The 57,671-nt window shown below is 51.6% G+C and carries 45 protein-coding genes and 3 pseudogenes; 28 read left to right on the top strand and 20 right to left on the bottom strand.

What is annotated here, in order from left to right; all coding sequences use genetic code 11:
- Nucleotides 1–227: 227 nt before the first annotated feature.
- On the bottom strand, nucleotides 228–1,247 hold the full coding sequence (locus HV127_RS15495; protein WP_228727464.1) for a LacI family DNA-binding transcriptional regulator: 1,020 nt from the start codon (nucleotides 1,245–1,247) through the stop codon (nucleotides 228–230).
- A 103-nt stretch (nucleotides 1,248–1,350) separates the two neighbouring features.
- Between HV127_RS15495 and HV127_RS15500 the strand changes: the two genes are divergently transcribed.
- Nucleotides 1,351–2,358 carry a Gfo/Idh/MocA family oxidoreductase gene (locus HV127_RS15500; RefSeq protein ID WP_182237108.1) on the top strand — a complete coding sequence of 336 codons (1,008 nt, stop codon included), beginning with the start codon at nucleotides 1,351–1,353 and terminating at the stop codon, nucleotides 2,356–2,358.
- A gap of 42 nt (nucleotides 2,359–2,400) precedes the next feature.
- Here the strand turns inward: HV127_RS15500 and HV127_RS15505 are convergent, their stop codons facing one another.
- Nucleotides 2,401–3,435 carry a Gfo/Idh/MocA family oxidoreductase gene (locus HV127_RS15505; protein WP_182237110.1) on the bottom strand — a complete coding sequence of 345 codons (1,035 nt, stop codon included), beginning with the start codon at nucleotides 3,433–3,435 and terminating at the stop codon, nucleotides 2,401–2,403.
- Between the two features lie 165 nt (nucleotides 3,436–3,600).
- Between HV127_RS15505 and HV127_RS15510 the strand changes: the two genes are divergently transcribed.
- The gene (locus tag HV127_RS15510) at nucleotides 3,601–4,473 is read left to right on the top strand and encodes an extended-spectrum class A beta-lactamase OXY-12-2 (protein ID WP_182237112.1); all 873 of its coding nucleotides are present in this window, start codon (nucleotides 3,601–3,603) and stop codon (nucleotides 4,471–4,473) included.
- 143 nt (nucleotides 4,474–4,616) lie between these two features.
- Here the strand turns inward: HV127_RS15510 and HV127_RS15515 are convergent, their stop codons facing one another.
- From HV127_RS15515 to HV127_RS15530, 4 genes are all read right to left on the bottom strand, one after another.
- Entirely contained in the window at nucleotides 4,617–5,030 is a 414-nt protein-coding gene (locus tag HV127_RS15515; RefSeq protein WP_182237114.1) for a DNA breaking-rejoining protein, read from the bottom strand.
- 87 nt (nucleotides 5,031–5,117) lie between these two features.
- Nucleotides 5,118–5,549 (bottom strand): cell envelope integrity TolA C-terminal domain-containing protein, encoded by a 432-nt coding sequence (locus tag HV127_RS15520; RefSeq protein WP_182237116.1) that lies wholly within the window; start codon nucleotides 5,547–5,549, stop codon nucleotides 5,118–5,120.
- Between the two features lie 50 nt (nucleotides 5,550–5,599).
- Nucleotides 5,600–6,541 (bottom strand): LysR substrate-binding domain-containing protein, encoded by a 942-nt coding sequence (locus HV127_RS15525; protein ID WP_110273165.1) that lies wholly within the window; start codon nucleotides 6,539–6,541, stop codon nucleotides 5,600–5,602.
- A gap of 227 nt (nucleotides 6,542–6,768) precedes the next feature.
- Nucleotides 6,769–7,263: a DUF1097 domain-containing protein gene (locus HV127_RS15530; RefSeq protein ID WP_182237118.1), complete on the bottom strand. Its 495-nt coding sequence runs from the start codon at nucleotides 7,261–7,263 to the stop codon at nucleotides 6,769–6,771.
- A 257-nt stretch (nucleotides 7,264–7,520) separates the two neighbouring features.
- On the opposite strand from HV127_RS15530, the gene HV127_RS15535 reads away from it, so the two are divergent.
- The 6 genes from HV127_RS15535 to HV127_RS15560 all read left to right on the top strand — a co-directional run bounded on the left by HV127_RS15535 (nucleotide 7,521) and on the right by HV127_RS15560 (nucleotide 14,420).
- Complete coding sequence (locus tag HV127_RS15535; RefSeq protein WP_139538919.1) at nucleotides 7,521–8,126, top strand: ankyrin repeat domain-containing protein; 606 nt, start codon at nucleotides 7,521–7,523, stop codon at nucleotides 8,124–8,126.
- Between the two features lie 38 nt (nucleotides 8,127–8,164).
- Entirely contained in the window at nucleotides 8,165–9,040 is an 876-nt protein-coding gene (locus HV127_RS15540; protein WP_182237121.1) for a DUF2877 domain-containing protein, read from the top strand.
- Nucleotides 9,018–10,565, top strand: coding sequence for an acyl-CoA synthetase FdrA (fdrA, locus tag HV127_RS15545; protein WP_182237123.1), 1,548 nt, complete (start codon nucleotides 9,018–9,020; stop codon nucleotides 10,563–10,565). Before HV127_RS15540 ends, fdrA begins: the two co-directional genes overlap by 23 nt.
- Entirely contained in the window at nucleotides 10,565–11,980 is a 1,416-nt protein-coding gene (locus tag HV127_RS15550) for a DUF1116 domain-containing protein (protein WP_182237125.1), read from the top strand. Before fdrA ends, HV127_RS15550 begins: the two co-directional genes overlap by 1 nt.
- 86 nt (nucleotides 11,981–12,066) lie before the next feature.
- Nucleotides 12,067–13,017, top strand: coding sequence for a carbamate kinase family protein (locus HV127_RS15555; protein ID WP_182237128.1), 951 nt, complete (start codon nucleotides 12,067–12,069; stop codon nucleotides 13,015–13,017).
- 17 nt (nucleotides 13,018–13,034) lie between these two features.
- A complete protein-coding gene (locus HV127_RS15560; RefSeq protein ID WP_182237130.1) occupies nucleotides 13,035–14,420 on the top strand; it encodes an amidohydrolase family protein in 1,386 nt (461 codons plus the stop codon).
- Nucleotides 14,421–14,689: 269 nt separating this feature from the next.
- Here HV127_RS15560 and lysS read toward each other — a convergent pair whose 3' ends face one another.
- From lysS to cadC, 5 genes are all read right to left on the bottom strand, one after another.
- On the bottom strand, nucleotides 14,690–16,207 hold the full coding sequence (lysS, locus tag HV127_RS15565; RefSeq protein WP_182237132.1) for a lysine--tRNA ligase: 1,518 nt from the start codon (nucleotides 16,205–16,207) through the stop codon (nucleotides 14,690–14,692).
- Between the two features lie 321 nt (nucleotides 16,208–16,528).
- A complete protein-coding gene (gene dtpD, locus HV127_RS15570; protein ID WP_182237135.1) occupies nucleotides 16,529–18,004 on the bottom strand; it encodes a dipeptide permease DtpD in 1,476 nt (491 codons plus the stop codon).
- A gap of 60 nt (nucleotides 18,005–18,064) precedes the next feature.
- Nucleotides 18,065–20,212 carry a lysine decarboxylase CadA gene (gene cadA, locus HV127_RS15575; protein ID WP_110273155.1) on the bottom strand — a complete coding sequence of 716 codons (2,148 nt, stop codon included), beginning with the start codon at nucleotides 20,210–20,212 and terminating at the stop codon, nucleotides 18,065–18,067.
- An 81-nt stretch (nucleotides 20,213–20,293) separates the two neighbouring features.
- Nucleotides 20,294–21,631 carry a cadaverine/lysine antiporter gene (gene cadB, locus HV127_RS15580; RefSeq protein WP_110273154.1) on the bottom strand — a complete coding sequence of 446 codons (1,338 nt, stop codon included), beginning with the start codon at nucleotides 21,629–21,631 and terminating at the stop codon, nucleotides 20,294–20,296.
- Nucleotides 21,632–21,996: 365 nt separating this feature from the next.
- Nucleotides 21,997–23,529 (bottom strand): lysine decarboxylation/transport transcriptional activator CadC, encoded by a 1,533-nt coding sequence (cadC, locus tag HV127_RS15585; protein ID WP_182237137.1) that lies wholly within the window; start codon nucleotides 23,527–23,529, stop codon nucleotides 21,997–21,999.
- Nucleotides 23,530–24,126: 597 nt separating this feature from the next.
- On the opposite strand from cadC, the gene speFL reads away from it, so the two are divergent.
- The 7 genes from speFL (at nucleotide 24,127) to HV127_RS15620 (ending at nucleotide 33,429) form a co-directional block, all read left to right on the top strand.
- Nucleotides 24,127–24,231, top strand: a complete 105-nt coding sequence (gene speFL / locus HV127_RS15590; protein ID WP_110273152.1) for a leader peptide SpeFL — start codon at nucleotides 24,127–24,129, stop codon at nucleotides 24,229–24,231.
- Nucleotides 24,232–24,517: 286 nt separating this feature from the next.
- Entirely contained in the window at nucleotides 24,518–26,686 is a 2,169-nt protein-coding gene (speF, locus tag HV127_RS15595; protein ID WP_182237139.1) for an ornithine decarboxylase SpeF, read from the top strand.
- Nucleotides 26,687–26,932: 246 nt separating this feature from the next.
- The gene (gene potE, locus HV127_RS15600; protein WP_182237141.1) at nucleotides 26,933–28,246 is read left to right on the top strand and encodes a putrescine-ornithine antiporter; all 1,314 of its coding nucleotides are present in this window, start codon (nucleotides 26,933–26,935) and stop codon (nucleotides 28,244–28,246) included.
- A gap of 199 nt (nucleotides 28,247–28,445) precedes the next feature.
- Nucleotides 28,446–28,778, top strand: a complete 333-nt coding sequence (locus HV127_RS15605; RefSeq protein WP_182237143.1) for a hypothetical protein — start codon at nucleotides 28,446–28,448, stop codon at nucleotides 28,776–28,778.
- Between the two features lie 172 nt (nucleotides 28,779–28,950).
- Nucleotides 28,951–29,817, top strand: a complete 867-nt coding sequence (locus tag HV127_RS15610) for a GNAT family N-acetyltransferase (protein WP_182237145.1) — start codon at nucleotides 28,951–28,953, stop codon at nucleotides 29,815–29,817.
- Between the two features lie 265 nt (nucleotides 29,818–30,082).
- Nucleotides 30,083–32,194 carry a TonB-dependent receptor gene (locus tag HV127_RS15615; protein ID WP_182237147.1) on the top strand — a complete coding sequence of 704 codons (2,112 nt, stop codon included), beginning with the start codon at nucleotides 30,083–30,085 and terminating at the stop codon, nucleotides 32,192–32,194.
- A 26-nt stretch (nucleotides 32,195–32,220) separates the two neighbouring features.
- Entirely contained in the window at nucleotides 32,221–33,429 is a 1,209-nt protein-coding gene (locus tag HV127_RS15620) for a hypothetical protein (protein WP_182237149.1), read from the top strand.
- A gap of 33 nt (nucleotides 33,430–33,462) precedes the next feature.
- On the opposite strand, the gene HV127_RS15625 is transcribed toward HV127_RS15620, so the two are convergent.
- Nucleotides 33,463–34,338 (bottom strand): LysR substrate-binding domain-containing protein, encoded by an 876-nt coding sequence (locus HV127_RS15625; RefSeq protein WP_182237151.1) that lies wholly within the window; start codon nucleotides 34,336–34,338, stop codon nucleotides 33,463–33,465.
- Between the two features lie 130 nt (nucleotides 34,339–34,468).
- Between HV127_RS15625 and HV127_RS15630 the strand changes: the two genes are divergently transcribed.
- Together HV127_RS15630 and HV127_RS15635 are read left to right on the top strand one after the other, a co-directional pair.
- Complete coding sequence (locus tag HV127_RS15630) at nucleotides 34,469–35,314, top strand: MBL fold metallo-hydrolase (protein ID WP_182240670.1); 846 nt, start codon at nucleotides 34,469–34,471, stop codon at nucleotides 35,312–35,314.
- 174 nt (nucleotides 35,315–35,488) lie between these two features.
- Nucleotides 35,489–37,465: a glycoside hydrolase family 28 protein gene (locus tag HV127_RS15635; RefSeq protein WP_182237153.1), complete on the top strand. Its 1,977-nt coding sequence runs from the start codon at nucleotides 35,489–35,491 to the stop codon at nucleotides 37,463–37,465.
- Nucleotides 37,466–37,532: 67 nt separating this feature from the next.
- Here HV127_RS15635 and HV127_RS15640 read toward each other — a convergent pair whose 3' ends face one another.
- Together HV127_RS15640 and HV127_RS15645 are read right to left on the bottom strand one after the other, a co-directional pair.
- Complete coding sequence (locus tag HV127_RS15640) at nucleotides 37,533–38,024, bottom strand: hypothetical protein (RefSeq protein ID WP_228727465.1); 492 nt, start codon at nucleotides 38,022–38,024, stop codon at nucleotides 37,533–37,535.
- Complete coding sequence (locus tag HV127_RS15645) at nucleotides 38,017–38,775, bottom strand: helix-turn-helix domain-containing protein (protein WP_182237157.1); 759 nt, start codon at nucleotides 38,773–38,775, stop codon at nucleotides 38,017–38,019. Before HV127_RS15645 ends, HV127_RS15640 begins: the two co-directional genes overlap by 8 nt.
- 531 nt (nucleotides 38,776–39,306) lie before the next feature.
- Here HV127_RS15645 and HV127_RS15650 point away from each other — a divergent pair.
- Complete coding sequence (locus HV127_RS15650) at nucleotides 39,307–39,627, top strand: hypothetical protein (protein WP_139538902.1); 321 nt, start codon at nucleotides 39,307–39,309, stop codon at nucleotides 39,625–39,627.
- Between the two features lie 339 nt (nucleotides 39,628–39,966).
- On the opposite strand, the gene HV127_RS15655 is transcribed toward HV127_RS15650, so the two are convergent.
- From HV127_RS15655 to HV127_RS15665, 3 genes are read right to left on the bottom strand one after another with little or no spacing between them, the layout of a single operon-like run.
- Nucleotides 39,967–40,680: an MgtC/SapB family protein gene (locus tag HV127_RS15655; protein WP_139538901.1), complete on the bottom strand. Its 714-nt coding sequence runs from the start codon at nucleotides 40,678–40,680 to the stop codon at nucleotides 39,967–39,969.
- Nucleotides 40,681–40,711: 31 nt separating this feature from the next.
- Entirely contained in the window at nucleotides 40,712–41,947 is a 1,236-nt protein-coding gene (locus HV127_RS15660; protein ID WP_139538900.1) for an MFS transporter, read from the bottom strand.
- A 12-nt stretch (nucleotides 41,948–41,959) separates the two neighbouring features.
- Complete coding sequence (locus tag HV127_RS15665; RefSeq protein WP_182240672.1) at nucleotides 41,960–42,784, bottom strand: MBL fold metallo-hydrolase; 825 nt, start codon at nucleotides 42,782–42,784, stop codon at nucleotides 41,960–41,962.
- Nucleotides 42,785–43,117: 333 nt separating this feature from the next.
- Here HV127_RS15665 and HV127_RS15670 point away from each other — a divergent pair, with 333 nt between their 5' ends.
- Nucleotides 43,118–45,292 carry an extracellular solute-binding protein gene (locus HV127_RS15670; RefSeq protein ID WP_182237159.1) on the top strand — a complete coding sequence of 725 codons (2,175 nt, stop codon included), beginning with the start codon at nucleotides 43,118–43,120 and terminating at the stop codon, nucleotides 45,290–45,292.
- A gap of 123 nt (nucleotides 45,293–45,415) precedes the next feature.
- Here the strand turns inward: HV127_RS15670 and HV127_RS15675 are convergent, their stop codons facing one another.
- From HV127_RS15675 to HV127_RS15685, 3 genes and pseudogenes are all read right to left on the bottom strand, one after another.
- Nucleotides 45,416–45,808: an MFS transporter gene (locus tag HV127_RS15675; protein WP_182237161.1), complete on the bottom strand. Its 393-nt coding sequence runs from the start codon at nucleotides 45,806–45,808 to the stop codon at nucleotides 45,416–45,418.
- A pseudogene (locus HV127_RS15680) lies at nucleotides 45,769–46,130 on the bottom strand (phage holin, lambda family). The gene HV127_RS15675 and the pseudogene HV127_RS15680 overlap by 40 nt, the downstream one beginning before the upstream one ends.
- A 915-nt stretch (nucleotides 46,131–47,045) precedes the next feature.
- Nucleotides 47,046–47,672, bottom strand: a complete 627-nt coding sequence (locus HV127_RS15685; protein WP_182237163.1) for a YagU family protein — start codon at nucleotides 47,670–47,672, stop codon at nucleotides 47,046–47,048.
- A 328-nt stretch (nucleotides 47,673–48,000) separates the two neighbouring features.
- Between HV127_RS15685 and HV127_RS31965 the strand changes: the two are divergent.
- From HV127_RS31965 to HV127_RS15730, 9 genes and pseudogenes are all read left to right on the top strand, one after another.
- Nucleotides 48,001–48,241, top strand: a pseudogene (locus HV127_RS31965) (transposase); the annotation flags it as partial.
- Nucleotides 48,239–48,766: pseudogene (locus HV127_RS15695) on the top strand (porin); the annotation flags it as partial. The pseudogenes HV127_RS31965 and HV127_RS15695, both read left to right, overlap by 3 nt.
- 741 nt (nucleotides 48,767–49,507) lie before the next feature.
- Nucleotides 49,508–51,658, top strand: a complete 2,151-nt coding sequence (locus tag HV127_RS15700; protein ID WP_182240676.1) for a TonB-dependent receptor — start codon at nucleotides 49,508–49,510, stop codon at nucleotides 51,656–51,658.
- Nucleotides 51,658–52,485, top strand: a complete 828-nt coding sequence (locus HV127_RS15705) for an ABC transporter substrate-binding protein (protein WP_180349579.1) — start codon at nucleotides 51,658–51,660, stop codon at nucleotides 52,483–52,485. Before HV127_RS15700 ends, HV127_RS15705 begins: the two co-directional genes overlap by 1 nt.
- A 20-nt stretch (nucleotides 52,486–52,505) precedes the next feature.
- Nucleotides 52,506–53,846, top strand: a complete 1,341-nt coding sequence (gene hutW / locus HV127_RS15710; RefSeq protein ID WP_182237165.1) for a heme anaerobic degradation radical SAM methyltransferase ChuW/HutW — start codon at nucleotides 52,506–52,508, stop codon at nucleotides 53,844–53,846.
- Between the two features lie 12 nt (nucleotides 53,847–53,858).
- Entirely contained in the window at nucleotides 53,859–54,353 is a 495-nt protein-coding gene (hutX, locus tag HV127_RS15715) for a heme utilization cystosolic carrier protein HutX (protein WP_182240678.1), read from the top strand.
- Entirely contained in the window at nucleotides 54,353–54,976 is a 624-nt protein-coding gene (locus tag HV127_RS15720) for an SDR family oxidoreductase (RefSeq protein WP_139538895.1), read from the top strand. Before hutX ends, HV127_RS15720 begins: the two co-directional genes overlap by 1 nt.
- A gap of 51 nt (nucleotides 54,977–55,027) precedes the next feature.
- Entirely contained in the window at nucleotides 55,028–56,020 is a 993-nt protein-coding gene (locus HV127_RS15725; RefSeq protein ID WP_208431198.1) for an iron ABC transporter permease, read from the top strand.
- Nucleotides 56,017–56,784 carry a heme ABC transporter ATP-binding protein gene (locus tag HV127_RS15730; protein ID WP_142981151.1) on the top strand — a complete coding sequence of 256 codons (768 nt, stop codon included), beginning with the start codon at nucleotides 56,017–56,019 and terminating at the stop codon, nucleotides 56,782–56,784. The genes HV127_RS15725 and HV127_RS15730 overlap by 4 nt, the downstream gene beginning before the upstream one ends.
- Nucleotides 56,785–57,671: the final 887 nt, after the last annotated feature.

Here is a 57,671-nt window from a genome sequence, read left to right on the forward strand (position 1 = left end):
TCCATTTATTACGGAAGAAACATTCCAGACCATTTATTTCATTAACAACGTATATGAAACTTTTATAAGTAAATAACTGAAATGAAAATTTTAAAACCGCGCGTTAACAGAACTTTGACACACATCTAACATTGATGCATAAATGCGCAAAAAATGAGAGGCAGGCGACGATTTGGGGCGCTGTGAGACAAGCCTTGCGGGGAGTTCAAAAAGAAGAATAAGAGCGCTCAGTCGACGTTTTCAGCGCTATAGAGGATAAATTCGACCCTACCATCGCTAAAAAGATCCGGTTGATAGCCGGTCTCAAGATGGCGCAGAGCCAGCTCCACCGCCAGCTGGGCGTGCTGGCGAGGGTTTTGATCGAGCGTCAAGGCCATTCCACCCTGCGCCAACTGCTCACGGGTTGTACTGTATCGTTCATGGGTAATCCAGCAGCATTCGCCATAGCGACGATGGCGGGCCAGAGCCTGCGCCACCTGCGTATTGCCAAGGCCGGTATTGTAGATGCCGACGACATCGCGATTGCGGTTCAGGGCTTTCTCCAGCAGGCGGTCGATTTGCTGTCGGTTATCCTCCCCCGCCAGTACCTCGCCCAGTTGTAGATGAGGAAAACGCTGGCTAATCACATCGCGAAAGCCCTGAATACGCGAGCGATGGGCGCTGAAGTCCTGGCGACCGCTAAGCATCAGCACTTCGCCGGAACGATGGGCCATCAGTCCCATCATCATGCCTGCGGTGCGCCCCGCCTGCTGCTGATTAATCCCCACGTGACAGAGCCTCTGCGCTTGCGGAAGGTCGGTGACCAGCGTAATCACCGGCACGTTTACCTCCCGGCACTGACGCAGCGCCTCGTAGACCCGCGGATGTTCGTTGCCAAAGACAATGATCGCATGGCGCTTTTTACTGCTGCGGATAATGCTTTTCGCCAGTTTTTCCGGTTCTGATTCCGCCACCAGCGTGCGGTGCAGCGTAAGACGACGATAGCCAAGACTATCCGCCACGTCGGCGAAATCCTGCGTCAGGCGGGAGAAAAAAAGCGAATCATTGGCGCTGAGGAGCACTTCGATTTGCCACGGTAGGCGACGCTCTTGTGGCAAAATCCGCTTCAGCCCGGCTTCACGAGCCGCCTGCAACACTCTGCGGGTGGTTTCCGGCGATACGCCACCGCGCTCGTTGAGCACCCGATCAACTGTCGCCACGCCAACGCCAATCTGCTTAGCCAGTTCCTCCAGCGAAATGCTTTTCATCGCTCCCCTCACCATGATGGAAATCCATCAAAACGCCTGTGTCGGTCAGTGTAGCAAACGGATTACTTTGGCAGCGGTAAATCCCTTTTGCTGGAGAAGAAAAATGACCTGCATTCGTTTTGCACTGTTAGGCAGCGGTTTTATCGGCCAGGTTCACGCCGCCAGCCTTGCTCGCCATGAACATACCGTTCTGGCCATGGTGGCTGATGCCGACCCCGATCGGGCGAAGGCGCTGGCCTCCCGTTACGGCGCGCGGGCGGTCACCGTCGCTGACGCCATCAATAGCGATGCGATTGATGCAGTGCTGATCGCCAGCTCAACCCCATCACACGCGGAGCTGCTGGAGGCCTCAGCGCGCGCCGGGAAAGCCGTCTACTGCGAAAAACCCATCGATCTTTCGCTGGCTCGCGCACGTGAGGTTGTCGAGAAAGTGCTGCCGCTCAAAGTGCCGGTAACCGTGGGGTTTAACCGCCGCTTCGACACCAGCCACCAGCAGCTGCGCCGCCAGGTTGAGGCCGGAGCTATCGGCAAAATCGAGCTGGTACAGATGGTGTGCCGGGCATCGGTTATGCCGCCGCTGGAGTATCTGCGCAGCTCCGGCGGTCAGATGCGCGATCAGGCGATTCACTTTTTTGACCTGCTGCGTTTTCTTACCGGCGATGAAGTGACGACCGTCGCCGCCATGGGGGGCGCACTGGCGATGCCGGAGATCGCCGGGTTCGATGATGTTGACACCTCCATTCTGCTGCTGAGAATGCGCGGCGGCGGGCTGGCACAGCTGGACAATACCCGGCGTACCGGCCACGGCTACGATGAACGCGTTAGCCTGCTCGGAGCGGATGGCGTGGTAGAGTCCGGCAGTCAGACATCACGCGGCGTGACGCTGTGGCAAGGAGATCGCTGCATTCAGCCCGGTCTGTATCCGGACTGGTTCAGCCGTGTCCAGGGTTCGTATTATCAGCATCTGGATGCTTTTGTCCGGTCGCTGCGTGGAGAAAACGTACCGGATCTGCCGGGGCTGCTGGACGGTTTGCAGGCGCAGGCTATCGCTGAAGCCGCCGTTATTTCATTGCAACATGGGCAATTTGTTAACGTTGAACAACTGGCGTAAACAAAGCCCCGTATGCTCGCAAGCGTATGGGGCCGTCCCGCACTATCGCCGCTCTTCGTTAAACACGACGCCAATCTGCCGCCGCACTTCGTCCATCACGCGGAGATTGTTCAGCACCAGGCTTAGAGGACGAATCGGCGAATTCGTTAAACCCTGCCCGATGCACCAGGCAAAATGCTCGGCCTGATAAAACAGCTGGTCATAGCGATTACGCGGCTCTTCCCAGCGCAGCACATTGCCGCCCTGGCTGGCGGCGAGGGTAAAATTCCCCGGCGCGTAAAACTGTCCATCAAGGGTCAGGGTCGCATCGCGCCCGGCCACCACCGCGCCGCCCGGCGTATTGCTGAATAAAGTCGTGTTCAGCAATCCTTGTAAGCCGTTCTCCCAGTTGAAAAGCATTGAAATTTGACCATTAACGCCGCCCTGAGCGGGACGACCACGGGCAACAATATCCTGCGGCACGCCGCCAACCATCACGCTGAACGAGGTCAGATAGCTGCCAAGATCCATCATCGGGCCGCCGGCGAGGTCGGCATTAAAAATGCGATGATCCGGCGTAAAGAACTCCCCGTGATCGGCGAGCAGCGTGTGCAGTTCGCCCAATACGCCGTCATCCAGCAGTTGGCGAATCACGTCATATTTCGGCGCGTAGTCGCACCACATCGCCTCCATCGCCAACTTGCCCCGCTTTGCCGCTTCGGCTTGTAGCGCGGCCCCTTCCCGCCGGTTCAGCGCAAAGGATTTCTCAATCAGCACATGTTTACCCGCTTTTAGCACCCGCAGCCCATCGGGGAAATGATGGTTGTGCGGTGTGGCGATATAAACCGCATCAATATCCGGATGCGCCAGCATCTCATCCACCTGAGCGTAAGCCTGAGGGATCGCCCACTGTGCAGCAAAACTGTCGGCCTTTTGTTGCGTGCGCGAGGCCACGGCGACAACCTGCTGACGGCTGTGCTCTTTTAATGATTTAACAAAGCGTTCAGCAATCCAGCCAGGACCAATAATCCCCCAGCGCAGAACAGGGACAGATTGCGCGGCGTGATGGCGCGGTTTCGGTAACTGAGACGGGAACATAGCGGCTCCTTGTTTTTATGGGGTATACGCAGAGGACACTATAAGCAGGCGCAGAGGTGGAGGAGTAACGGATTAATGATGGAATTCCATCATTAATAAATGCCTTGTCAAAATAGAGGGAGTCGCGGATAGTCCGGGCTGCTAATCACTATCAAGGAGCCTGAGATGATTAAAACTTCGTGGCGTAAAAGCGCCCTGATTACCGCCGCCCTGCCTTTATTGCTCTGTAGCAGTTCATTATGGGCCAATGTCGATGCTATTCAGCAGAAGCTGACTGATTTAGAAAAAAGCTCCGGCGGCAGGTTGGGCGTGGCGCTGATTAATACTAGAGATAATTCTCAAATCTTATATCGCGGAGATGAACGTTTTGCCATGTGCAGCACCGGTAAAGTGATGGCCGCCGCCGCGGTGTTAAAGCAAAGCGAAGCCGATAATCAAGTATTGAATAAAAGGCTGGAGATTAAGAAATCAGATTTGGTGGTCTGGAGTCCGGTGACCGAAAAACATCTGCAGAGCGGAATGACGCTGGCGGAATTAAGCGCCGCAACCCTGCAATATAGCGACAATACCGCGATGAATAAGATGATTGGTTATCTTGGCGGACCAGACAAAGTGACCGCATTCGCCCGCAGCATTGGTGATGTCACTTTTCGTCTTGATCGTACGGAGCCTGCGCTAAACACCGCGATTCCGGGTGATGAACGCGATACCACCACGCCGCTGGCGATGGCCGAAAGCCTGCACAAGCTGACGCTGGGTAATGCGCTGGGTGAACAACAGCGCGCACAGTTAGTGACATGGTTGAAAGGCAACACCACCGGCGGGCAGAGCATTCGTGCGGGCCTGCCTGCAAGCTGGGTCGTGGGAGATAAAACCGGAGCCGGTGATTACGGCACGACCAATGATATCGCCGTTATCTGGCCGGAAAATCATGCCCCGCTGGTGTTAGTGACTTATTTCACCCAACCACAGCAGGATGCGAAAAGCCGCAAAGAGGTATTAGCCGCAGCGGCAAAAATTGTGACCGAAGGGCTGTAGCCGGACAGCCGTATCGGCGTTGTTTCTCCCCGGCTTGCGCTGCGCTTAGCCAGGCTACAGGTTCATCACCGTTTGTGGGCCAGTAGCCCGGATAAGGCGCTTGCGCCGCAATCCGGGGAAAGCCGAACGCTCATGTTGAAATATTAATCCGTGATTTTAAACGTCAGTGCATAGGTGCTGGTTTTACCTTCATCACGCGCCCCCCCCATCTGATAAACCCGCACGGTATATTTTCCACCAGCAGCAAGACGTTGCTCAAAAACATCGCCGCTCATTGATCCGTTATAAATCACCTCGTTAGCCGGTGTGATCACGTTAAAATAAGGATGCGGCCATTGGCTCTTCATGCTGATATGCATCATCTGGCCCGCTTTTGCCATCAGCGTAAAATCATGACTATCATCACCGGTCACGGTACTTTTTATTATCGTGCCGTTGCTGCCTTTATCAAAACGAACGGCATTGCTGTTTATTTTATCACTCGCTATTAATGATACTGACGTTAATAAACAACTAACACAGATCATGCCACCAACAATTAACTTTAAATTTTTCATTTAATTAACACCTTATGTTTTTTATGCGCGCTGTTATAGCACATAAGGTGTCAGGAGTAAGCTGCTTCGAAATATTGTCCACCGTTTTTACGGTTTAAAATCCAGCGCGGCATTTTTTAAATTTTGATATGCCCGTTCACTCGGAAATGGTGGAAACTTCGTACGTAATACAGCATCGTACATCACCGCACAAAACTCTGAACGCTCGCCTTCTACCTTCAAACCTGTCAGCTCTGCTTGACGGTTTAAAGACATACGCAAAGTACAGACGTCACCGCGATATTTTTCCCAATCAGGGATGTGCTCCCTAATAGCCTGTTGCAAGGCAAAAAGATAACCACTTAGATTTTCGCTATTTGCATCATCAGGCGGAAGAGTCAGGGTATCCGACTGCGCAGCGCGCTGATTCATCTCCTGAATAAGCTGCGTTTGAGAGGGACTCTTTGTCTGCGTCCCCTGACAGCCGGAAAGCAGCCATACGCCAGCCACCAGAGCGAGTAGATATGTTACTTTTTTCATGATGTATCCTTACACAAAAGAGGCCGCTTCAAATCATCGGCGACGAAATACTATTCTCGCGTCTCCTGACGATGGAGTAAATCCTGATAAATCGTCGTTAATATCCCTCCCGGACGAAACCCTTTTTTGATCCATTGCGTCACCTGGCCGGTCGCGGCGTGCTGGGTCGCCAGCAACATTCCCGAGTCCTGTCGCGGGTTGTGAATCTGGCGGGTCACCAGCAATTTCTTCTCCATCGCTTCATGCGCCATATAATCCGGCAGAAATCCGATCCCTTCACCGAGGATCTGGCACTGGCATTTGGTATTAAAGTCCGGCACCAGGATCGCCTCCTGACCGTGCAGCAGCCAGCCCACCTTTTTATTAATAGTGCTGGCGGTATCCTCAACCATGATATTGGGGTAAAGGCGCAGCTGGCTTTCGGAAATCGGCTCCGGCATAAACGCCAACGGATGATCCGGAGCAATAGCAAACACCCAGCGGATCGCACCGATCTCGGTGTAGTCAATACCGCCTCCGTCGAGCAAAGTATCCGGCGCGCCGATAGCGATATTCGCCTGATTATTAATCATCGAGTCCCAGACGCCGTTATAGACCTCGGTGGTCACGGTTATCTGGCAGGTAGGAAACTGCTTTTTCAACACCTGCAGCAGCCGTGCCGTGTGGCGCGGCGTATAGAGCAACTGATTAATACAGATGCGCACCCGCGCTTCAATTCCCTGAGAGATGGTATCGATACTGCGCTTGATAGCGTGAAAATCATTCAACAGGTCAGTGGCTTTGCGAAAAAGATAAAAGCCGGATTCGGTCAACTCAATGCTGCGGGTATTGCGGGTAAAAAGCACCACGTCCAGCCCCGCCTCCATCCGCTTGATGGTATAGCTGATGGCTGAGGTGGTCAGCCCCAGCTCATCCGCGGCTTTACTAAAGCTGCCAAAACGTGCCGCCGTGGTAAACGCCAGCAGGTTCTCTTCAGTAAAAATGGAATTCATGTGCTGCTCCTGCTTTTATTTACCCATATATGCCCTAAATAATTCGAGTTGCAGGAAGGCGGCAAGGAAGAGAGTCCCCAGGAGCTTACTGAAGTAAGTGACTGGGGTGAGCTGACGCAGCCAACACACATGCAACTTGAAGTATGACGGGTATAGCTGAAGAATGTATTGGCAGTACTGATGCCAGGGCAACCATTTTTGAATATCTTTTAAAAACTCTCGGCTTATTACACGTTCTCCTTCGACGTCGCCTCGCTGAGTTTTCGCCCGCTATACTCGGAAATAAAGCCCACGCAGTTACCCGCCAGGAACCCCAACAACGTCACCGTCCAGTTCAGTCCGGTGGCGAAAAATAGCGTCATGCCTAAGAAACCGCCGGGAATAAAAGAAGTCAGGGCAAACCGTCCCTGCCAGACGATAACCGCCGAAAACGGCACTGTGGTAATTACGCTGGCCCAGAAGCCCGAAATTCCCGTGGCTGAAGCAATCATCCCCGCGGCCAGCGCGGCGAGATACGCCCAGATGGCCCCGGAATAGTTAACGAAGAGGCTCTTTACCCAGCCTTCTTTACCGCCGCCCGCCGCGTAAAAACTGCAAAAGGCAACAAAGCCAATGGTACCGAGTAATTCCCAACCGTGTTGCAGCCCAACGTGCGAGGAAATCAGCTGCCAGACGCCAGCGCAGATGCCAACCGTAATCCCCGTAGCGGTGAGTCCGTTCATATCTTTCTCCTCTTAATAAAATGGCCTGATGAAGTATTTCAGCGAGGAAACTATATCGAAACAAAACCCGATTGAGTTAAGGGACAAAGAGGGAAAGAAACAAACGTTGCACCAACGCACAGTCTGCATCGATTATTAAATAATATTCAACAATCAACCTGATTATGGCGAATAAAATTTAAGCGGGTTCTTTTCTCAGAATTTCGTTGCTATTCTCAGACCATCAATAAACAGCCACAAAAATCAGGGGAATGATAATGAGCACACCAAATCTGCTGAATGAATATCTACTGGCTGCTGAACTGGGTAATTTACATCAATTAAAAACCTGTCTAACACAAGGTGTCGATATTAATGCCAGCAATCGCCAGGGACAAACGGCCATTACGCTGGCAAGTCTTAATCAACATTATGACTGCGTCTCTGTGTTAATTTCCGCTGGAGTCGATATTAATCAGCAGGACAGGACCTGCCTCAATCCTTTTTTACTCAGTTGCCTGAATAACGATATTAAATTGCTGCAATTAATACTCCCCGCAAAGCCGGATCTGAACTGTTTAACCCGGTTTGGCGGCGTGGGCCTGACGCCTGCCTGCGAAAAAGGCCATATTGAGATCGTTAAAATACTGCTGGCCGAGACCGATATTAACGTCAACCACACCAACTTTGTTGGCTGGACGCCGCTGCTGGAAGCGATCGTTCTCAATGACGGCGGTCCAACGCAGCAGGCCATCGTTAAGCTGCTGCTGGAGCACGACGCCAGCCCGCATATGACCGATAAATATGGCAAAACCCCGCTGGAGCTGGCTCGGGAGAAAGGGTTTGAAGAGATTGCCCAGTTGCTAATTTCTGCGGGAGCATAAACAGGAGCAGAGCTATCGACACCTTCACACCACGATGTGTGCAAGCGCTAACTGCGGATGAGGGTTTTCTCTGTGCGCGCGGTAGCGGACGGATTGAACAGGTCTTTTCCCGGGCGGTCAATATCTGGCTCCCGACAGAGCAGCAGCTCCTGACGCTGCTTGGCGAAGGCTACGATAACGCCCCCAACAGCTGTAGGTTAGCGCTCACACACTTAAACACCCTGTTCCGGCCAGGTGAAACGGTCGAATTTAGTGATTCGGGCATCAGCGTTGGCAAGAATATCTGGATAAATACCGGTACCTGCCTTCGCTGGCAGACGCCGAAAATGACGCTGAATACCGCGCGATTTGGGGCTATCCCCTGGTCACGCTGGCAAGAGTTTATTCACCTGCAACTCCATGAGGATGAAACGTTATTTCTCTATCGCGGCGACAATCCTTTTTATCGGGAGCTCGCCAGTGAATTGCAAGAGCGACGGAAAAGATTACTTAACGCCATTACGCAAAAACAAAACATCACTCAGGCGGTTAGCCAGATGATTGGGTTAGGAATTGGCCTGACGCCGTCAGCGGATGATTACCTGGTAGGGCTAAGTATTATTTTATTTATTACCGGCCACCCGGCAGAAAAATACCGGGAAGCATTTTTAACTGCACTACAACGTGCCAAAAATAATACTACGCAGCTGAGTGCAATAACGTTAGAAGCTGCTTTACAGCAGCGTTATCGCGAAAGTATTGCCATCTTGATTAACCAGATAATTAATCAGGTGGACCATTTTTCTATTCAGACCATTGCCGAGATTAAAAATATTGGCTCAAGTTCCGGCTGCGACATGCTGTATGGCATAGCGGACGCCTGCGCGCTGAGCCAAACCTACGGAGGGAATTATGTCAGTCAAAATAGTTATTAAAAAGAACACGTATTTTGATTCCGTGTCGCTGATGTCGATATCGACACGCGCCAACCAACTCGACGGCGTCGAGCAGGCGTTTGTGGCGATGGCGACCGAGATGAACAAGGGCGTGCTGAAGAATCTCGGGCTGCTGACGACAGAGCTTGATGAGGCGAAAAACGGCGATCTGATGATTGTTATCAACGGCAAAGACGGTGCCGATAACGAGCAGACGCTGGCGGCTATTGAAGAATTATTCACTAAAAAGGCCGACAGCGGCTCGCACGAAGCGCGCTACGCCACCCTTGCCAGCGCCAAAAAGCATATACCCGAGAGCAACCTGGCGGTGATTTCGGTCAACGGTCTGTTCGCCGCCCGCGAAGCGCGTCAGGCGCTGAAAAATGACCTCAACGTGATGCTGTTCTCCGACAACGTGTCGATTGAAGATGAGCTGGCGCTTAAGCAGTTGGCGCATGAAAAAGGGTTACTGATGATGGGCCCGGACTGCGGCACCGCCATCATCAACGGCGCGGCGCTGTGCTTTGGCAACGCAGTGCGACGCGGCAATATCGGCATTATTGGCGCATCCGGCACCGGCAGCCAGGAACTGAGCGTGCGCATTCACGACTTCGGCGGCGGCATCTCACAGCTGATCGGCACCGGCGGACGCGACCTGAGTGAAAAAATTGGCGGGCTGATGATGCTCGACGCCATCGCCATGCTGGAAAACGATCCGCAAACTGAAATCATCGCGCTGGTCTCTAAACCGCCCGCCCCTGCGGTGGCACGTAAAGTACTGGAACGCGCACGAAGCTGCCGTAAACCGGTGGTCGCCTGCTTCCTCGGTCGCGCTGAGCCTCCGGCTGATGAACAAGGGCTACAGTTTGCGCGCGGGACCAAAGAAGCGGCGCTGAAAGCGGTTCTGCTGAGCGGCGTAAAAAAAGAATCTTTAGACCTGCACCCGCTGAACGAGAAGCTGATTGCCGAGGTTCGTACGCAGCTCACGCCACAGCAAAAATATATTCGCGGCCTGTTCTGCGGCGGCACCCTGTGCGATGAAACGATGTTTGCGGTGATGGAAAAACACGCTGACGTTTACAGCAATATTCAGCCCGACCCAACCTTCCGTCTGACTGACATTAACCGCAGCGTCAAGCATACCTTCCTCGATTTCGGTGATGACGATTTCACCAACGGCAAGCCGCATCCGATGATCGACCCGACCAACCGCATCAGCCGTCTGCTCCAGGAAGCGCGCGATCCTGAAGTCGGCGTCATCGTGATGGACTTCGTGCTCGGTTTTGGCTCGCACGAGGATCCGGTTGGCGTGATGCTAGATGCAATCAAAGAGGCGAAAGCGATCGCCGCCGCCGAAGGGCGAGAGCTTGCGATCCTCGGCTACGTGCTGGGGACCGATCTTGATACGCCATCGCTGGAAAAACAGCGCCAGATGTTAAGCGACGCGGGCGTCATTCTGGCGAGCAGCAGCACCAATACCGGATTGCTGGCGCGTGAATTTATCTGCAAAGGGGAGAACGCCTGATGAGCCAGTTATTTAACCAACCGTTGAACGTGATTAACGTCGGTATCGCCATGTTTAGCGACGATCTGAAAAAGCAGCATGTTAATGTCACCCAGCTCGACTGGACGCCGCCGGGCCAGGGCAATATGCAGATTGTTAACGCACTGGATAGCATCGCCGACTCGCCGCTGGCGGAGAAAATCGCCGCCGCCAACCAGCAGGCGCTGGAGCGTATTATTCAGTCCCACCCGGTGCTGATTGGCTTTGATCAGGCGATTAACGTCGTTCCTGGCATGACGCCGAAAACGATTCTCCACGCCGGTCCGCCGGTGAAGTGGGAAAATATGTGCGGCGCAATGAAAGGCGCAGTCACCGGGGCGCTGGTGTTTGAAGGGCTGGCGAAGGATATCGATGAAGCGGCGGTACTGGCGGCTTCCGGCGAAATCACCTTCTCGCCGTGCCACGAGCATGATTGCGTGGGGTCGATGGCGGGTGTGACCTCCGCTTCGATGTTTATGCATATCGTCGAGAACAAAACTTACGGCAACATCGCTTATACCAACATGAGCGAGCAGATGGCGAAGATCCTGCGCATGGGGGCCAACGACCAGAGCGTGATCGACCGTCTGAACTGGATGCGTGACGTACAGGGCCCGATGCTGCGCGACGCGATGAAAATCATCGGCGAGATCGACCTGCGCTTAATGCTGGCGCAGGCGCTGCATATGGGCGACGAGTGCCACAACCGCAACAACGCGGGCACCACGCTGCTGATTCAGGCGCTAACGCCAGGGATTATTCAGGCGGGTTACTCCGTTGAGCAGCAGCGCGAAGTGTTTGAATTCGTCGCCAGCAGCGACTACTTCTCCGGCCCGACGTGGATGGCAATGTGTAAAGCGGCGATGGACGCAGCGCACGGCATCGAATACAGCACCGTGGTTACCACCATGGCGCGCAACGGCGTCGAGTTCGGCCTGCGGGTCAGCGGCCTGCCGGGGCAATGGTTTACCGGCCCGGCGCAGCAGGTGATTGGCCCAATGTTTGCCGGATATAAGCCGGAAGACTCGGGTCTGGATATTGGCGATAGCGCGATTACCGAAACCTACGGCATCGGCGGTTTTGCGATGGCGACGGCCCCGGCTATCGTGGCGCTGGTGGGCGGTACGGTGGAAGAGGCTATCGATTTCTCCCGCCAGATGCGCGAAATCACGCTGGGCGAGAACCCGAACGTCACCATCCCGCTGCTCGGTTTTATGGGCGTACCGACGGCTATCGACATCACCCGCGTCGGCAGCAGCGGCATTCTGCCAGTGATTAACACCGCTATTGCGCATAAAGATGCGGGCATCGGCATGATTGGCGCCGGGATCGTGCACCCGCCGTTCGCCTGCTTCGAGAAGGCGATTTTAAGCTGGTGCGAACGCTACAACAGATAACGGACGGTCCCCTCTCCCTTTAAAAGGGAGAGGGAGCAAACCCAACAACAATAATCACATCACCTTCTGCACTGGATACCTACACCATGAAAGAACTTGTGGTCGTTGCCATTGGTGGCAACAGCATAATCAAAGACAACGCCAGCCAGTCGATTGAACATCAGGCGCAGGCGGTGAAAGCGGTCGCCAATACGGTGCTGGAGATGCTGGCATCGGATTACAACGTGGTGCTCACCCATGGCAACGGACCGCAGGTGGGGCTGGATTTACGCCGCGCCGAAATCGCCCATGAGCGCGAGGGTCTGCCGCTCACCCCGCTGGCCAACTGCGTCGCCGATACTCAGGGCGGGATCGGCTATCTTATTCAACAAGCGCTGAACAACCGTCTCGCCGAACGCGGCGAACAAAAAGCGGTGACGGTGGTGACGCAAGTGGAGGTGGATAAAAACGATCCTGGTTTTGCCCATCCGACCAAACCCATCGGCGCGTTCTTTAATGAAAACCAGCGTGATGAGCTTCTGCAGGCCCATCCAGACTGGCGATTTGTCGAAGACTCAGGACGCGGTTACCGTCGGGTCGTGGCTTCTCCTGAGCCGCAACGCATCGTCGAGGCCGCAGCTATCAAAACCCTGACTCAGCAAGGTTTTATCGTGATTGGCGCAGGCGGCGGCGGTATTCCGGTGGTGCGCAGTGAGCAGGGGGATTATCAGAGCGTCGATGCGGTGATCGACAAAGATCTCTCCACCGCCCTGCTGGCCCGCGAGATCCGCGCCGATATTCTGGTTATCACCACCGGCGTTGAAAAAGTCTGTATCCATTTTGGTCAACCCAATCAGCAGGCGCTGGGCACAACCCCCGTCAGCGAAATGACCCGCTATATGCAGGAAGGTCATTTCCCGGCGGGCAGTATGCTGCCAAAAATCGTCGCCAGCCTCGCGTTCCTGCAACACGGCGGCAAACGGGTCATCATTACCACGCCGGAACTCCTGGCCGCCGCGCTGCGCGGGGAAACCGGAACCCATATCGTGCATGACTAAAATAAAAAGGAAGAGAGATGAATAGAGATAATAGCCGCCGGGAGTTTCTCAGCCAGAGCGGTAAGATGGTCACCGCTGCCGCCCTGTTCGGTGGGGCTGTTCCGGCCGCCTATGCCGCAAACAGCCAGACTCCGGCGAGCACCTGCGAAAATAAAAGCATCAATCGCATCGCCAACAACCACTACTATCTCGACAACGTCCTGCTGGAAAGCGGCTTTGAGTATGAGAACGGGGTTGCAGTGCACACCCGCACCGAACGGCAAACGCTGGAGATTCGCGACGGCAAAATAGCGGCGCTGCTAAGCAATAAAAGCCATCCCGATGCCGCCCTTCCCCACTATGACGCAGGTGGCAAGCTGATGCTGCCGGCGATGCGCGATATGCATATTCACCTGGATAAAACCTTTTACGGTGGCCCGTGGCGATCGCTGAACCGCCCGGCGGGCACCACGATTCAGGATATGATCAAGCTGGAGCAGAAGCTGCTGCCCGAGCTACAGCCTTACACACAAGCCCATGCCGAAAAGTTGATCGACCTGATCCAGTCTAAAGGCTCCACCATCGCCCGCAGCCACTGTAATATTGAGCCGGTATCTGGGCTGAAAAATCTCGAAAATCTTCAGGCGGTGCTGGCGCGACGTCAGGCGGGTTTTGCATGTGAGATCGTCGCCTTTCCACAGCACGGGCTGCTGCTGTCAAAATCAGAACCGCTGGTGCGTGAAGCCATGCAGGCCGGTGCGCACTATGTTGGTGGGCTGGATCCGACCAGCGTCGACGGCGCGATGGAGAAATCGCTCGATACCATGTTCCAGATTGCGCTCGATTACGATAAAGGCGTCGATATTCACCTGCACGAGACCAGCCCGGCGGGCATAGAGGCGGTGAATTATATGGTGGAAACCGTCGAGAAAACGCCGGAACTAAAGGGCAAGCTAACCATCAGCCACGCCTTCGCGCTGGCGATGATGAATGAGCAGCAGGTAGATGAAATCGCCACGCGTATGGCGGCGCAGCAAATCACCATTGCCTCCACCGTGCCCATCGGCACGCTGCATATGCCGCTCAAACAGCTGCGTGATAAAGGCGTCTTTGTGATGACCGGTACCGATAGCGTTATCGATCACTGGTCGCCCTATGGCCTCGGCGACATGCTGGAAAAAGCTAACCTTTACGCCCAGCTCTATATTCGCCCCAATGAGCAGACGCTGTCGCGTTCGCTGGCCATCGCCACCGGCAACGTGCTGCCGCTCAACGATAAGGGCGAGCGCGTCTGGCCTAAGGCGCAAGATGAAGCCAGCTTCGTGCTGGTTGACGCTTCCTGTTCCGCCGAGGCGGTGGCGCGAATTTCGCCGCGTACCGCGACCTTCCATAAAGGCAATATGGTGTGGGGCAGCGTCGGATAAATGCCCCTGTAGACGCAAAAACCCGGCACCAGGCCGGGGTTGAGACTGATGACAAACCCTAAAAAGAGTACGGACGATCCCCTCGCCCCTCCGGGGAGAGGGTTAGGGTGAGGGGTAAATATGCTGATTAATCAGATTGTTATAACCCTCACCCGGCCCTCTCCCTGAAAGGGAGAGGGAGAAAAACGAACCCTCATTCACTTTTAAGCACGTTTGTCAGCAGTCCCAACCCCGGCACCAGGCCGGAGTTGGTTTTATTGCGCTAGCGCTTATTTTACCGGACGCATGGCCGGGAACAGGATCACATCGCGGATGGTGTGGCTGTTGGTAAACAGCATCACCATACGGTCGATACCAATCCCCAGACCCGCCGTCGGCGGCAGGCCATATTCCAGCGCGGTGACGTAGTCTTCGTCGTAGAACATCGCTTCGTCATCCCCCGCTGCTTTGGCGTTAACCTGATCGAGGAAACGCTGCGCCTGGTCTTCGGCATCGTTCAGCTCGCTAAAGCCGTTGCCGATTTCACGCCCGCCAATAAAGAACTCAAAGCGGTCGGTGATTTCCGGGTTCACATCGTTGCGGCGCGCCAGCGGCGAAACTTCTGCCGGATACTCGGTGATAAAGGTCGGCTGGATCAGGTGCGCTTCCGCCACTTCGTCGAAGATCTCGGTGACAATACGCCCCAGCCCCCAGCTTTTCTCCACGTGAACACCGATGGATTCCGCCAGCGCTTTCGCCGCGTCGAAGTTATCCAAATCCGCCATCTCGGTTTCAGGACGGTGTTTCTTAATCGCTTCGCGCATGGTCAGTTTTTCAAACGGCTTGCCGAAGTCGAACACCTGGTCGCCGTACGGCACTTCAGTTTTACCCAGTACGGTTTGCGCCAGAGTACGGAACAGCGATTCGGTCAGTTCGATCAGATCTTTGTAATCTGCATACGCCATATAGAGTTCCATCATGGTGAACTCTGGATTGTGGCGCACGGAAATACCTTCGTTACGGAAATTACGGTTGATCTCGAAAACCCGTTCGAAGCCGCCGACCACCAGCCGTTTCAGGTATAGCTCCGGCGCGATGCGCAGGTACATGTCCAGATCGAGGGCATTATGATGGGTGATAAACGGACGTGCCGAAGCACCGCCGGGGATCACCTGCATCATCGGGGTTTCCACTTCCATAAAGCCGCGCGCAACCATAAATTGACGCATAGTCGCGAGGATCTGCGAACGCACCTTAAAAGTGTGGCGCGACTCTTCATTGGAGATCAGATCGAGATAACGCTGACGATAGCGCGCTTCCTGATCCTGTAAGCCGTGGAATTTGTCCGGCAGCGGGCGCAGCGCTTTGGTCAGCAGGCGCAGCTCGGTGCAGTGGATAGAGAGTTCGCCGGTCTGGGTTTTGAACAGCTTACCGCGGGCGGCGATGATGTCGCCGAGGTCCCATTTCTTAAACTGCTCGTTATAGACGCCTTCCGGCAGGTCGTCGCGGGCGACGTATAGCTGAATACGCCCGCCGACATCCTGTAAGGTGACGAAAGAGGCTTTACCCATGATACGGCGGGTCATCATGCGGCCAGCAACGGCAACTTCGACGTTCAGAGAGGTGAGTTCGTCGTTGTCCTTACCATCGAATTCAGCATGGAGCTGGTCAGAGGTATGGTCGCGGCGAAAATCGTTCGGGAACGCCACGCCCTGCTCGCGCAGCGCGGCCAGTTTTTCACGACGGGTTTTCAGTTCATTATTAAGGTCAATTGCCTCATCGGCACCTTGTGCTTGTTGTTCAGACATGTTGGTTCCTCATAACCCTGCTTGCAAACTTGCTTCGATAAATTGAACCAGGTCACTATCCAGCGCGGCCTGTCTCGGGTGGTAGCACCGGAGAACAATCTTAACGAACCTGGTTTCACTTCCGGCTGAATTCACTCAGCCATCGTTTCACTAACGATTTTTTGTCTTCGGCTTCCGCGCTCGCCAGAATATCCTCCTCCTGATTATTGAACGGTGCAAGGAGCGGTTTTCGCTCCGCTATTGGGTATGCCCCCGGAGGCGGTGCTGCGCACCTGTCCGGGCTACAAAACCCTCGGGCCATTCTTGTAGCCCGGACAGGCGCTACGCGCCGCCTCCGGGAACTTCACCGGCAGCCGCGCGACGCCTGCCCACGCTAAAGGTGGCGACGAAGGCGATAATGACAATCACCGCCACGCAGCCCAGCGTCCACTCGCCCATTTGCGCAAAGAAATGCTGATACGCGACAATCGCCGTATCGCTGATTTGCGACTCTGTGGTCTGCTGCGCCACCACGCCCGCCAGCCAGTTGGCCACCGCGCCGGTCGCCAGCATATAAATCCCGGTCAGCACGCCGGTCACGCCGGGCATATTGAGACGGGTGATTTGCGCCATCGCCACCGGATCGATAAACAGCTCGGCAAAGCCCATCAGCGCCAGGCCAGCCACCATCATGCCCATCGATGCCTGCCCTTGCGCCGCACCATGGCGTGCGTTAAGCGCCAGCAGCATAAAACCGCAGCCCATCAGCACCAGACCGAAGGCGAACTTCAGCCATACGCGCAGTGCAGAACGGGTGCTGCCTTCGGGACGCATCAGCCACGCCAGCACGACGCCCGCCGCCATCACCGCGACGGCGTTGACCGACTGGAACAGCGCGGTAGGCACTTCGATATTCAGCAAGCGACGATTAACAAAGTGGTCGATAAACAGGCTTATCGAGCTACCGCCCTGCTGCGCCAACACCCAGAACAGCGTACCGGTCAACATCAACAGAACGATTTGCCACAGCGCGCGGCGGTGTTCGGGGGATTTGATCATAATGCGCGCCACCATCTGGGCGGCGAAAACGCAGACAATCGCCAGCAGATAGCCGGACCAGTTATTCTCCAGCAGTAGCGTGAAAAACACCGGCGCGACGCAGAGCATCACCACCAGCCAGCCCCAGGTCGGCAGCACAAACTTCACCGTCCGCAGCGCCTGTTTATCAACGCCGCGCGTATTGCGGAAGTAGCGGCTACCGCTTAAGAAAATCATCAGACCGGCAAACATACCGATCCCCGCCAGCGCAAAGCCGACATGCCAGCCGTACCACTGCGCCGCCAGCCCGCAGGCGATAGGCGCGGCGATAGAACCAACGTTACCGGCGGCGTACAGCAGCGAGAAACCTCCGTCGCGGCGATGGTCATCAACAGCGTAAAGTTCGCCCAGCAGGCAGCTAATATTGGATTTGAACAGACCATAGCCGCAGATAATGATCGCCAGCGCGAGATACAGGCTCCAGATAGAATCGGACTCGATGCCCAGCACCACATGGCCGAGGGTCATCAGCAGCGCGCCGGCAATCACCGCCGTGCGATTGCCGAGCAGGCGGTCGGCAAGCCAGCCGCCGAGAATGGGGGTAACGTAAACCAGGGAGGCGTAAGCGCTGAACAGGCTGATGGCGTGGCTGTCATCAAAACCAAGCTGATGGGTGAGATAGAGGATGAGTAAGGCACGCATGCCGTAAAAGCTGAAATATTCCCAGATTTGGATCGCTACGATGTAGTAAATCGCGCGCGGCTGTGAGGGTGTTTTCATGGGTTCTCCTTGCAGCGTGAAAAAAGGGAAGTGGCAAGCCACTTCCCTGTTGTGCATCGATTATTTATTGTTTTCGTCTTTCAGCACTTTAACGGTGTAACGACCATCAGCCTGGCGATAGGCACCGTGGATATCGGTTTCGAAGCCCGGATAGTGAGCGCCGATTTCGCACAGCATCTGCAGAAACTCCAGCACCGGACGGCTCTCTTCGGTGATCATCTCACCCGGCATCACCAGCGGAACTCCCGGAGGATACGGCAGGATCATATTGGCGTTAACGCGACCGACCATCTCTTCGAGATAAACCTCTTCAGTCTGACCGTGCAGCTCTTTTTGGAACGCAGCGTATGGCGTGATCATCATCGCTGGCAGCACTTCGAATGCGCGGAACATCAGGTCCGGCAGGTTGTGATGCTCAACCAGTTTATGAATGTTCTGCGCCAGTTCCTGGACACGCATGTTTTCATAGAACTCAGGATCTTCACGGTACAGCGACGGCAGCATGTTTTTCACCCGCAGGTTCAGGTCGAACGCGCGTTTGAAGTCGGTCAGCGCGCGCAGCAGGCTGAGCGCTTTGGTTTTGTCGATACCGATGCTGAACAGGAACAGCAGGTTGTACGGACCGGTTTTTTCGACCACGATACCGTGTTCGTCGAGGTATTTCGCCACGATGCTGGCCGGAATACCGAACTCATCCATGGTGCCGTCTTTCTTCATCCCCGGGGTCAGCAGCGTGACTTTGATCGGGTCGAGGTACATGTGTTCGTTGTCGATGTTTTTGAAACCGTGCCATGCGCTGTCGGAGCGCAGCGGCCAGCATTCAGCGCCATCGATATGTTCCGGCTGCCAGACGTCGAAGAACCACCCTTCAGACTCGCCTTTCAGACGTTTAATCTCTTTACGGAACTTGATAGAACGCTCGATAGAACCGTCGATCAGGCGCTTACCGGCGTTGCCTTTCATCATTGCCGCTGCAGTTTCGGTAGAAGCCACCACGCCGTAGTGCGGAGAGGTGGTGGTATGCATCATGTAGGCTTCGTTAAAGGTTTCTTCGTTAACGTCGCCTTTAATGTGGATCATCGAAGCCTGGGAGAACGCCGCCAGCAGTTTGTGCGTGGACTGGGTTTCGTAAATCACTTTCCCTTCAACGCGACCGCCGCTCATCCCGCATTTACCGGCGTAAATCGGTGAGAAGTTGGTGTAAGGCACCCATGCTGAGTCAAAGTGGATGGATTTCACATCCAGGGTTTTCTTGATGAAGTCGGTGTTGTACAGCAGACCATCATAGGTGGAGTTGGTGATTACCGCGTGCACCGGCCAGGTGGCGTTCGGGGTCTCTTTCACGCGTTTGGCGATAGTCGCATGCTGGAATTCGCTCTGCGGGATACCGCCGAGGATGCCGTAAGCGTTACGCGTCGGACGGAAGTAGATTGGCGTAATGTCGCTCATCATCATCAGATGGGTCAGCGATTTGTGGCAGTTACGGTCAATCAGTACGGTGCTACCGGCCGGCGCGGAGTACATCCCGACGATTTTGTTCGCGGTTGAGGTCCCGTTGGTCACCATATAGCTACGTTCAGCATTGAAGACGCGAGCGATGTACTCTTCCGCTTCTTTGTGCGGGCCGCTGTGATCAAGCAGAGAACCCAGTTCAGAAACCGAAATCGAGACATCGGATTTCATGGTGTTGGAGCCAAAGAAATCATAGAAGATGCTGCCGACCGGGCTTTTCTGGAACGCGGTACCGCCCATGTGGCCTGGGGTACAGAAGGTGTATTTGCCTTCACGCACATATTTGAACAGCGCTTTAGTCAGCGGCGGCAGAATGGTGTCGATATATTCGTCAGTGTTCTGTTTGATTTTGTCGGCGATATCATTCGCCGCGCCCAGCGCATACTCGAAGAAGCGAACCTGCATACGCAGATCGTTGAGGCTTACGTCCAGAGTGGAGTAAGTGTTAGCGAAGGCGTACAACGGCATGTATTCGTTCAGTTTGCTGATTTCTTCGCACAGTTCGAGATTGTATTTATCCCAGTCGAAGATAACGCCGCACAGACGCGCATTGTTTTCGATAAGTTTTAATAAGTCGTCACGGTCGTTCGGGTAGACAATACGGAAGTCCAGACGTTCGAGGGCGCGATGCAGTTCACGGATGGGCTCTTCTTTGAAGTAAACACCCATGTGATTCATGATTGCGATAACGTTCATAGTCAAATCTCCAGATAAAGAAAGCCCCTCCCGCCACGTCGTGACAGGTGATGGAAGGAGCCTCAGGAATAGGGTTACTGATTAATGCGCGTTGGCGGTGTTGTTATCAGCGGAATCGTTGTTGCTCTGGCGCTGGTGCATTTTGCGACCGTAGAACATCAGGATAATCAGGCTGACGATAAAGGTACCGGCCAGTTCGAAGGAGCTTGCACCCATCAGGGCGATGAAGCAGAACCCGCAGCCAAGGACTGAACAAATCAGGCTGACGAGGTTACGAATGTTGATGCCTTCGAAGCGAATCAGGTCAACGCAGGAGTAGAAGTAAGGCAGCATGGTCAGCAGAACCGCGATACCGGTCAGCTCACCGAACAGGTCGGACGCTTTACCACCGCTGGAGTTCATCAGGGTGATGAGCACCATCAGAACGGTCATTTTCACTGCGGCCAGCAGCAGGCCTTTTTTCGGGTTACCGTTTTTATCCAGTTCACCGTAGATTTTCGGGAAGTTGCCATCGTTAGCCGCACGTACACCGGCCTGGCCGACCAGCATCATCCAGGAACCGAGAGAAGTCAGACACGCAAAGGCGGTGAAAGCGGAAACCAGCGGAGCAGCCCAGCCACCGAGGATAGTCGAAGCACTCACGGCAAACGGCGCACCGGAAGCGGCCATTTCAGAGGCAGGGTACATACCGGCGATAACCTGAGTGGCGGCGATATAAACGATACCTGCCAGCGCGGTTCCCAGCATGGTGGCCAGCGGAACGGTACGTTTCGGGTTTTTCACCATCCCGGTGCTCACGGCAGCGGATTCAACACCCACGAAGGCCCACAGGCAGAGCAGGATACTTTTGATAACCGCGTGGCTATCTGTCGTAGTAGAGGTATTCCAGTTCGCCTGATAGGTGGCAACGTCAAACCAGTGCCAACCAATAACCGCCGTCATAACTACCGGAATAAGTACCAGTACCAAACCAATTGTCGTCAGGCGGCTCACCCAGGTCCCACCGAGCATATTCACAAAAGTAAATATCCACACGATGGCAATACAGGCGATACCGGCGGGGATTGGATTATTCAGTACCGGGAAGAATGTAGAGAGATAAGATACGGCGGTAATACCGATTGCCAGATTACCAATCCAGTTTGCGTGATAATAAAGGACGCCGGTTTGAAAACCGAATGCCGGAGATATTTCACCCGCATAGGCAATTGGACCACCCTGCTGCGGGTTTTTGGTCGCCAGTCGGGCATAGACATAAGCCAGAGACATTGCGCCAATAATAGATATCACCCAACCCCAGATGGCGATAGAACCGATACTCGCCAGGTTCGCAGGTAATAGTGCAATACCGCTCCCCATCATATTACCGGCGACGACGCCGGTACAGGCAAATAGCCCGATCTTCTTGGCAGAACTCATGTTTGCTTTTCTCCTAAGTTTATTTGGGAGGTACAGATCATGATGATGAACCTTTTATTGACCCGACCAACTGCCAACAAGATTACGGATTAGTACGAGATAAGTCCTAAAGATAAAGTGAAATAACGACAAACATCAGACAAATGACATTTTGACCTTTTTCGCGCAACATATCAGGATGACAAGTTGATATCAAAAAAAGATAAACATTGAATATTTACAGTAAGTTAGGAAGATTCCCGCATGTTGAAATTGTGTTGCAAACAGGCTGAAAATTGCTATAGATACATAACAACAGAGATGCTCATGAGAAACATAAGATTAACCTCATCATGCTCAAAACCACGAGCATGGTGAGGGTTTACTTATTCTGAAGAGAGGAAGTTATCGAGATAGGGAACAACGCGGGTCACTGAGGTCTGAAATACCGCATTTTCAATCCAGTAAAACGTATTCTCACCTGGACGCAAATTGAACGCAGTGAGATAAGCATCAGCCGCTTCCCGGTTTTGCCCTTTCATTTCGTAGACCTTACCGAGCAGCACATAGTTCATCCACGACATTTCCAGGTCAATGCCGGTATTAATGGCATTGTAGGCTTCATCCACCTTGCCTTTACCCAGCATATCGACGGTTTTAATTTGATAGAATACTGCCATATCTTTAATCCCAGGCATATTACCCACTCGGGTTATTTCGCTATAAAGATCGGCCAGTTGTTTTTCATCCAGCGGCTGCTGCGAATGGCGTAATACATCTACCAGCGCTTTTTCCGCATAAGCATAAGTAAAGTCCGGTGACTGTTTATTAACGTCCTCCAGCAGAATGCTGGCCTTACCGAGGGAATCGACATCGCCGTACATTAATAGCTGATGGGCCTGATAGAAATGCGTGAGCGCCATACTTTGCGAGGGTTGATATTGCTTGAGCATCTCCTGCATTCGCTCTGGCCACGGCTGTTTCAGCGCCTCCGACAGGCTGCTCAGCAGGTCGTTTTGAATCGACAGCTGGTTGTCGTTGGTGACGAAGTAGCGCTTATCCATCATCGTTGAGCCGTCGGCGTTATCCACCACTTTGACCGACATAAAGCACTGCTGAGCGCGATAGTGGCGCTGGTTGACAAACTCAATGGTCAGCGTTTTTCCGGAACTGCTCGGCTCATTAATGTTGTAGTTGGTTTTATCGTGCACCATAAAGGTGGAAAAGGTGTTCAGCGAGGTGGTGATCAAGCTCCCTAAGCCAATGGCGTAGGAGTGTTGTGATGCCCAGTTGTTGCAGGTATTGCCATTGATCAGATGAATATCAACATCGCGCGGGTTAAGCAGCAACCGCGTTTTAGTCACCGGGGGACGGGACTCAAGGGTCGATAGCGCCACCAACGCCACGCAGCTGCCGAGGGCCAGCAGGAACAGCCCCCAGACGATAAAGGTGCTAATCCGCTTACGTTTTTCAGGTTTTGCGGGCGGCGCAATCTCTGGCGTAACCGCATCCGGTTGTGGAGAGTGCGTCGGCGTTTCCGATATCGCCATCGCGGTTTCAGCAGGGAGCTCCGGCGTCAGCCCCTCCCCCTCTTCCGCACACCAGATAACCGGCACCGTCAGCTTATAACCACGTTTGGGTACGGTAGCAATGTATTCAAGGCTGCTATCGTCGCCATCTTTTAGCGATTTACGTAACTCGGAAATGCTTTGCGTCACGACGTGACTGGTCACAACGTTACGGGTCCAGACGTTGTCGATAAGCTCATCCCTGCTGAGCACTTCACCAGGGTGACGGGCAAAGAAAACCAGAAGATCGATTAAGCGCGGTTCGAGAGTAAGCTGACGCCCTTTGCGGCTAATTTGGTTAACAGAAGGAGTAACCAGCCATTCTCCAACGCGAACAACAGGTTGTTGCATAAAAAAAAGCCCCAGGACGAAAAGGGAAAGGCGCGATGATAACACATTTGTCTTATCTATTTATGCCGGAACGTTTAAGCCGAGCCGCAGTGGCAATAAACCTAAAGCAAACTGTCGACATAGAGTAAATGTAGCAGACCTGGTTTTCTGTTTGCCTTTCGCGCAGATATCGTCTGCACATAACCAATAACAAAATGCCAACCAGCCATTATCGAAAAAATAGTTGAAGTAGATCACATAAACAAAACCGAAGCCGTTTTTTTTTGCGTATTTTTATGCACGGCGCTGCATAAACATGTGTGATTTTTCTTTTCTTCTGCCCAGACCACCGTTAAAAGTGTTTCATCCGATGACGGGGTTTTATCCCTAATGCTTAGGCGGGATAATAACATCGCTCCTGTACCGCACACTTAATAAGGTTTTTGTATGTGCAAATATTTATATTTATTTCAGAACGACTTCACTTTGATTCATGCAATAAACCCTGCATAATATCTATTTTGATTATTCGTGCGCCGTTTTTTTATTGATTAAAATCAATAAACCCTGGAACTATTAGAATCAGAATGCACGCAAATCTTCTTTGAGCCGATAAATATGGAAAACAATAGCCGAGCATGGCCACATATTAGACGCATCACGCATATCATGATGGTATGCCAACGTAGCTGCTTTGATTTTCATATCTTCAATTCTAAATAACCCTTCTTTTATGGTGTGAACTGGACATCTGCTCCGTCGCACGCTGCTTTCTTTATTCTTACTATACAAATAGTTATCAGAATAGAAAATGCACCTCGCTGCACCCTTTGCGTGATGTTTTTTCAGCGTAGCCAGGATCTTTCAATATCCTGAGCCATTCTGCTGTGCTTATTTTTGTATCGAAAAAAATAAAGTAGCCCAATAAAAAATGATTCCGTTATTCCCTTTTCCGGCGACCAATAAGCCGGAGGCACCTTTTTATCTAAAATACTGATTGAGATTGTTTATGAACCCGTTTAATAACAAAATCGCCGTTAGCCCCGCTATGACATCCTGCTTTGCCAGCCGCAGAGAAAACTGCGATGTTCGCAGTACGGATTTTACCGACGTCTCCGCCGTGGTTCTCTCGGTTGCCGATGCCACCAACGGCATTCTGAAAACCATCGAAGGCACGGGTTTTGGCCTGCCGGTGTTCGTCGCCGTGTGCTGTGAAGATACGTTACCGGCAGATATCCTGCCCCGCGTGACCGGCGTTTTTGAACTTTGTGACGACAATGCGGAATATTACGGTAAACAGCTGGATGCCGCCGCCGATCGTTATGAAAGCGAAATGCTGCCGCCGTTTTTTAGCCGCATGGTCGATTATGTCGGTAAAGGCTACGCCGCATTTGACTGCCCGGGGCACCAGGGCGGGCAGTTCTATCGCCGCCACCCTGCCGGTCGCCAGTTTTTCGACTGGTTTGGCGAAACGCTTTTCCGCTCCGATTTATGTAACGCCGACGTCGCTCTGGGCGATCTGCTGATTCACGAAGGCGCAGCCTGCGCAGCTCAGCAGCACGCGGCAAAAGTCTTTAACGCCGACAAAACCTACTTCGTCCTTAACGGGACTTCTTCCTCAAACAAAGTGGTCCTGAATGCGCTGCTGGCGCAGGGCGATCTGGTACTGTTTGACCGTAATAACCACAAGTCAAACCACCACGGTGCGCTGCTGCAGGCAGGCGCGACGCCGGTTTATCTGGAAACGGCCCGTAACCCGTTTGGCTTTATCGGCGGTATCGATTCCCACTGTTTCGAAGAAAAATATCTGCGTAAATTAGTCGAAGAAGTGGCTCCTGAGCGTAAAAATAATCAGCGTCCGTTCCGCCTGGCGATTATTCAGTTGGGCACTTATGACGGCACGATTTACAACGCTCGTCAGGTGGTCGATAAAATCGGTCATCTGTGCGACTACATCCTGTTTGACTCAGCGTGGGTGGGTTACGAACAGTTTATTCCGATGATGAAAGAGTGCTCCCCACTGCTGCTGGAGCTGAACGAAAACGATCCGGGCATTCTGGTCACTCAGTCGGTGCACAAACAGCAGGCCGGTTTCTCTCAGACGTCGCAGATTCACAAAAAAGACAGTCATATCAAAGGCCAGCCTCGTTACGTTAGCCATAAACGTATGAATAACGCCTTTATGATGCACGCCTCCACCAGCCCGTTCTATCCGCTGTTCGCCGCGCTGGACGTCAACGCCAAAATGCACTCCGGCGAGAGCGGTAAGCGCCTGTGGCTGGACTGCGTGAAGTTTGGTATCGAAGCCCGCAAGCTGATTCTGGAACTGTGCCAGCACATCCGTCCGTTTGTGCCGCCGATGGTTGAGGGTAAAAAATGGCAGGATTATGATACTGAAGTCATGGCCAATGACGTCCGCTTCTTTAACTTTATCCCGGGCCAGCGCTGGCATGCCTTTGACGGTTACGCCGAAGATCAATATTTCGTCGATCCTTGCAAGCTGATGCTGACGACGCCGGGTATCAATGCAGAAACCGGGGAATATGAACCCTTCGGCGTTCCGGCAACCATTCTGGCGAACTTCCTGCGTGAAAACGGCATTGTTCCAGAAAAATGCGACCTGAACTCGATTCTGTTCCTGCTTACTCCAGCAGAAGACATGGCTAAAATGCGTCATCTGGTGGCGCAGATTGCCCGCTTTGAGCGTTTGCTGGAAGAAGATGCACCGCTATCTGAGGTTTTACCCGCGCTGTATGCGAACTATGAAGAGCGTTATCGCGGCTATACTTTACGCCAGTTATGCCAGGAAATGCATGACCTCTACGTCAGCTACGATGTGAAACAGCTGCAAAAAGAGATGTTCCGTAAAGATTATTTCCCACGCGTGGCGATGAACCCGCAGCAGGCCAATATGGAATTTGTTCGCGGCAACGTTGAGCTGGTCGCGCTAAAAGATATTGAAGGCCAAATTGCGGCTGAAGGCGCACTTCCTTACCCGCCGGGCGTATTGTGCGTAGTGCCTGGTGAAATTTGGGGCGGCGCGGTTCAACGTTATTTCCTCGCGCTGGAAGAGGGTATTAATCTGCTGCCTGGCTTCGCCCCTGAATTACAGGGTGTTTATATTCAGGAAGATGCCGACGGCCGCAAACGCGCTTATGGGCATGTTATCAAGCGTTAATATCCAATAAACATCAATAATTAATCTATTGCCGTCGTGATATTTAACTCCGTCGGCAATAGCTGCCCGTACAACATATTTAGAATATATACCCTAAATAATTCGAGTTGCTTAAAGGCGGCAAGGGAGTGAGTCCCCAGGAGCATAGATAACTATGTGACTGGGGGGGAATGAGCGTAGCCAACACATAAGCAACTTGAAGTATGACGGGTATATCACTGTACCGATATATGAGGTTATAGGATTATGAGTACGTCAAAAAATAAAATGGGCGTGGTTCAGCTCACTATTCTGACCGCCGTTAATATGATGGGGTCAGGGATTATTATGCTGCCAACGAAACTGGCGGAAGTCGGCACGATTTCTATCGTGTCATGGTTGGTGACGGCCGTCGGTTCAATGGCGCTGGCTTATGCCTTCGCCAAATGCGGTATGTTCAGCCGTAAAGCGGGAGGCATGGGCGGATACGCGGAATACTCCTTCGGTAAATCCGGTAACTTTATGGCCAACTACACCTACGGCGTCTCGCTGCTGATCGCCAACGTCGCGATTGCGATTTCCGCCGTCGGCTACGGTACCGAGCTGATGGGAGTGAGCCTCTCCCCCTTTGCGATTTGCCTGGCGACGATCGCCGTGCTGTGGATTTGCACCGTGGCTAACTTTGGCGGCGCGAAGATCACCGGTCAGATCAGCGGCGTCACCGTATGGGGCGTGATTATCCCGGTTGTCGGCCTGTCCGTTATCGGCTGGTACTGGTTTAGTCCGGAAATGTATGTTGCTTCCTGGAACCCGCATCATATCCCGACCTTCGGCGCGGTTGGTTCTTCTATCGCCATGACGTTGTGGGCGTTCCTTGGCCTGGAATCCGCCTGTGCGAATACCGATGTCGTGGAAAACCCTGAGCGTAACGTTCCTATCGCGGTTCTCGGCGGCACCCTCGGCGCAGCCGTTATCTATATTGTTTCCACCAACGTGATTGCCGGTATCGTGCCGAATCTGGACCTGGCGAACTCCAGCGCGCCGTTTGGCCTGGCGTTTGCTCATATGTTCAATCCGACCGTAGGTAAAGTCATCATGGCATTGATGGTGATGTCCTGCTGCGGCTCTCTGCTGGGCTGGCAGTTCACCATTGCCCAGGTATTTAAGTCCTCTTCTGATGCGGGTTATTTCCCGAAAGTGTTCTCCAAAGTGACCCGAACCGAAGCGCCGGTGAAAGGCATGCTGGTTATCGTGGTGATTCAGACCGTGCTGTCGCTGATGACCATTAGCCCGTCGTTAAATAAGCAGTTTAACGTGCTGGTAGACCTGGCGGTGGTGACCAATATTATCCCGTATATTCTTTCCATGGCCGCGCTGGTGATTATTCAGAAAGTCGCGAAAGTCGAGCCAGGCAAAGCGCGCATTGCGAATATTATTGCCTTTATCGGCGCACTTTACAGTTTTTACGCCCTGTACTCTTCCGGTGATGAAGCGATGATGTACGGCGCGATAGTCACCTTTATTGGCTGGACCCTGTACGGCTTTATTTCGCCGAAATTTGAAATGAACAACGCGGCTTAATTCACTCTCGCCGGGGGATGCCCCGGCCCACGCATTTTTAATAGCCTATCCCAGTAGGCGTTATTGTCGCAGGCAGTTTGAACACGGACAGCGCGGAAAAACCGGAGCGTACACGGAGTACGTGAGGATTTTGAGCACTGCCCAGGTTCAAAATGGCAAGTAAAATAGCCCTAATGGGACAGGCTCTAAGGATTAAGATATGGCTCTATGGCAGGCAACGTTTATTTTTGAAAAACGCGAATACGATGATGAGTTCTATACGCTGGATAGGCAAATTGAGCAGGCGACGCTGCAATCAACAGGCTATCTGGGAATGGAGAGTTTTCGCAGCGCCGATGGAAAACGCCTGATCAATAACTATTACTGGTCAGAGAGAGAAGGAATGGACGCGAGCATTAACGACGCTCACCATTTGCAGGCCAAACAGAAAAGCGCCCAGTGGATCGCCGGGTATCAGGTGATTATCGCGCAAATTGAATCAACCCATAACCACCAGCTTGAGCACCCACTGCAATCCTTTTCCCATCGTTAACTGGCGGTTGGCGATTCATCGGCAAATTTGTGACCGGGGCAAGGGTTAGGCATGACAACCATCGCCCATTCCCCGGAATATGCTACTTTTAGGACGCCTGACAGAGATCGGGCCGCCGAACAGAGGGCCGGAACATTAGCGCCTCACCCGTAGCGTAAAAGGAATGCCGACGATGACCTACAAATTAGTTACGCAGATTGTGCACAATGACGTCTTAAGAAATAGCTTTATTGACCTGGCGATAAAAACTTTCGATCTCTCCTTTAAAGAGTGGTATCGCAAGGGATACTGGAGCGACGCCTATATTCCTTATGCTTTGGTGAGCAACAATAAAGTGATTGCCAACGCCTCCGCCAACATTATTGACCTGGTCTGGCAAGGTGAACCCCGGCGCTATATTCAAATCGGTACCGTGATGACCGATGTCGATCACCGCAATAAGGGGCTGGCCGGTCAGTTGGTTAATCAGATTCTGCGCGACTGGCAGGATAAAGCTGAGGCATTTTTCCTGTTCGCCAACCCGACAACCGTGGATTTTTATCCAAAATTTGGCTTCGAGCGCACCGACGAACACCAATATATTATGCCGGTGATGCCCGCTGCAGGCGATTTTCGCAAGCTGGATATGGACCAACCGGAAGACGTGGCGCTATTGCAGCAGTACTATCAAAAATCGAATCCGTTTTCACAACTGCGGATAGAGGATAACTTCGGTTTATTGATGTTCTACTGCTCCGCCTTTATGAAGCACTTTGTCTATTACTCAGAGAAAAATCAGGCCATCGCCATTGCGATGCAAAACGGCCCGGCGCTGATCTGCTTTGATATTTTCTGCGACGACGGACGCTCTCTTTCGACCATTATTAATCAGCTTGCCGACAAAAATACCTACCAGGCGATTCTCGGCTTTACGCCGAAAGAGAACCGGGTTGGCGAATACGAAACAATTGAGGGAGAAGATATTTTGTTTATCTACGGACAAAAAGAAAATATCTTCAAAGAGAATAAACTGATGTTCCCACTGTTATCCCACGCCTGAATCTGAGCAGCAGCCGTATCCCGATGGCTGCTGCACTTCACTTCTCAGCCTCTGCAGCCTGCAGTTTTCTTCCGACCAGCTACAAAATATAGCGACTGGTATATGATAATGAAAATCGTTATCATCAGAAATAAATAATTACATCTGGCATTAGATTTTAATTAAAACGCTTTAAAAAGAGCCAGAACACGCTAATAACGGTACACCGTCCGTTAGCCGTGAGCACTGTCATCAATTTACCTTATGGATAAAGGAGAGATGACACATGGGCACGCATACCGCCGCTCAACAATACGCTTTAACCGACCAGCCGGAACAGGCTGAGTCAGAGTACTTTTCAGGGATCCCCACCCTTCTCGTCGGCCTGTGCTGCCTGCTTCCGCTCAGCGCAATTGCAGCAGAAGCCGAAGAGCAGGAGAAGAAACGCGCAGATAGCAGCTATCAGGATCAGGAGTTAATGATCGTCACTGGCGAGAAAACTGCCCGCTCGTTGCTCGATACCGGCTCAAGCGTTGAAGTGTTCGATAGTCGACGCATCGACAGCATGCCGGGAGCCGAAACGGTTTCTGACCTGATGCGCATGACCGCTAACACCGTCGATATCGGCATCGGTAACGATCTGCCCACCGTGCGCGGGGTGGATGGTTCCGGGCCCAGCACCGGGGCCGGAGCGTTTCTTAGCGGTACCCGCCCGCGCCTGGGGCTTTCTCTCGATGGCCGTTCCCTGACCTATAACGAGCAGGCTTACGGCCCGCAATCGCTGTGGGATATGGAGCGTGTGGAGATTTTCCGCGGGCCACAAAGCTATATTCAGGGACGCAATGCCATCGCGGGGGCTATCGTGATGACCTCGAAAGACCCGGATTTTGGTTGGGAGAGCGCCTTCAAAGGCGGTGCGGGTAATCAGCATTCTTCTCAGCTTGCGGCGATGGTCAACGCCCCGCTGATTGAAGAACAGCTGGCCTTGCGCGCCAGCGTCGATCGCCAGCGGCGGCGCAGCGATATCGATTTACCGGCTTACGATCCGGTTGGCGACCCGAGCGAGGTACAAACCACTAACGCCCGTGCCAAGCTGCTGTTTAACCCGGCGGGCCTGCGCAATCTCACTACCAAGCTCACCTTCAACCACTCTGATAGCGGAGCGCCGCAAAACGAAAGTCTTAACCCAATGCAGCACCCAACCAACCCCCGCCACGACTGGCGACGGGCGGTGTTTAAAAGCAACGTCAATAGCGGTATCTGGGATCTTGCCTGGGAAGGCGATGACGGCCTGCGGCTGGAAAACCGCTTTATTTACACCGGATTCCACATTAACCGCTACGTCGCCGACGGCCTGCCAAAAGCCAAAATTGACGGCAGCGAACTCCATGTCGAACCCGTCGTGCACTTCGGCAATAGCGACAGCCGCCTACGGGGATTTGCCGGATTACGCTATTTCGACGCCTCGCAGGATGAGTCGGTCTATATCTTTGGCGGTTCCACCTTTACCGATGACACCCGCACCAGTTCCGCCTACGGCGAGCTAACCTGGGCGGTCACGCCGCAAGTGGATATTACTACCTCCACCCGCTTTGAGCGCGAACACCGCAAACGTCTCGGCGGCAGCCAAAGCGTGCGCATTGATTTTGACGAAACCTATAACGTCTTTTTACCGAAACTGGACGTCGCCTGGAAACCGGAGGCCAATCAGACCTGGGGGGCACGCGTCGCGCGCGGCTATAACGCCGGGGGCGCAGGGATCACGCTGAGCGCACCGATCACCAGCTACACCTATGACTCGGAATACGTCTGGAACTATGAGCTTTATACCCGCCATGCTCTCAATGACGGCAACGTGGTGCTCACTGGTAACCTTTTTTATAACGACTACAAGGACATGCAGCTCCCCTATTATCTTGCCGCCAACTCTACGGTAATCCGTAATGCCGATAAGGTTGAAACCTGGGGTGCAGAGATGGGAGCCACCTGGACACCGCGTTGGGATCTGGAGCTTTCCGGCAATATCGGTTTACTGAAAACCAAAATTGCCGAATTCCCCGGCAGCGGCGTTGAAGGTCACGAGCTGGCCCGCGCTCCTGCGTATACCGCCAACGTCGGCGCCGCCTGGCAGGTTGCCAGCGGCTGGGAGCTGAGCGGCAACGTCGCCTTCTCCGACTCCTACTACTCCGCCTACGACAACGACTCACGCGGTCGCATTGGCTCCTACTGGTCAGCGAACGCCCAGCTGGCTTACACCTTTATGTACGGTCGGGCGACGTTGTTCGCGCAAAACCTGTTTGATTCCGATCGCAAGGTGATGGTCAGCGGCAACGATGTCTATACCGCCATTCAGCAGCGCTCACGCCTGATTGGTGCCGCCGTGGAATTACGCTTTTAACGAACACCTAAATTGGAGATAACAGGATGTCTGGGATCCACTTTCGTTTATTTACCGCCTTGCTGATGGCAACGGCGACATTCGCTCAGGCGCAGGAGACGCTTATCAAGCCGGAGGATATTCATCGCGCCGCCGTCGCGCCAGCGGTGGTTGAGCTGGCCTGGAGCGCAAAACAAAATGCGCTTTTTGTCAGCTCTCCGGACTGGAAAGATGAGAAAAAATCGACCGTCTTGCGCCTTGACCCGCAAACCCTGGCAAAGCAGGCTACCATCCCGATGGATGTCAAAGGCTTTGGGGTCGCGTTGGATGACGAGCATAACCGCCTGTATCTGACTGAAGGCTTCAACGGCAGCGTAGGGATAGTCGATACCGCCGCCAACCGCAGCCTCGGGTCGATAAAATTACAAGATGAGGTCAATATCGAATCCGCCTGGCGTAAAGCGGGCATGAGCGGCGAGCGCCTCGATTTTATGCTCGCCGAGCTTAAACGTTTCAAAATCAGCGAAGGCCATCTGTATAAAGTCCGCGAGGCGCGATTCGATGCGCAAACCGGACGCCTGTTCCTGCCGGGCCTCGGCTACGGCGTGGATAGCGTACTATTCGTCGTCGATACCCGCAGCGGCAAGCTGGAGAAAACGCTTCCCGGCTTCGGTTTCTATGCTGTCGGTATCGCGCTGGATGAAAAAGGACGCCGTGTGTTCGTCTCGAACATGCAGGGTCAGTTGATGACCGTCAATGCCGATACTCTGGAGATCGCTGGCAAGCGCGAGATCCAGGCCGATCAGCTACTGAACCTGGTATATGACCGGAAAAACGATCGTATTCTCGGCGTTGACCAGGGGATCGATCGCGATAAATACCGTAACTATCACCTGAAAGAGGCGTATACCCGCCGCAGCAGCGGGCATCGCCTGTTCGCCCTGAACGCGCAGGACGGCAAACTACTGACCAGCGTCGAGACCCAGGAAGTGCCGATTTCCCTGCTGCTTGATGAAAAGAAAGAACGGGTTTATGTGACCAATCGCGGCGGCGTGCGGGTGGAAAAAGGCGCGGGCTCGCTTTCCGTCTTTGATAGTAAAACGCTGGCTCATCTGCAAACCCTTCCGCTGCTTCCACACCCAAACAGCCTGGCGCTGGATAGCAAAGCGCGCGCGCTGTTTGTCACCGTGAAAAACGACGGTGCGGCAGCAAAAGCCAATACCGAAGAAAGCGTAGTACGAATTCCGCTGCGTTGATGTTTGATTGTGGCCCGGCTTTCTGTCGGGCCTTCATTGCGCCACCAGCCACTGTTCAAACGCCTGTAGCGCCGCTTCATTGATCCCGTTTGCCAGCGGCTTCACCAGACAGAAGCGCTTCCTCAGACTGCTGGCTATCGGCCACGGAGCAACCAGTAACCCGTTTTCCAGCTCTTTTTCGATATAAGCATGCGGCACCAGCGCAACGCCCTGTCCGGCCAGCGCGGCGGCAATCGCCATTTCATGCAGATCGTAACGTACACCCTGCGCCGGATTATCCAGCGCGATGGCGCACTCTTCAGCGTAGCGAGGCCAGGCGTCGGGGTTCTGCCGTCGATGAATGCGCGGTAGTTCATTCAGCAGGCTGGCGATATCCCCTCTCATCAGTAACGCGGGATGGCATACCGGAACCAGCCGTTCCTCAAACAGAAATTGCATACGCATTCCGGCCCACGCCGGGTGTTCAAAGTGAACCGCCGCATCGAAACCGCTGCCGGTGATGATAAACGGATCGGTTCTGACCGCGATATTCAATGTGATATCAAGATTTTTTTGCTGAAAGTCCCCTAAACGAGGGATCAGCCAGCGGCTGGCAAATGTCGGCGGCGCGGCAATCTCCAGGCTTCGGCTGCCGTTCGTTGCGCCCATCAGATACTGGGTATCTCGTTCAAGCCGCTCCAGAGTTTCGCGCACATGGTGCGCATAGCGCGCACCGTTCGGGTTCAGCCGCACCCTGCTTCCCGTCCGTTCAAAAAGCTGGCAGTTCAACAGAGACTCCAGCCGGGCAATTTGTCGACTGATAGCCCCTTCGGTGAGCGACAGCTCGAGCGCCGCGCGGGCAAAATTGCCATGCCGGGCCGCAGCCTCAAAGGCCTGAAGAGAAGCGCTACTGGGGAGTTTCTTTCGCATTCTGGCAATCTCGGTTTTAGTGACTAAATATCATTGAGCAGTGAAAGAATATCGCTTCCGACCGCTAAATACAGAACGTAGCATGATCAAACGTCACTCTATTGATTTCTTTATCCTGCAAAAGGTATGTATGCACAATCCCTCATTTATTTTCCGTCAGATTGGCGATTTTCTGGTTACCGCCCTTAGCGATGGCAGCATGGCCGCCAGCCTGGCGCTGCTGTCCGGTATAGATAGCCATGACGCCGGGGAAATCCAGCGCTCTGCGGGCATAACTGACCCCGGTAATATTGACATTAATGGTTATCTTATCCGTGGGAGAGGACGAACCATTTTGGTGGATGCAGGTACGGGAGGACTGAATAATGCGGGCGGCGTATTGCTGGAAAGTCTGCAGGCCGCAGGCGTCGCGACGAAAGATATTGATACCGTGCTGTTGACCCACGCGCACCCGGATCATATCGGCGGCCTGCTGGATGCGAGCGGGGCGCCAGTCTATCCCAACGCCCGGCTGCATCTTCACCCTCTGGAAGCCGAATACTGGCAGGATGACTACATGCTAAAACGGGCCAATGAACGGGGGCAGCGTAACTTCGCCCTCGCCCGCCGCACGCTTGACGCCTGGGCGCACAACCTCAGTTTTCTGGATAATCGTGAAGTGGTCGAGGGTATTCGTCCGCTCTGGCTACCCGGCCATACCCCCGGGCACAGCGGATTTCGCATCGATTCGGCTCATCAAAGCCTGCTGATTTGGGGCGATATCGTCCATTTTCCACATATTCAGGCCGCACAGCCCGCAGTCGCAATTGCTTTTGATTGCGATCCTTCACAAGCGCAAATGACGCGAGAGAAGATTTTTGCTCAGGCCGCAAGCGAAAACCTGCTGATTGCCGGTATGCATCTGGGGCCCGCTGGATTTGCCCACATCGTGCCGTCTTTGAGGGGATATCGTATCGAATACTCTACCCCCCAATAATGGGGGATTTTTTACCTTTCCCCACTCACTTTTTCTTACTGACGAAATATTTTTTCGGCTGGCGAAAGATTGACCTTACTCGCGTTTATTTTCCAGTGAAAATATAAAATACAATTTCATTTTTAATGAAGTTTGGTTTTGTTTTTCCATAAAATATGACATTAAGGAAAATCCATGCGCAATAGCTTCAAACCTTCACGCTATATGCTGGCACTCACCCTCGCTCTGGCCGGGGTGGCAAGCGGCTGTAATGACAACAGCGGCGCGAATGATAACCACCAGGATGCGCCCGCTTCCGCGCCGCAGAATGTGATGGTTCCGATACTTTCTGCCGATGAAAACAGCCTGGTGCTGGTCTGGGAAAAACCGGAGTCAGAGACGGAGCAGGTCGTGGACTACGTTATCTATCGTGACGGCGAGCGGTTGGGTAGCGCAAGAGACAATCAGAACCACTATTCCCCGGCAAAGCCCTATATTGATAACTTTTACCAGCGCGTTGCCAGCGACGGCTGGCAGCAGCCAATCGACCTGCGTACTTATACCGTCGGCGGCCTGAAGCCGGATACGGAATATGAATTTACGGTACGCGCGGTCTATGCCGAGGGTAAAGAATCCCCGGATAGCGCCGTAATTAAAGCGCGAACCAGAAAAACGCCGCACATCATAGAGGCCAAAACGTTCGGTGCAAAGGACGATGGCACGACGCTAAACACCCAGGCTTTGCAGCAGGCGATTGATAGCTGCACCGTCGCGCAATATCCGCAGGGCTGCAAAGTGGTGATTTCCGGCGGCGAATTCAAAACCGGTGCCCTCTTCCTGCATAGCGACATGACGCTGGAGATTGCCGCAGGAACCACGCTCCTCGGTTCGGAAGATCCGGCTCAATATCCGCTGGAAAAAGGCTATTACCTCTATCCCTACAGCGATCATCCGCAGCCTCGTCGCCCGCCATCATTAATTAACGTGCTGGAAAGCAACGATAAAGGCGAATCCCCTGCCGGAACGTTTCGCAATATTCGCATTGTCGGTAAAGGCACTATTGACGGCAACGGCTGGACCCGGGGCGTAAAAAACGGCGGCGAGGCGACGATTACCGATGAACTGGGTAACGAGTTACCGCAGTACCGCGCGAGCAATGCTAAAAAAGTCAGCACAGATGGCATTCTGGCAAAAAATCAGACCGAGGAAGCCATCGGCGAAGGCGTTGAAAGCAATAGCGCCTATAAAAATCGCCGTTCCAGCCTGATGACCCTGCGCGGCGTGCAAAATCTCTACCTTGCCGGACTCACCATTCGTAACCCCGCCTTCCACGGCGTGATGGCGCTTGAGTCGGAAAACATTACCCTTAACGGGCTGATCCATCAGACTTTTGATGGCAATAATGCCGACGGCGTGGAGTTCGGCAATAGTCAAAACGCTTTAGTCTTCAATAACTTTTTCGACACCGGAGATGATTGCGTCAACTTTGCCGCCGGGTTTGGTAAAGGGGCGGAAACCTTCCATCAAAAACCACAAAGCGGGGCCTGGATCTTTAATAACTATTTCCGCAAAGGCCACGGTGCCGTGGTGACCGGCAGCCATACCGGAGCATGGATCGAGAAAGTTCGCGCCGAGGATAACGTCATGTATATGACCGATGTCGGCCTGCGCATGAAGAGTCGCCCCTACTATGGCGGCGGCGTGCGCGATGTACTGTTCCGCAATAACGCGATGCAGGATATCGCTAAAGAACCGTTTGTTTTTACGATTAAATACAGCGCGGATGTGAATGATACGACGCCAGCCGATGAGCCCGCTCAGTTCCGCGATGTTCAGGTACAGAACGTCACCGTTGACGGTACTTCGGCGAAAAATAGCATTCTGGTGGATGGGATGACCATCGCCGAAATGGCGGAGTCATTTGGGCTAACTTACTCTCGCGATGCTTATCACCAGAATTTGCGTTTTTCCAACGTCAAATTCCGCAATACCAAAGCCACCAGTATCTCTTTCCTCCACGACAGTCAGTTTGATGAAGTGACGTTCGCCAACACGCCGCAGGTCTGGGAATTCTTCGCGGTAAATGACGTCACGCTCGCCGATAGCCTTCATCAGCAGACCATCACCAGCGGTGAGAATGACAAAGTGACTCTGGAAGGGGCAACGAAGTAATATCGTTCCCGGCGGCGCGAGTCGTCGGGGATTTTCAGTAATTCAAAACACAACGAATATCCGCCGCTCATCTATCCATAGTAAAGACACAGGTCATAGCCGGTGCATTAAGTGTTCCCCAGACTATATAGTCTCTACTTTTGGTAAAGATAAATATGGGCGATTTTCCTGATAGCCCCATTATATCGTAGATTGGCATAACAAGGTTATCAGGAGCATCTCCATGTTTATTATCACGTCGCTCCCCGGGCTGGATTTTGTATCGCCCTTCGCCTACCTCCAGATAATCAAAAGTAATATCCTGAGAAAGATAGTAAGATTCATCGCCATCGACTATTTTTCCCGACAACGCAATATAGCCAGTGTTATTACTCATATCAAATAAAACACGACCATCAAAGGTATATGAATCGTTCAACGATGAAATAGTATAAAAAATACTTGCCTCATATGTTTTTATTTTATTTTTCCTGCTCAAAAAATCTAATAAATAAAAAACAATAGCAATTACTGCACAGCACAAAAAAACAGAGTATAGATAGAATTTATTCTTAATCACGTTGCCTCCATTTATTTGCATAGACATTATTACAGTAGATGATTTTATTGCTTATGCTATCCATAGGGCAAAATGAGGAAAATATTTCTCCAGACCGACCATGAAGTACGCTTCTTTGGACATAAATTATCAACCTGGCTGGATTGCTCTGACAATACTCAAGCAGGCCTGGATGATGCATAGTCAGAACATTAATAATTTTCCCCTGCATACTCTCTGGAATCTGGACGTAAGATTTTATGTGGCACTGTCCAATACGAGTCAGGTTATCTGATTCTTTCGCCAGGATCGATGTTGCAGCAACTTCATATTTTATGGCAAAAATAAAAATCAGGCTGCATACAAGAGCCATAGCTCCACCGAGTTTCAGGTGACGAAACCTTCCTGGAGAGGAGACGCCCTTAACGGCTTCATCACATCGTTTTATTTTGATCTCTGCTGAGAGAGAGAAGCCAGCGCCGGGGATTGTCAAAATAGTATTATCTATTCCCGTTAAGGATGATAACTTCTTTCTGAGAATACTAATATACTGATTTAAAGAGGAGTTTGATGCTGCGTGCCCCCGCGACTCCCACACCCTCTCTAATAGGCTTTGCCGGGACACAACCTCACCATGAGATGCAATCAGTATCGCCAGAATATGATTAGCCGTTTTTGTTAACTGGTGTTTTTCCGTTACGCCAATATCGATATGAATGAGTTTACCCGACCCAGAGTTATAAAATACTTTGTTTTCGATTAAGTACTTCATAATGATTCTGCATCCTGTGAACACCACGGTTGCTGCGGCAAGAGAAGTCCATGGCATATTCAGCCCTGCCGCATCCCGGGAAGATTGAAGTAATGTATCGTGTTGGTAAATCAATAGTATCAATAAAAGCATACTAAATGTTATACAGTTAATTACTTTATTTTAATTATGTGTGCAGCCTCAAAATTATGGGCGCATAAGAAACAATAACCTACACATTTAAACGATTTAGAATAATTAAAAACAAAAACATACATTAAGTATCAAACCATCACACTTTACAGCGATTAAAACCTAATAAAAAACAGTTAAATTTCACGTAAAAATTCTTTTTCAAATTAAAATTACATTATAAATATTTAAAAATTAATCTATTGAACCTTTTACATCTATAATTATTGATAAATAAATTCCGCATTGAATTAATGGCCTCTTCTTTATATATTTTAAAACAAGAACACTCAGTCACTTCATGCAGATAATCTGTTGAATTTGACTTAGTAAGTAACATTAATAATTAAGAGGAAAATCATGCATAGCTATCGTTGGGCCAAATTCCTTATTGCTGGCGCAAGGTATAATGACAGTCATTTATTGCTCGTAGAGTTTTATATCCACCATGAGTTAGATGGCATCATTAAACCTGGAATTTGCAGGAACAGACAATGGATATTGAGCCATTTAGTTAATGGTTCAACCCTGTTCACTCTGAATCAGAATAATAACAAATGGGAAAAGAAAGACAGAGTAATTCTCAATCAGGTCGCGGGTAGATATTATATCAGAACCCATCCATCTCCTCATCCTGGGGATGATATCGGTTATCATTTTGCACAAGGCTGCATGATTTAACCGGATATATAACATCTCTATTTTTAACTACAGGTTTAATACGAATGTGGCGAATATGTTCAATTTTAGACATTACCCGTAGTAACCATGAGAGGCCATTGATATTAATCGTAGATGAAAAAATGCATCTGCGTATTGTCAGACCTCACCTCTCATGCGAACAAATAAGAAAGATAAGTATTGAAAAGCTTGAGGAGATTATCATCAGAGAATTAAACTAGCCTGCACTATCCGTGAATAACCACGACCGTAATATCAAATTTTCGCGTTTGGCATTACAGTGCTTCCCCATACGCCAATAAGCTGCGTATGGGGCTAGCGCCTATCGCTTCAGCCAACTCAATGTTCAAGAGCAATTGCACAAACGTGCTCAACATGAGTAAGATCGTGGTACAAGTCGGGTAAGGTCATCTTTTTACGAATGACAACTTTTAAGTTAACCTCTATTTTCCCTTTTTTAATATCTCTGATGGTAATGTTTTCAATGATATTCTTTTGCTGATGAATGCGTGTTATCAAATTTTCAAGCGCATCGCGTTCATCAAGAATGACTCGAACTTTCACTTTACCTGGAAATTGATTCTTAGTTTGTAAGAAAATGATAAATGGACTCAATTTTATTGCCAATAAAAATAACCCTGTAGCAAAGAATGCGTGAAAATAAAAACCGGCACCGCAGGCGATTCCCATCCCGGCAGATGCCCAGACGATTGCCGCTGTCGTGAGGCCAGAAATAGCATCGTCGTGTCGGTGCAGAATCACTCCCGCCCCCAGAAAACCCACGCCACTGATAATCTGAGCCGCCAGACGCATTGGATCGCTACGAATATTCATCGAAATTTCTGCATAGTATTCAGCTGACTGTATTGAAACAACAGTTAACACGCAGCTGGCGACAGACAAAATGACACAAGTTTTGAATCCGACGGGTTTCCCTTTCGATTCTCTTTCAAGGCCAATAATGCCTCCCAGAATAAACGCAATGCTGATTTTGACGATCGTAACTAACGGTAAAAAACCTTGTTCATTGATAATGGCGGCCAGATTATTCATGCAATTACCTTAATGAGACATCCTCAATAATTCAGGAATTTGCTTTTTTCAGGGAGAGATCTGTTTTGCGTTTTGAAAGATCATCCCGGAAGAAAATCAGGAAGAAGACGCTCACCACCGCGGCAACACCGGCAGAAACTAACCAGAATGTCTCCCATTGCGGTAAAGCCTCAGGACCTTGTTCAGTCACGGTACTGTTAAAGATCTGCCCGCATACGGTAGAGGCGAACAGTAGGCCCACGCCGTTGGAGACGATAAATCGCAAACTTTGGGCTTGCGCTTTAATCTCTGGCGCGGCTTTACGGTCAACATAAATATCGCCCACGGTAAAGAAAAAGTCCCAGCAGAAACCCTGTAACATCAAACCGATCAGCACAAACATCATGTTGGCATCCAGAGAGGCATGGGCAAACAACAGCGTACGAATGATCCAGCAAACAGCGCCAAGCATCAGAGTGATTTTGAAGCCTGCTTTCAGTAGGAAGAACGACAGGAGGAACATGAAAACGACTTCACAGGCAATGCCTACCTGCATCATTGTTGCAGCGTTATCAAAACCAAGTGCTTTTAAAAAGACGGGAATATAGGCGGAGTAAGCAGTTTTTGGGATCATCAGTACAAAAATACTGAGCATCAGAACCGTAAAGCTACGATCTTTGAAGAGTGCCAGAGCATCCAGACATAAGAGATCGCGAAGGGTAAAGGCACTCCCTTTAGCTCTTGGCGGAGTATTCGGTAACGTAAAGCAATATAGGCCAAGAACGACACCGGAGGCTGACGCAATATACCAGGTGATGGTGTTGCCGGAAAAGCCCATTTCACCAATAATAAAGCCGATAACCATAAAGCCAAATGTGCCGAAAACACGTATAAACGGGAAGTATTTTACCCCGTTAATATGGCTGAAACTGATACTATTTGCCAGCGCAGTTGTTGGATAAAAAAGTAGTCCAACGAGAAAAATCATGGTCAGCGTCATGCCCGTGTTTTGTGCTTCGATGAACTGCGGAACAAACAACAGAATGCCAGCATTAATTAAATGCAGGATCGCCATGACTTTTTGAGATGAAAAAAAACGGTCGGCTACCATGCCAATAAATAAAGGTGAGAGAATGGTCGCCAGTCCAAGTAAGGCATAGGATGAACCAATTATGGTCGCCATACCATAGGTGCTTAATACCAGCCCCATGGTCATATTCCATGCCCCCTGCATAAAGTACTGTATGAACATCATAATCAACAGGCGTGGTGTTTTATTAAGGTCCATATTGCATATCCTTTATTGATTGATGCTCAGGTTAAGCCCATCCCAGGCGACAAGAATGTTCTCTTTATCGCACACCGCCACGAGCTCATCATGTAGCAGGCCGCCGCTGTGTGAAATATGTGAGACGATGAGTTTACTTTTTTTATTAAGGCAGCCCAGCTCTGCAAGCCTGTCTCTGGCGGCGAAGACCGTTTCCAGACTCATATGGTTATTTGTACGATTGTCGCCATTAAAGCCGTAGGTACATTCGAGAACGGCCAAATCAATTTTTTTCCCTTCCAGCCACTGCCAGGTAAGCTCAGGAAACCAGCCAGAGTCATGGCCGTAGAAAATTGACTGACCTTCTTTTTCGATAAACCAGGTATAACAAAGCTCCCATTTGGCATGGTTAGCCAGCAATGGGGTAATACGATATCCACGGGTTTCAACCGTCACGAAGGGCACCAGGCAATGAAAAGCAAATCTTTCAGCGCTGTAACCCGGCAAAACCTCTGCCGCACCGTTAATGGCGCGATCATTCCCAAAGATATGTAGCGGATGAGTAATTTCAAATCCGTAACCTTCCATTCGGCTAAAAAGATCGCCGACGTTGAAATGATCGGGATGAGTATGGGTAAACAGTAGCGACCTGATCTCCGTTGCGTCCAGACCCTCACGAAGCAGTTGCTGGCTGAATTCAGGCGCGACATCAATCAACAGTTCATCATCAATAATCGCTGATGAGTGTGTACGTAAGTCTTTTCCTTTACGTATGCGAGCGTGTTGACAGTGCTCACAGCGGCAAAAAGGATTAGGTATCCCTTCAGATGCTGCCGTTCCCAGAAAATGGATCTTCATAATTTCCCTCTTATCACAAACGTAATGCTGTTTTTTTAATCGATAATGTAATAAAACGTAATTGGAACGTGTCAATTATCATTCTACTCTTTCACGCAAACAACGATCTTTTCTCCCAGAAGTGATCCCCTTCAAGGATTTATTATTTTTATTAATAATTTCATTACGTTGTAATTTAAACCACATCATTAAGTGATTTAGCCTTAAGTAGATCGAGAATTTTTAGAGTAAAAATGACTCAATTTTATTTTGTAACGTTCAAATAATATCAACTACGATAGTTTCCGGATGAACGCCGTGCTAGCATCGAAGCATCAAAGAAAGGATGTAAAAATGCCAACTATCAAAGACATAGCAAGAATTGCCGGTGTTTCGCACGGAACCGTCTCTAATGTTCTCAATGGCAGAGGAAATGTGAGCGTTGAAAAGATTGAAGCGGTTCAACGCGCAGCTAAGGAAGTTGGCTATCAGTTAAATGCACAGGCGCAATCGCTGAGGGCCAGCAAAAGCCAAGGGATAGCGCTGATTTTGCCGGATATTAATACGGAGCAGTACTATCAGCTTTATCGGGGTTTACACCAGGTCTGTAAGCCTTCGTTAAGCGAACCATTGGATCTTTATCTGACGAATGACCTATCCAATCTGGAACTGGAGATTCTGCAAACGCTGACGGCGAAGTCTTACCAGACTATTGTCACCGTCAGTTGCCTGAGCAATAGCCAACCCTATTACGAAGTGCTCAAACTGCCTGCGGAGAATATTCTTTTTGCATATCGGCAACCTGCTGGGGCTGAATATTACTTCAGTCTGGATTACGCGACTGCGGGTGAAGAAATAGCAAAAAGGGCGTTGATGCAGCAACCGAGCCATATCGGCGTTTTCTGCGAACCGCTTGAATACGCTCACAGCACATGTTTTATTCAGGCGATACAGGAAACATGCCGAGCGTTGAGTCCGCAAACTAAACTCACGATTTTACCGGCACTCGCCAGTGAATCGAACACCGTCGCATTTGATTTTTTCCGCGGGGCACCACCTGATCTTTTTATCGTTCAGAATAGTGATAAAACGCGTGCATTGACGCAAGCAGCCTGGTTTGGTAGTTCCCGGTCCTGTCCACCAGTACTGCAATTGAGTGATAATCTGCCTGCTGCTTTTGAGGGCGTCACAAGCTACCAGATGGATTATGGTCGCCTGGGGACATCAATGGCTTCCCACATTCGTCAGCCCAAAAACCAGGATAAGCATCGCATTCTGACCAATTGCGGTTTTTCTTTGAATGGCCAGTTCGTACAGCCGCCTGAAGCCGAGGCAGCGCTGAATATGTTGATTTTGCCTAGTCCCTCAACCGATGCGCTGAAGAAACTATTACCCCACCTTTATCGCCAGACTGGCATTAAGGTAAATCTCGCGGTTTATCCTTATGATGAAGTATTTGAAATTCTCTCCCACCTTCATCTGCATCCCTATTACGATCTGCTACGAATCGATATGGCTTGTTTTCCCTGGTTTGCAGAGAAAGTTTTATTACCTCTGGAGTCTGTTTCCCCTACCCTTCCGCTACTCCTGGATAACTTCTCTGAGCAAATTCAGCAGCACTTCGGCCTGGTGAATGGGACCGCTTGGGCAATTCCTTTTGATGCTAGTATGCAGCTCCTGTTTTACCGACGCGATCTCTTTGAGGATGCGACGATAAAACGGATGTTTTATGAAACAACGGGTAAAGAATTAACGCTGCCTGAGAACTTTGCACAATTCGATGAAATAGCGGCTTTCTTCAGTAAGCTGCATCAACCTGATAACCGGCTGCGTCCGATGGGAACGGCAATAACACTGGGTAGTTCAGGGCTTATTGCCACCGAATATCTGCTGCGTTATTACGCTCTCGGCGGACGTCTGGTGCGTGAAGGTGAACCCGTGCAGCTGGATGCTTCACTTGCCGCAATCGCTCTTGATCAGTACCTGCAACAGCTTTCCTTCGCGGTGAACCTACCCGGAGAATGGTGGAGTGACGCTGTTAAACAGTTTGAGCGCGGAAATCTTGCCATGCTGATTATGTATCTCAACTTGTTCAATGACGTTGCACATACGGCCATTGCCCCTACAATCGGCTATGCTCAGGTTCCGGGACAGATTCCACAGCTGGGAGGGGGGTCTATTGGCATGTCCCGCTACAGTAAAAAGAAAAAACAGGTTGAGCAGTTCTTCCACTGGCTCTATTCCGATGAAATTGCGCGCCATCTGGTTCTGTTAGGAGGGAACAGCGCCTGGTCCGGAATCAGCCACGATCAAAACGTTCTCAACGTCTATCCGTGGTTTAATTTATTGAATGAAAAAGGAATGTCAGGAATCAGGGAATCTCAGGGGAATAAAGGGGTGCCCTTTAACCTACGACAGGCAGAGATTATTATCGGACAAGGCGTAACGAACGCGATTAATGGCATTATGGATGTCTCCCAGGCCGTGGAATACATTAATGCACGGATAAAAAATGAAACCGGCAGCTAGCAATATGAAAATGTTCACCTCTTATTTGTACTAACAGATTTTATTCTGCCTGTAATGCTCACGCTTTTACCTACGTGAGCATTAGGCCCTGGAATAGTGAGGATACCGCGGTTACATCAGATTTCATTCTGATGAAGCCGGAAAACCGCTTTCTTTAGCAAACCAGACCGCCAGGAATGTGACGATCAGCAACACTAGCAGTGCGGGAGAGAATGCGCCCACGCCGATGTGGCCCAGCAGCACGCCGCCAACAATACCTCCGCTGGCAATAGCAACATTCCAGACCGTCACCAACATCGACTGCGCAACATCCGCAGCCTCGCCAGCGCTCCTGGCCAGCGCGGTCTGAAATAAGGTTGCTGAGCCACCGAAAGCCAATCCCCAGACGCCCACAGCAACATAAACCGCAGTAGCATGGGTACCGGCTATACCCAATATCAAAGCCGTAAGTCCGAATAAAACCGTGCTTACCAGAGTTAGCGTACGCAGATAGCGAATTTCCGTTTGTAGTGGCACAGTAAAGGCTGATTTGCATCATTTACCCCTGCTTTTCTGGCTGCGAACTTCTTAATCAAGTTGCCAATCGAGTCCTTATCGATAAAGACAATGAACACACTGGCGATATAAGCGAGATTGCTGCTCAGACCAATAAAGCCGAGAGGGGCATGGATGAACCACGCGATCATCGCGCATATAACCGCGTCTATCAACGTCTTGACCATGGTGCCACCGTTATAGCGGCCCCGTAACGCCATGATGAAAGCCAGTATTACACCGATACCCTACCCTTAGCTGCCAGCAGAGCGTCGATGAAATCTTGTTTATAGGGCATTTTCATAGGCCTCACCTCCGTGATTACGAATGGGGTTGTATTTAAAAGGGGTTAAGCCCGCCGGGCTGGATTTATCAATAAAGCACGTCGTAGATGATTCACGCGGGACCTGATAATAAAAAAGCCATGCAAATGTATAGCCCTTTAATTTGGGAGGTTATTTACAAAATGTAACTGAGTCGGTATCTTCGACTTCCGGACAAAAAAACATATACCGGAACCGGATCTAAACATAACTGCCTTGCCTGCATGAAACCATGTGGGCATTTTTTTATGAAAAAGACCCGCCGAAGCGAGTCTGCTACTACTGTTTCTTTGTTTGTATTGGTTATGGCGCCGGTGCCTCCCGGTGAGCATGCATGCCCCAGCAAACATATCTCATGCTGCATTTACAGGGTTTTCGCTCTATTAGCTGGACGCCGCTCCACACAGGTGGATTCACCATGCTGATACTTTACATTGTTCATAAAAAAACCACATCATGTTGTTTTATATGTGATTTTCATGTCAGGATGTCAAGTTTTTTCAGATTAATATGCATCTGCCGCCGGGTAACGACAGTCACTAGTATAAAAAAAGCCTGCTGATTGAGCAGGCTAACAGGTAGGTGTCATGGCAGGTTCAAACAGAAGCATCATCATCCTGTTAGTTCGAGCTACCGATTTATCAGGAAAGAAGTTGGTCTCTGTTTGCCCCATATAACTTTAGCCCAAATAAAAATAACTGTGTCAGAGTTAGGATTTTTCAAGATGCACTCACAACCTAAGCAGAACGAATAACAACATATAATTATTGAGCCCACCAAGGTACTTTTGTCTTACATTGACGTGCTCAAGGTTAGAATAGAAAGGGAACGCAAATGCCCGGTCTTAAAAGTATAAAACCCGCACTGTCAGCGGGTTTTAATGCTTGTTGCTCAGTTTATCTAAACCCTGAATTTAGTGAAACCTCAGCATCAGGTTCATGCGTTATCCTGTTTCGGAGGTCACGGCGAATTATCTCAATAGACCAGAACCATACTAAGTGACCAACTATCTCTGAAACGTTTTCATACCATGGCAGGTCAAAAAGAGGTGGTGTTAATCCCATAAGCGGGAATGAAATCATATGGACAAACAGCTGTGCAAGTGCACCAGCCAGCAGCCCCTGCCACAATTTAATCTTAGGAAACACTTCTGCAACAACACAATATCCTACGGCGAAAACGATGGAGAAGATGATGTGTGTCACACCAACCCAGTTAAACGCATGCTCAGCAAAGGTATAAACAGCCGCATTAGGATCAGCTACTCCCAGCCAATCGCGTAAAAAAATGTATGGTGGGTTAAGGAAGTTCCTAGAGCAGTCTATTTGGTCAGCAGCACGAATAAGTGACTCGGGTCCACACGCGCTGGTAAACATGTCGACAGGACTGCGTGGTGGAAGGGGGACTTCAGCGCCCCATTTTACAAATGCCGAAACCACACCCGAAATTAGCCCAACAAACAAAGCAACGCCATAACGCCGCCTGCGAGGTTCCGTCTGTACAAAAAAGTCTTTTAACGCCATAAAACCACCACTTAAAGGAAAAATTTACAGTTCCTTAATATTCCTTAAGTTGGATGCGTATCATTTTGATTGAGATCACGGTTTGCATTCTACTTGCACAAAATTTGTTTTCTTACTTAAACCTTCAAATAGTAGTACTGATTAATTTGGGCATGCTCGTCACTGAGAACTTTTAAGTGTCGTACAACATGTCTCTTCTCGAGAGCCCTGACCGGATTGCAGAAACAAAAAGCCCCGGCCAAATCCCCTTACCTCACAACTCGCCTGGCATGCATTGCGGCCCTTAACTCACTGTAGTGGAACAATAAAATTGGCCACCAGATTAAAGGTGATATTCTCACCTCAACATAAAACAGGTGACTTAATGAACAAGAAAACTAAGCGTACTTTCACCCCTGAGTTCAGGCTGGAATGTGCCCAGCTGATTGTTGATAAGGGCTACTCATATCGACAAGCCAGTGGCGATGAGTGTCGGTTCTACCACGCTTGAGAGCTGGGTGCGCCAGCTCAGGCGAGAGCGTCAGGGGATTACGCCTTCTGCAACCTCCATTACTGCAGAGCAGCAACGTAAACAGAATGGTGACGGTTTTGGGGCATCCCTGTCTTACAATTTCGACAGCAGTCCGGTGACCCTGGTTGGTGCATACGCTAAATCTGATCGTACTGACTTACAGAATTCTCAGGCACTGGGTTATGGCAGCAACGCAGAAGCATGGGTGACGGGGATAAAATACGACGCTAATGATATCTATCTGGCGGTCATGTACAGCGTTGCGCAAAACATGACACCGATCGGCAGTAAAGGTTTTGCTAACACGTCCAAAAACGTCGAGGCGGTTGCTCAGTACCAGTTTGACTTTGGCCTGCGTCCGTCCCTGGGTTACGTTCAGACCAAAGGTAAAGATCTGGAGCATGGCTACGGCGACCAGGACCTGGTGAAATATTTTGATGTTGGCATGACCTACTACTTCAACAAAAACTTCTCAGCGATGGTCGATTACAAAATCAACCAGATTGATAAATCTGCATTCACCCGTTATGCAGGTATCAGCACCGATGACGTCGTTGCTGTTGGTGTGACGTATCAGTTCTAGCACTCCGGAATATCCTCCCGGGTCAGAAAGACGGGAGGATATTTATATGCTCAGACAAGCCCCGCAGAGCGGAGTGGTGCCGGAGAAAAGATTCCAACTTACAGCCTGTCGGAGCCTCATTCGCGATCCCTCCTCGTTGTGACGGCTGAAGCCATGGTGAACAATACCAAGGCACACCGACTATCATCAGGCGGTACTTATCGCCCCAGCTCCCACGAATGTATCCTACGCCATCAGCGTCGCCTCTCGGCCAAGGCCTGATAAACACCTTCAGGCCACCGGTGACAGCTTTGTAGTCCTTCCTGGCTGTTACGCACCATATGGATAATGCACAACTAGATAAGATCAGCTTCGTTTTTAAGACCTTTAGCCAGTTAACTAGCCAGCGCTTTGAATCGCCACGGATAATCTGGATATTTCTTAGTTATTGATAATATTAATTATTATATTCCGTCAGTGGCATCTAATCACTCAAGCCATGCCGACACTTACTGTTATAAAAATTTCGATGTAATCAAAAATATCGCTGCGGGCTTCTCTTTGAGCCATTTTAAATGACTCTGAGGAGTCTGTTAAACCCGTGAGGATTCAAAAGTTTGACTTATACAGCCCCTAAGTCATAAGTTGACTCAAATCAAAGATGCATTTTATTTAAACCTTTAAGGCTGGACGTTTCATACCTTCATATGTAAGTGTAATTGATACTAATTATTATTATCATACTCATTCATAGGGTCAATGATGCGTATCACAACACTTTCTCGAGGGGCATTAGTACTCTCTGCCCTGCCATTGTTTATTGCAGGTGCCGTTTCAGCAGCCACAGTATCCACCGCACAAAACAAAACCAGCAAAGAAGAGACCCTTGTCGTTACGGCGAACCGCTCGGAAAGCAGCCTCTGGGAAAGCCCGGCAACCATTCAGGTCATCGATCATCAGACGTTACAAAACTCCACCAGTACCTCAATTGCTGATGACCTGCAGGATATTCCGGGTGTTGAAGTCACTGATAATGCGCTGGCAGGACGTAAGCAGATCCGTATTCGCGGTGAAGCCTCTTCCCGCGTGCTGATTCTGATCGATGGTCAGGAGGTCACCTATCAGCGCGCCGGGGACAACTACGGCGTTGGCCTTCTGATTGACGAATCAGCGCTGGAGCGCATCGAAGTGGTAAAAGGCCCTTACTCTGTACTGTACGGCTCTCAGGCCATCGGCGGCGTGGTGAATTTTATCACCAAAAAAGGCGGCGATAAGCCCGTCGCCGGGACGGTGAAAGCGGTCTACAACTCCTCAACCGCCAGTTGGGAAGAGTCCGCCGCTGCCTGGGGCAGTATCGGCCAGTTTGATTACCGTATTAACGGCAGTTATTCCGATCAGGGCGACCGCAAGACACCGGACGGTCGTCTGCCGAATACCCACAACCGTAACAACAGCCAGGCTGTTTGGCTGGGTTATAACCTCGATAACCAGCATTTTGGCCTGTCGCTTGACCGCTACAGGCTCTCCACCCAGACCTATTTTGAAGATCCAGACGGCGAATACGATGCCTTCAGCGTGAAGATTCCGAAGCTGGAACGTGAAAAAGTCGGCTTGTTCTACGATATGGACGTGGGCGGTGACTATCTGAAAAAAATCCATATTGATGCCTATCAGCAGACTATTGAGCGTCAGTTTGAGAATGAGGTGAAAACAACACAGCCCATACCAAGCCCGATGATTCAGGCATTAACAGTGCATAATCAGACCCAGACCCGTGATAAGCAGTACACTCAGGGCATCACACTACAGAGCAATTTCTCTCTTCCGGCCAATAACGAGCTGGTTCTGGGCGCGCAGTACAAGCGCGACCGCGTCTCCCAAACCTCGGACGGCAACACGACGAATAAATCTGTCACCGGATTCATCAATACCGAAACGCAGACCCGCTCCTACTACGAGTCCGAGCAGAGCAATACCTCCCTGTTTGCACAAAATGACTGGCGCTTTGCGGATAACTGGACATGGACACTGGGCGCTCGCCAGTACTGGCTTTCTTCAAAACTAACCCGCGGCGACGGACAATCCACGGCTTCGGGCATCAGCAGCGACACCTCTATCCCGAAACAGTCGACGAACGACAGCGAGCTGGTCACCTCAACCAGCCTGCGTTACTCCGGTTTTGACAACATTGAACTGCGCGCCGCCTTTGCCCAGGGTTACGTCTTCCCGACGCTCTCCCAGCTGTTTATGCAAACGGCTGCGGGTGGCGGTACCACCTACGGCAACCCGAATTTGAAAGCTGAACACTCCAACAACTTCGAACTGGGTATACGTTACAACGACAATCTGTGGCTGGTTGACGGGGCGGTCTATTACTCGGAAGCAAAAGACTATATTGCCAGCATCGCCTGCTCTGGCCAGGCACTGTGCAACGGCAACACTACCTCCTCACGCGGCGGATATTACTACTACGATAATATCAACAAAGCCAAAACCTGGGGTATGGAGCTGAGTGCGGAATATAACGGCTGGGTTGTTTCACCTTACGTTAGCGGCAACCTGATCCACCGTCAGTACGAAGGCCAGACGCTGAAAACCACCAATACTGGCGAACCCAGCGTCAACGGCCGCATCGGGGTGAAACACACGCTGATGCTGAGTCAGGCTAATGTGACCTCCGATGTCTTTATCCGCGCAGCTTCAAGCGCCAAAGATGACACTGGCAGCAAAGAAGTCCGCACGCCTGGCTGGGCGACGCTGAACCTCGCGGTCAACACCGAATTCGGCACTGAAGACCAGTATCAGGTCAATCTGGCCCTCAACAACCTGGCCGATAAACGCTACCGCACGGCGCACGAATCTATTCCTGCGGCGGGCTTTAATGCGGCTATCGGCTTTGCGTGGAACTTCTGATGATTAAAAAAATAGCCATTGGACTGCTGGCTCTTACCTGTGCGCTAAGCGCCCAGGCTGCCGGGCGCATTGTGGTGGCGGGCGGTTCGCTCACCGAACTAATTTATGCGATAGGCGCAGGTAACCACGTGGTTGGAGTGGATGAAACCACCTCTTACCCGCCGGAAACCGCCGCGCTTCCACATATTGGTTACTGGAAACAGCTCAGTAGCGAAAGCATTTTGTCACTGCGCCCGGACCGCTTTATTACCTGGCAGGACGCCGGTCCGCAGCTGGTGTTCGATCAACTGCGGTCGCAGAAAGTCGATGTCGTCACCCTGCCGCGCGTCCCGGCAACTGTCGAGCAGATGTACGCCAACATCCACACGCTGGCGAAAACGCTGAGCGTTGAAGAACAAGGTAACGCGCTGATTAACGATATCCGCCAGCGTCTGGAAAAAGTGGCGCAGAGCAGCGTCAGCAAATCAGCACCAGTCAAAGCGCTGTTTATCCTCAGCGCGGGCGGCAGCGCGCCGCAGGTGGCGGGTCAGGGTAGCGTAGCCGACGCCATTATGACGCTCGCTGGCGCCCAGAATGTGGCGCAGCATCCACAGTATCGCAGCTACAGTGCTGAGGCGCTGATTGCCGCCAATCCGCAGGTGATCATCGTGACCTCACAGATGGTTGAAGGCGACATCAACCGCCTGAGCACAATTGCCGGGATCACTCGTACCGCTGCGTGGAAAAACAAACGGATCATTATTCTCGATCAGGCGCTAATCCTGGGGATGGGTCCACGCGTTGCCGACGCCGTTGAAACGCTGCACAGCCAGTTTTGGCCAAACTAAAGGACGTTGAAAAATCCGTTATGCTGAATATGACATACGAGCTGGATCTCACCCCGCACTTTGCGCTTGAGGGCAGTCAACCCTTCAAAGACCGCCGGGCCACTATGCCATGGCGCGGTGCAATCCCGATTGCTAAAGAGCAAATGGAGCAGACCTGGCTGGAGGTGCTAAGCCACACAACACCGTCGCGTAAGCGCCTGCTGTATCTGCATATTCCGTTTTGTGCGACCCACTGCACCTTCTGCGGTTTTTACCAGAACCGCTACGAAGAAGATCACTGCTCGCGCTACACCGATGCGCTGCTGCGTGAGATTGAGATGGAAGCCGACAGCGTGCTGCATCAGTCCGCACCAATTCACGCGGTCTATTTTGGCGGCGGCACACCGTCTGCACTCTCAGCGCGCGACCTGGCGCGGATTATCACCGCTTTACGCGAGAGGCTGCCGCTGGCGCCGGACTGTGAGATAACCATTGAAGGGCGAGTGCTGAACTTCAACGACGCGCGCATCAACGCTTGTCTCGACGCTGGAGCCAACCGTTTTTCTATAGGTATTCAGTCATTTAACAGCAGAATTCGTAAAAAGATGGCCCGCACCTCCGACGGCCCGACCGCCATCGCCTTTATGGAAGGACTGGTGCGACGTGACCGTGCGGCGGTGGTATGCGACCTGCTATTTGGCCTGCCGGGGCAGAATGCCAGACTATGGGGGGAGGATCTGACCATCGCCCGCGATATCGGCCTCGACGGCGTCGACCTCTACGCCCTCAACCTGCTGCCCAACACACCGCTCGGTAAAGCAGTTGAGAACGGCCGCACCAGCGTGCCGCAACCCGCCGAGCGCCGTGACCTCTATCTTCAGGGCTGCGACTTTATGGACCAGGCCGGCTGGCGCTGTATCAGCAACAGCCACTGGGCGCGCACCACCCGCGAACGCAACCTCTACAACCTGCTGATCAAGCAAGGCGCAGACTGCCTGGCGCTGGGTTCCGGCGCGGGTGGCTCGGTGAACGGCTATTCGTGGATGGTCGACCGCAACCTGAACAGCTGGCACGAATCAATCGCCGCAGGCAAAAAGCCGCTGATGATGATGATGCGCACCGCTGACCGCGGGTTCCAGTGGCGCCATACGCTGCAGTCCGGCGTTGAAACCGCGCGCGTTCCGCTGGAAGCACTCACGCCGCACGCCGTTCGCCTTGTCCCGCTGCTGGCACAGTGGCACCGCGCCGGGCTGACACTAGATGACTCAACCTGCCTGCGTCTGACCAATGAAGGACGCTTCTGGGCAAGCAATATTTTACAGTCTCTTGATGAACTGATTCAGGAGCTTAACGCACCGCACATTGCGGTAGAAACCCCATAGCTGGAGTTAATGATGAGCAACCTTTCTCTGCAGGACTTTTTGAAAACCGAGCCAGACGGCACTCTGGAAGCTATCGCCGGGCAGTACAATACCACCCTGCTGGAGGTGGTAAAAAACGTGCCGTCCCACACCCTGGTAACCGGCGACAAGTTTGATACTGTCTGGGATACTGTTTGTGAATGGGGCAAGGTCACCACACTGGTTCACTCCGCCGATGTAATTCTGGAGTTTACCGGCGAGCTTCCGTCAGGCTTCCACCGGCACGGCTACTTCAACCTGCGCGGTAAAAAAGGCATGACCGGCCATATTAAGGCCGAAAACTGCACCCATATTGCCCTCGTTGAGCGCAAATTTATGGCCATGGATACCGCCTCCATTCTGTTCTTCAACGCGGCGGGCAGCGCGATGTTCAAAATCTTCCTTGGTCGCGACGAGCACCGTCAGCTGCTGAGCGAGCAGGTTGACGCCTTCCGCACTCTGGCCACCGTGCTGAAAGGGGAAGCTTGATGAGCCCATGGTTGATTTTCGGGGCGGGTGGTCAAGGCGTTGGGGCGCTGACGGTCGAGCGAGCGCTGGCAGAAAAACGCCCGGTCATCGCGCTGGTGCGTAACCCGGAAGCCGCCGTTCGCCTGGAAGCAAAAGGCGTTCAGGTCGTGATTGGCGATGCCTGCAATGCCGAGAGCGTAGCACAGGCCTGCCAGGCAGCAGGCCCGGCAGCGACGGTGATTTCCACGATGGGCGGCGCGCAAGACTATCAGGCGCACCGTACGGTGATTGATGAAGCGGAGAAAGCGGGCATTCGCCGCATGATCCTCGTTTCATCGCTGGGTTGCGGAGAGAGTTGGCAGTTCCTTTCGGATCGCGCCAAAGCGGCATTTGGTCAGGCCGTTCGGGAAAAAAGCCTCGCGGAAAGCTGGCTGCAAACCAGCACGCTGGACTACGCCATTCTGCGCCCGGGCGGATTGCTGAACGGAGACGCTACCGGCAAAGCGCAACGCTTCCAGCAGCAGGAAGTACACGGTTTTGTCCAGCGTGCCGACGTGGCCGCGCATATTCAGGCTCTGGACGCTGACCCGGCACTAAACCAACAGGCTTACAGTCTGGTTCAACCGGACCTTAAACCGGTTTAATCTCGTCGCGACGCTGCCAGGCAGCACCGCATCGATGTTATGGAGATTCGCGTGTTCAGGGATTCACACTCTTCCTTCAGCGTATTTATCGGCCTGTTGCTGATGCTTGCGGCCCTCATACTTGTGGGGGCCAGCCAGGGGGCGCTAAAAATCACCTTTGCCTCCTTGCTGGATGAGCAGTATCGCGATATCTGGCTCAATATTCGTCTGCCGCGCGTGCTGCTGGCTGTACTGGTGGGCGGCGCGCTGGCAACGGCTGGGGTCATTATGCAGGGATTATTCCGCAACCCAATGGCCGACCCTGGCCTGCTCGGTGTCAGCAGCGGCTCGGCGCTGATGGTCGGCGTGGCAATTATCTTCCCAATTTCTTTACCGGCAATTGTGATGCTGTATGAACAGATGATCTTTGCCGTCGCCGGTAGCCTGGTGGTCTGCGCAGTCATCTTTCTGATCAACATGCGCCAAAGCCACAGCGGTATGATGCAACTGTTGCTGGCAGGTATCGCTATCAACGCTCTATGTGGCGCGGCTATTGGCGTACTGAGCTACGTCGGCGATGAACAGCAACTGCGCCAATTGACACTCTGGATGATGGGCAGCCTGGGGCAAGCACAGTGGCCTACGCTGCTTGTTGCCGCCTCGTTTGCCCTCCCGGCTATAATCGCCACTGGCTGGCTCGCCAGCACGCTAAATCTCTTGCAACTGGGTGATGAAGAGGCTCACTACCTCGGCATCAACGTTAAACGTAAGCGCCAGCAGTTGCTGTTGCTCAGCTCGCTGCTCGTCGGTGCCGCCGTCTCGGTGAGCGGCGTTATTGGTTTCATCGGCCTGGTGGTCCCCCACCTGATCCGTATGAGCATCGGCGCTGACCACCGCTGGCTGCTGCCCTGTTCCACCCTCGCAGGTGCCTGCCTGCTGTTGGTTGCAGACACGCTGGCTCGCACGCTGGTACAGCCTGCTGAAATGCCGGTAGGTCTGTTGACCAGCCTGATCGGCGGCCCGTACTTTTTATGGCTTATTCTGCGAACACGGAGAGCGCTATGATTGATGCCCGGAACCTTACCTACAGCCTCAATGGGCGTCGCCTGACGAATAACGTCTCACTGACGCTGCCCGGCGGTGAAATCGTGGCGATTCTGGGGCCTAACGGCGCGGGCAAGTCAACCTTACTACGCCAGCTTACCGGCTATTTGCAACCGGACAGTGGTCACTGCTCACTGTTTGGGAGGCCATTAAACGGGTGGCCGACGGCGGAGCTAGCGAAGGTACGCGCGGTAATGCGGCAGAACTTTCATATGGCGTTTCCATTCACCGTTTTAGAGGTGATCCGCATGGGCCGCCACCCGCATTGTACCCGTAACTCTCGCGATGAGACTGAACATATTATGACGCTGTGCGGCTGCAGCGAATTGGCATCACGCGACTATCGCCACCTCTCCGGCGGCGAACAGCAGCGGGTGCAGCTGGCGCGGTTGCTGGTCCAGTTGTGGGATCCGGAACCGTCGCCAAAATGGCTGTTTCTGGACGAACCGACGTCGGCGCTGGATATTCACCATCAGCAGCATCTGTTCCGTCTGCTACGCCAACTGGTACAGGAACGACACTTTAACGTCTGTTGCGTGCTGCACGACCTTAACCTGGCCGCGCGCTACGCCGACCGAATCATCCTGCTGGAAAAAGGTCTGGTGATTCATAATGGAACCCCGCAGGAAGTACTGACTGAGCCCGTACTGAAAAGTCTCTACCAGACTGAAATTACTGTCACCAGCGCCCATGATTCAACACCTGTTATTCTGTTAGAAAAATGAATATTAAAGGGGCAAAGTTTGCAAATGTTCATAACTATTTAAAAATCGAATAAAAGTAAAAGAGACCAGTAAATTTTTCTCAGGCAAAGATAAAGTGCTATATCAAATTAGCGGTTATGCATTGAACTGATATTATTGCTCTGGCCTATGTAATTACAGCAATGAATTAATGATTGAAAATCTGTGGGATGATAATATTTGCGTTGCGATACTGTTTCTAATTGTATTTAATCCTGTAAATCCTAAATATTTTATAGTATTACAAAGTTAGGCTATAGAATATAATCAATCAGCCATCCGTTTGTTAATGCGGAAGGCTGACAATATTTTATATTTACTCGAACGTACCTCTGACACAGGACTTACCGTCGAAAACCATACATCTACCGCGAGCGCAAACTTTCTTAATATGTATTTTCGGTGTCAAAGCCAGGATATCTGCATTATAAAAAGCGAAGAGTTCTGGCATTATTACAGGTCTCATCAAGATGAGATACCAGTTATTCTGTTTACTGTAAATAATATTTTATTACTGCGATTGTGATTACATGTCATTAATGCAACACACGATATAATAGATACTAAAGATAAACTTGTAGAATGGATTCATCTTCAATTCAAATTTAAACTCATTTAAAGCGTAAGCCTGTAACACTGATTTCGATTTGAATGCCCTTATAATAATCACTGTCGATGCAAGAGAAAGTTGTGTGGAGAGATAATCAAATACAGTCATGTCCTTGCTTATTGCTAAACTAATATCTGATAATAACTAGCCAGATCCCCTAGCGATATCGAACCATAGTGGATAGTCTTTAGGACAAACTCACTTTTCATTTCCTCGGCTAATTTTGGCTGATTCAGAAATAGCCACATAATGGAATAAA

It is taken from the genome of Klebsiella sp. RHBSTW-00215 (genome assembly GCF_014103785.1).
Taxonomy (GTDB): domain Bacteria; phylum Pseudomonadota; class Gammaproteobacteria; order Enterobacterales; family Enterobacteriaceae; genus Klebsiella.

Excerpts from the sequence above, each read along its gene's own strand:
- dtpD (WP_182237135.1), bottom strand. The coding sequence starts at position 18,004 with ATGAAAACACCCTCACAGCCGCGCGCGATTTACTACATCGTAGCGATC.
- fdrA (WP_182237123.1), top strand. The coding sequence starts at position 9,018 with ATGTCAGTCAAAATAGTTATTAAAAAGAACACGTATTTTGATTCCGTG.
- cadB (WP_110273154.1), bottom strand. The coding sequence starts at position 21,631 with ATGAGTTCTGCCAAGAAGATCGGGCTATTTGCCTGTACCGGCGTCGTC.
- HV127_RS15505 (WP_182237110.1), bottom strand. The coding sequence starts at position 3,435 with ATGTTCCCGTCTCAGTTACCGAAACCGCGCCATCACGCCGCGCAATCT.
- potE (WP_182237141.1), top strand. The coding sequence starts at position 26,933 with ATGAGTACGTCAAAAAATAAAATGGGCGTGGTTCAGCTCACTATTCTG.
- speF (WP_182237139.1), top strand. The coding sequence starts at position 24,518 with ATGAACCCGTTTAATAACAAAATCGCCGTTAGCCCCGCTATGACATCC.
- HV127_RS15555 (WP_182237128.1), top strand. The coding sequence starts at position 12,067 with ATGAAAGAACTTGTGGTCGTTGCCATTGGTGGCAACAGCATAATCAAA.
- HV127_RS15670 (WP_182237159.1), top strand. The coding sequence starts at position 43,118 with ATGCCAACTATCAAAGACATAGCAAGAATTGCCGGTGTTTCGCACGGA.
- HV127_RS15510 (WP_182237112.1), top strand. The coding sequence starts at position 3,601 with ATGATTAAAACTTCGTGGCGTAAAAGCGCCCTGATTACCGCCGCCCTG.
- HV127_RS15560 (WP_182237130.1), top strand. The coding sequence starts at position 13,035 with ATGAATAGAGATAATAGCCGCCGGGAGTTTCTCAGCCAGAGCGGTAAG.
- HV127_RS15605 (WP_182237143.1), top strand. The coding sequence starts at position 28,446 with ATGGCTCTATGGCAGGCAACGTTTATTTTTGAAAAACGCGAATACGAT.
- hutX (WP_182240678.1), top strand. The coding sequence starts at position 53,859 with ATGAGCAACCTTTCTCTGCAGGACTTTTTGAAAACCGAGCCAGACGGC.
- lysS (WP_182237132.1), bottom strand. The coding sequence starts at position 16,207 with ATGTCTGAACAACAAGCACAAGGTGCCGATGAGGCAATTGACCTTAAT.
- HV127_RS15645 (WP_182237157.1), bottom strand. The coding sequence starts at position 38,775 with ATGAAGTACTTAATCGAAAACAAAGTATTTTATAACTCTGGGTCGGGT.
- cadC (WP_182237137.1), bottom strand. The coding sequence starts at position 23,529 with ATGCAACAACCTGTTGTTCGCGTTGGAGAATGGCTGGTTACTCCTTCT.
- HV127_RS15535 (WP_139538919.1), top strand. The coding sequence starts at position 7,521 with ATGAGCACACCAAATCTGCTGAATGAATATCTACTGGCTGCTGAACTG.
- HV127_RS15530 (WP_182237118.1), bottom strand. The coding sequence starts at position 7,263 with ATGAACGGACTCACCGCTACGGGGATTACGGTTGGCATCTGCGCTGGC.
- HV127_RS15515 (WP_182237114.1), bottom strand. The coding sequence starts at position 5,030 with ATGAAAAATTTAAAGTTAATTGTTGGTGGCATGATCTGTGTTAGTTGT.
- HV127_RS15615 (WP_182237147.1), top strand. The coding sequence starts at position 30,083 with ATGGGCACGCATACCGCCGCTCAACAATACGCTTTAACCGACCAGCCG.
- HV127_RS15665 (WP_182240672.1), bottom strand. The coding sequence starts at position 42,784 with ATGAAGATCCATTTTCTGGGAACGGCAGCATCTGAAGGGATACCTAAT.
- HV127_RS15700 (WP_182240676.1), top strand. The coding sequence starts at position 49,508 with ATGCGTATCACAACACTTTCTCGAGGGGCATTAGTACTCTCTGCCCTG.
- HV127_RS15550 (WP_182237125.1), top strand. The coding sequence starts at position 10,565 with ATGAGCCAGTTATTTAACCAACCGTTGAACGTGATTAACGTCGGTATC.
- HV127_RS15655 (WP_139538901.1), bottom strand. The coding sequence starts at position 40,680 with ATGAATAATCTGGCCGCCATTATCAATGAACAAGGTTTTTTACCGTTA.
- hutW (WP_182237165.1), top strand. The coding sequence starts at position 52,506 with ATGCTGAATATGACATACGAGCTGGATCTCACCCCGCACTTTGCGCTT.
- HV127_RS15650 (WP_139538902.1), top strand. The coding sequence starts at position 39,307 with ATGCATAGCTATCGTTGGGCCAAATTCCTTATTGCTGGCGCAAGGTAT.
- HV127_RS15610 (WP_182237145.1), top strand. The coding sequence starts at position 28,951 with ATGACCTACAAATTAGTTACGCAGATTGTGCACAATGACGTCTTAAGA.
- HV127_RS15635 (WP_182237153.1), top strand. The coding sequence starts at position 35,489 with ATGCGCAATAGCTTCAAACCTTCACGCTATATGCTGGCACTCACCCTC.
- HV127_RS15705 (WP_180349579.1), top strand. The coding sequence starts at position 51,658 with ATGATTAAAAAAATAGCCATTGGACTGCTGGCTCTTACCTGTGCGCTA.
- HV127_RS15685 (WP_182237163.1), bottom strand. The coding sequence starts at position 47,672 with ATGGCGTTAAAAGACTTTTTTGTACAGACGGAACCTCGCAGGCGGCGT.
- HV127_RS15730 (WP_142981151.1), top strand. The coding sequence starts at position 56,017 with ATGATTGATGCCCGGAACCTTACCTACAGCCTCAATGGGCGTCGCCTG.
- HV127_RS15620 (WP_182237149.1), top strand. The coding sequence starts at position 32,221 with ATGTCTGGGATCCACTTTCGTTTATTTACCGCCTTGCTGATGGCAACG.
- cadA (WP_110273155.1), bottom strand. The coding sequence starts at position 20,212 with ATGAACGTTATCGCAATCATGAATCACATGGGTGTTTACTTCAAAGAA.
- speFL (WP_110273152.1), top strand. The coding sequence starts at position 24,127 with ATGGAAAACAATAGCCGAGCATGGCCACATATTAGACGCATCACGCAT.
- HV127_RS15520 (WP_182237116.1), bottom strand. The coding sequence starts at position 5,549 with ATGAAAAAAGTAACATATCTACTCGCTCTGGTGGCTGGCGTATGGCTG.
- HV127_RS15525 (WP_110273165.1), bottom strand. The coding sequence starts at position 6,541 with ATGAATTCCATTTTTACTGAAGAGAACCTGCTGGCGTTTACCACGGCG.
- HV127_RS15720 (WP_139538895.1), top strand. The coding sequence starts at position 54,353 with ATGAGCCCATGGTTGATTTTCGGGGCGGGTGGTCAAGGCGTTGGGGCG.
- HV127_RS15625 (WP_182237151.1), bottom strand. The coding sequence starts at position 34,338 with ATGCGAAAGAAACTCCCCAGTAGCGCTTCTCTTCAGGCCTTTGAGGCT.
- HV127_RS15630 (WP_182240670.1), top strand. The coding sequence starts at position 34,469 with ATGCACAATCCCTCATTTATTTTCCGTCAGATTGGCGATTTTCTGGTT.
- HV127_RS15495 (WP_228727464.1), bottom strand. The coding sequence starts at position 1,247 with ATGAAAAGCATTTCGCTGGAGGAACTGGCTAAGCAGATTGGCGTTGGC.
- HV127_RS15660 (WP_139538900.1), bottom strand. The coding sequence starts at position 41,947 with ATGGACCTTAATAAAACACCACGCCTGTTGATTATGATGTTCATACAG.
- HV127_RS15500 (WP_182237108.1), top strand. The coding sequence starts at position 1,351 with ATGACCTGCATTCGTTTTGCACTGTTAGGCAGCGGTTTTATCGGCCAG.